At 68.6% G+C, this 53833-nt stretch carries 47 protein-coding genes, 1 tRNA gene and 2 pseudogenes; 20 read left to right on the top strand and 30 right to left on the bottom strand.

The window, feature by feature from the left end:
• Positions 1 to 35 precede the first annotated feature (35 nt).
• Positions 36 to 1499: an aspartate ammonia-lyase gene (aspA, locus tag GZ997_RS11080; RefSeq protein WP_162679924.1), complete on the bottom strand. Its 1464-nt coding sequence runs from the start codon at positions 1497 to 1499 to the stop codon at positions 36 to 38.
• Between the two features lie 189 nt (positions 1500 to 1688).
• On the opposite strand from aspA, the gene GZ997_RS11075 reads away from it, so the two are divergent.
• The 3 genes from GZ997_RS11075 (at position 1689) to GZ997_RS11065 (ending at position 4578) form a co-directional block, all read left to right on the top strand.
• The gene (locus tag GZ997_RS11075) at positions 1689 to 2894 is read left to right on the top strand and encodes a helix-turn-helix domain-containing protein (protein ID WP_161924136.1); all 1206 of its coding nucleotides are present in this window, start codon (positions 1689 to 1691) and stop codon (positions 2892 to 2894) included.
• A gap of 116 nt (positions 2895 to 3010) precedes the next feature.
• On the top strand, positions 3011 to 3259 hold the full coding sequence (locus GZ997_RS11070) for an acyl carrier protein (protein ID WP_162679923.1): 249 nt from the start codon (positions 3011 to 3013) through the stop codon (positions 3257 to 3259).
• A 5-nt stretch (positions 3260 to 3264) separates the two neighbouring features.
• Positions 3265 to 4578, top strand: coding sequence for a beta-ketoacyl-[acyl-carrier-protein] synthase family protein (locus GZ997_RS11065; protein ID WP_162679922.1), 1314 nt, complete (start codon positions 3265 to 3267; stop codon positions 4576 to 4578).
• Between the two features lie 45 nt (positions 4579 to 4623).
• Here the strand turns inward: GZ997_RS11065 and GZ997_RS11060 are convergent, their stop codons facing one another.
• Together GZ997_RS11060 and GZ997_RS11055 are read right to left on the bottom strand one after the other, a co-directional pair.
• Positions 4624 to 5124, bottom strand: coding sequence for a DUF3145 domain-containing protein (locus tag GZ997_RS11060; RefSeq protein WP_162679921.1), 501 nt, complete (start codon positions 5122 to 5124; stop codon positions 4624 to 4626).
• Between the two features lie 165 nt (positions 5125 to 5289).
• A complete protein-coding gene (locus GZ997_RS11055; protein WP_161924139.1) occupies positions 5290 to 5607 on the bottom strand; it encodes a hypothetical protein in 318 nt (105 codons plus the stop codon).
• A 116-nt stretch (positions 5608 to 5723) separates the two neighbouring features.
• On the opposite strand from GZ997_RS11055, the pseudogene GZ997_RS12855 reads away from it, so the two are divergent.
• Together GZ997_RS12855 and GZ997_RS12850 are read left to right on the top strand one after the other, a co-directional pair.
• Positions 5724 to 5828, top strand: a pseudogene (locus tag GZ997_RS12855) (two pore domain potassium channel family protein); the annotation flags it as partial.
• A gap of 530 nt (positions 5829 to 6358) precedes the next feature.
• A pseudogene (locus GZ997_RS12850) lies at positions 6359 to 6652 on the top strand (two pore domain potassium channel family protein); the annotation flags it as partial.
• Here the strand turns inward: GZ997_RS12850 and GZ997_RS11045 are convergent.
• A tRNA-Asn gene (locus GZ997_RS11045) sits at positions 6614 to 6685 on the bottom strand. The pseudogene GZ997_RS12850 and the gene GZ997_RS11045 sit on opposite strands and share 39 nt — an antisense overlap.
• Positions 6686 to 6776: 91 nt before the next feature.
• Complete coding sequence (locus GZ997_RS11040; RefSeq protein ID WP_343212330.1) at positions 6777 to 7382, bottom strand: hypothetical protein; 606 nt, start codon at positions 7380 to 7382, stop codon at positions 6777 to 6779.
• A gap of 201 nt (positions 7383 to 7583) precedes the next feature.
• Here GZ997_RS11040 and def point away from each other — a divergent pair, with 201 nt between their 5' ends.
• On the top strand, positions 7584 to 8075 hold the full coding sequence (gene def, locus GZ997_RS11035; protein ID WP_161924193.1) for a peptide deformylase: 492 nt from the start codon (positions 7584 to 7586) through the stop codon (positions 8073 to 8075).
• A gap of 98 nt (positions 8076 to 8173) precedes the next feature.
• Here the strand turns inward: def and dnaG are convergent, their stop codons facing one another.
• On the bottom strand, positions 8174 to 10192 hold the full coding sequence (dnaG, locus tag GZ997_RS11030; RefSeq protein WP_162679920.1) for a DNA primase: 2019 nt from the start codon (positions 10190 to 10192) through the stop codon (positions 8174 to 8176).
• Positions 10193 to 10364: 172 nt separating this feature from the next.
• Positions 10365 to 11645, bottom strand: coding sequence for a deoxyguanosinetriphosphate triphosphohydrolase (locus GZ997_RS11025; RefSeq protein ID WP_238994425.1), 1281 nt, complete (start codon positions 11643 to 11645; stop codon positions 10365 to 10367).
• 234 nt (positions 11646 to 11879) lie between these two features.
• Here GZ997_RS11025 and GZ997_RS11020 point away from each other — a divergent pair, with 234 nt between their 5' ends.
• The 6 genes from GZ997_RS11020 to GZ997_RS10995 all read left to right on the top strand — a co-directional run bounded on the left by GZ997_RS11020 (position 11880) and on the right by GZ997_RS10995 (position 20422).
• On the top strand, positions 11880 to 13109 hold the full coding sequence (locus tag GZ997_RS11020) for a glycosidase (protein WP_162679918.1): 1230 nt from the start codon (positions 11880 to 11882) through the stop codon (positions 13107 to 13109).
• A gap of 118 nt (positions 13110 to 13227) precedes the next feature.
• Complete coding sequence (locus GZ997_RS11015; protein ID WP_162679917.1) at positions 13228 to 14523, top strand: extracellular solute-binding protein; 1296 nt, start codon at positions 13228 to 13230, stop codon at positions 14521 to 14523.
• Between the two features lie 197 nt (positions 14524 to 14720).
• Positions 14721 to 16355 (top strand): ABC transporter permease subunit, encoded by a 1635-nt coding sequence (locus GZ997_RS11010; RefSeq protein WP_161924197.1) that lies wholly within the window; start codon positions 14721 to 14723, stop codon positions 16353 to 16355.
• 25 nt (positions 16356 to 16380) lie between these two features.
• The gene (locus tag GZ997_RS11005; RefSeq protein WP_162679916.1) at positions 16381 to 17316 is read left to right on the top strand and encodes a sugar ABC transporter permease; all 936 of its coding nucleotides are present in this window, start codon (positions 16381 to 16383) and stop codon (positions 17314 to 17316) included.
• Between the two features lie 38 nt (positions 17317 to 17354).
• Positions 17355 to 19313: an alpha-amylase family glycosyl hydrolase gene (locus GZ997_RS11000; protein WP_162679915.1), complete on the top strand. Its 1959-nt coding sequence runs from the start codon at positions 17355 to 17357 to the stop codon at positions 19311 to 19313.
• Positions 19314 to 19399: 86 nt separating this feature from the next.
• Complete coding sequence (locus GZ997_RS10995) at positions 19400 to 20422, top strand: LacI family DNA-binding transcriptional regulator (RefSeq protein WP_161924200.1); 1023 nt, start codon at positions 19400 to 19402, stop codon at positions 20420 to 20422.
• Between the two features lie 124 nt (positions 20423 to 20546).
• Here the strand turns inward: GZ997_RS10995 and GZ997_RS10990 are convergent, their stop codons facing one another.
• Both GZ997_RS10990 and GZ997_RS10985 read right to left on the bottom strand, forming a co-directional pair.
• Positions 20547 to 21731, bottom strand: coding sequence for a glycerate kinase (locus GZ997_RS10990; protein ID WP_161924201.1), 1185 nt, complete (start codon positions 21729 to 21731; stop codon positions 20547 to 20549).
• Positions 21732 to 21798: 67 nt separating this feature from the next.
• On the bottom strand, positions 21799 to 23196 hold the full coding sequence (locus GZ997_RS10985; protein ID WP_162679914.1) for a M20/M25/M40 family metallo-hydrolase: 1398 nt from the start codon (positions 23194 to 23196) through the stop codon (positions 21799 to 21801).
• A 41-nt stretch (positions 23197 to 23237) separates the two neighbouring features.
• Between GZ997_RS10985 and GZ997_RS10980 the strand changes: the two genes are divergently transcribed.
• Positions 23238 to 23855, top strand: a complete 618-nt coding sequence (locus tag GZ997_RS10980) for a DUF3043 domain-containing protein (RefSeq protein WP_343212329.1) — start codon at positions 23238 to 23240, stop codon at positions 23853 to 23855.
• Positions 23856 to 24006: 151 nt separating this feature from the next.
• The gene (locus tag GZ997_RS10975) at positions 24007 to 25014 is read left to right on the top strand and encodes an aldo/keto reductase family protein (protein ID WP_162679913.1); all 1008 of its coding nucleotides are present in this window, start codon (positions 24007 to 24009) and stop codon (positions 25012 to 25014) included.
• Positions 25015 to 25120: 106 nt separating this feature from the next.
• Here the strand turns inward: GZ997_RS10975 and GZ997_RS10970 are convergent, their stop codons facing one another.
• The gene (locus GZ997_RS10970; RefSeq protein ID WP_161924204.1) at positions 25121 to 26170 is read right to left on the bottom strand and encodes a quinone-dependent dihydroorotate dehydrogenase; all 1050 of its coding nucleotides are present in this window, start codon (positions 26168 to 26170) and stop codon (positions 25121 to 25123) included.
• Between the two features lie 195 nt (positions 26171 to 26365).
• On the opposite strand from GZ997_RS10970, the gene GZ997_RS10965 reads away from it, so the two are divergent.
• Complete coding sequence (locus GZ997_RS10965) at positions 26366 to 27268, top strand: neutral zinc metallopeptidase (protein WP_161924205.1); 903 nt, start codon at positions 26366 to 26368, stop codon at positions 27266 to 27268.
• Positions 27269 to 27358: 90 nt separating this feature from the next.
• Here the strand turns inward: GZ997_RS10965 and gap are convergent, their stop codons facing one another.
• Complete coding sequence (gene gap / locus GZ997_RS10960; protein ID WP_162679912.1) at positions 27359 to 28369, bottom strand: type I glyceraldehyde-3-phosphate dehydrogenase; 1011 nt, start codon at positions 28367 to 28369, stop codon at positions 27359 to 27361.
• 338 nt (positions 28370 to 28707) lie between these two features.
• Between gap and GZ997_RS10955 the strand changes: the two genes are divergently transcribed.
• The 4 genes from GZ997_RS10955 (at position 28708) to GZ997_RS10940 (ending at position 32949) form a co-directional block, all read left to right on the top strand.
• Positions 28708 to 29226 (top strand): flavodoxin domain-containing protein, encoded by a 519-nt coding sequence (locus tag GZ997_RS10955; protein ID WP_161924207.1) that lies wholly within the window; start codon positions 28708 to 28710, stop codon positions 29224 to 29226.
• 236 nt (positions 29227 to 29462) lie between these two features.
• The gene (locus tag GZ997_RS10950; protein ID WP_161924208.1) at positions 29463 to 30260 is read left to right on the top strand and encodes a MerR family transcriptional regulator; all 798 of its coding nucleotides are present in this window, start codon (positions 29463 to 29465) and stop codon (positions 30258 to 30260) included.
• Between the two features lie 167 nt (positions 30261 to 30427).
• Entirely contained in the window at positions 30428 to 31333 is a 906-nt protein-coding gene (locus GZ997_RS10945; RefSeq protein WP_162679934.1) for an ABC transporter ATP-binding protein, read from the top strand.
• Positions 31330 to 32949, top strand: a complete 1620-nt coding sequence (locus GZ997_RS10940; protein WP_162679911.1) for a hypothetical protein — start codon at positions 31330 to 31332, stop codon at positions 32947 to 32949. Before GZ997_RS10945 ends, GZ997_RS10940 begins: the two co-directional genes overlap by 4 nt.
• Here the strand turns inward: GZ997_RS10940 and GZ997_RS10935 are convergent.
• The 16 genes from GZ997_RS10935 to GZ997_RS10860 form a co-directional block, all read right to left on the bottom strand.
• Positions 32939 to 33280, bottom strand: a complete 342-nt coding sequence (locus GZ997_RS10935; protein WP_237564385.1) for a metal-sulfur cluster assembly factor — start codon at positions 33278 to 33280, stop codon at positions 32939 to 32941. The two genes, GZ997_RS10940 and GZ997_RS10935, sit on opposite strands and share 11 nt — an antisense overlap.
• 107 nt (positions 33281 to 33387) lie before the next feature.
• The gene (gene sufU / locus GZ997_RS10930) at positions 33388 to 33855 is read right to left on the bottom strand and encodes a Fe-S cluster assembly sulfur transfer protein SufU (protein WP_161924211.1); all 468 of its coding nucleotides are present in this window, start codon (positions 33853 to 33855) and stop codon (positions 33388 to 33390) included.
• 2 nt (positions 33856 to 33857) lie between these two features.
• Positions 33858 to 35207: a SufS family cysteine desulfurase gene (locus tag GZ997_RS10925; protein ID WP_162679910.1), complete on the bottom strand. Its 1350-nt coding sequence runs from the start codon at positions 35205 to 35207 to the stop codon at positions 33858 to 33860.
• Between the two features lie 57 nt (positions 35208 to 35264).
• A complete protein-coding gene (gene sufC, locus GZ997_RS10920) occupies positions 35265 to 36014 on the bottom strand; it encodes a Fe-S cluster assembly ATPase SufC (protein WP_161924213.1) in 750 nt (249 codons plus the stop codon).
• Between the two features lie 39 nt (positions 36015 to 36053).
• Positions 36054 to 37286, bottom strand: a complete 1233-nt coding sequence (gene sufD / locus GZ997_RS10915; protein WP_162679909.1) for a Fe-S cluster assembly protein SufD — start codon at positions 37284 to 37286, stop codon at positions 36054 to 36056.
• Between the two features lie 76 nt (positions 37287 to 37362).
• A complete protein-coding gene (gene sufB / locus GZ997_RS10910) occupies positions 37363 to 38802 on the bottom strand; it encodes a Fe-S cluster assembly protein SufB (protein ID WP_161924215.1) in 1440 nt (479 codons plus the stop codon).
• Entirely contained in the window at positions 38802 to 39530 is a 729-nt protein-coding gene (locus GZ997_RS10905) for a helix-turn-helix domain-containing protein (RefSeq protein WP_161924216.1), read from the bottom strand. The genes sufB and GZ997_RS10905 overlap by 1 nt, the downstream gene beginning before the upstream one ends.
• 229 nt (positions 39531 to 39759) lie before the next feature.
• On the bottom strand, positions 39760 to 40674 hold the full coding sequence (locus GZ997_RS10900) for a glycosyl hydrolase family 32 (RefSeq protein WP_161924217.1): 915 nt from the start codon (positions 40672 to 40674) through the stop codon (positions 39760 to 39762).
• Positions 40675 to 40677: 3 nt separating this feature from the next.
• Entirely contained in the window at positions 40678 to 41625 is a 948-nt protein-coding gene (locus GZ997_RS10895; protein WP_161924218.1) for a carbohydrate ABC transporter permease, read from the bottom strand.
• 1 nt (position 41626) lies between these two features.
• Positions 41627 to 42553, bottom strand: coding sequence for a sugar ABC transporter permease (locus tag GZ997_RS10890; protein WP_161924219.1), 927 nt, complete (start codon positions 42551 to 42553; stop codon positions 41627 to 41629).
• Positions 42554 to 42618: 65 nt separating this feature from the next.
• Positions 42619 to 43914: a sugar ABC transporter substrate-binding protein gene (locus tag GZ997_RS10885; protein ID WP_161924220.1), complete on the bottom strand. Its 1296-nt coding sequence runs from the start codon at positions 43912 to 43914 to the stop codon at positions 42619 to 42621.
• Between the two features lie 82 nt (positions 43915 to 43996).
• Entirely contained in the window at positions 43997 to 44893 is an 897-nt protein-coding gene (locus GZ997_RS10880) for a LacI family DNA-binding transcriptional regulator (RefSeq protein WP_343212328.1), read from the bottom strand.
• Positions 44894 to 45134: 241 nt separating this feature from the next.
• Complete coding sequence (locus GZ997_RS10875; protein ID WP_162679908.1) at positions 45135 to 46373, bottom strand: PatB family C-S lyase; 1239 nt, start codon at positions 46371 to 46373, stop codon at positions 45135 to 45137.
• Entirely contained in the window at positions 46370 to 47281 is a 912-nt protein-coding gene (locus tag GZ997_RS10870; RefSeq protein WP_203234214.1) for a DUF3737 family protein, read from the bottom strand. The genes GZ997_RS10875 and GZ997_RS10870 overlap by 4 nt, the downstream gene beginning before the upstream one ends.
• A gap of 220 nt (positions 47282 to 47501) precedes the next feature.
• Positions 47502 to 48554 (bottom strand): GNAT family N-acetyltransferase, encoded by a 1053-nt coding sequence (locus tag GZ997_RS10865; RefSeq protein ID WP_161924222.1) that lies wholly within the window; start codon positions 48552 to 48554, stop codon positions 47502 to 47504.
• 149 nt (positions 48555 to 48703) lie between these two features.
• Positions 48704 to 50923, bottom strand: a complete 2220-nt coding sequence (locus GZ997_RS10860; RefSeq protein ID WP_161924223.1) for a DNA topoisomerase IV subunit B — start codon at positions 50921 to 50923, stop codon at positions 48704 to 48706.
• 202 nt (positions 50924 to 51125) lie between these two features.
• Between GZ997_RS10860 and GZ997_RS10855 the strand changes: the two genes are divergently transcribed.
• Positions 51126 to 51404: a hypothetical protein gene (locus GZ997_RS10855; RefSeq protein WP_161924224.1), complete on the top strand. Its 279-nt coding sequence runs from the start codon at positions 51126 to 51128 to the stop codon at positions 51402 to 51404.
• 4 nt (positions 51405 to 51408) lie between these two features.
• Here GZ997_RS10855 and thiD read toward each other — a convergent pair whose 3' ends face one another.
• Genes thiD through thiM form a run of 3 tightly spaced genes read right to left on the bottom strand, consistent with a single transcriptional unit; the run spans position 51409 to position 53785 of the window.
• Complete coding sequence (gene thiD, locus GZ997_RS10850) at positions 51409 to 52263, bottom strand: bifunctional hydroxymethylpyrimidine kinase/phosphomethylpyrimidine kinase (RefSeq protein ID WP_161924225.1); 855 nt, start codon at positions 52261 to 52263, stop codon at positions 51409 to 51411.
• Entirely contained in the window at positions 52260 to 52916 is a 657-nt protein-coding gene (thiE, locus tag GZ997_RS10845) for a thiamine phosphate synthase (RefSeq protein WP_162679907.1), read from the bottom strand. The genes thiD and thiE overlap by 4 nt, the downstream gene beginning before the upstream one ends.
• Complete coding sequence (gene thiM, locus GZ997_RS10840; protein WP_161924226.1) at positions 52913 to 53785, bottom strand: hydroxyethylthiazole kinase; 873 nt, start codon at positions 53783 to 53785, stop codon at positions 52913 to 52915. The genes thiE and thiM overlap by 4 nt, the downstream gene beginning before the upstream one ends.
• Positions 53786 to 53833 lie beyond the last annotated feature (48 nt).

Here is a 53833-nt window from a genome sequence, read left to right as displayed (position 1 = left end):
CGTCGGCGGGCCAACCCGCCGACGCCGCCCCTGCCTCAACCCTCAACCACGGCACGCGCATCCTCGCCCGAGCCTGAGTGGTGGCCGGCGTCCCGGTAGCGCGGGCGCATCAGGTTCTCCGGGCTGAGCAGCTCATCCAGCGTAGCCTCGTCCAGCAGCCCCATCTCCAGCACCACCTCGCGGACGTTGCGCCCGCTCCGGGCGCACTCACGTCCCACCAGGTCACCGTTGCGGTGACCAATCACCTCGTTCAAGTAGGTGACTATGCCGATGGAGTTCATGACGTTACGGCGGCACACCTCCGCATTGGCCTCAATACCTACCACGCACAGCTCCCTGAGCGTCACCAGGGCGTGACGCAGCAGCCGGATCGACTCGAAGCACGCCTGGGCGATCACGGGCTCCATGACGTTAAGCTGCAGCTGCCCGGCCTCGGCCGCCATCGTCACCGTCAGGTCGTTGCCGATCACCTTGAAGCAAACCTGGTTAACCACCTCGGGGATAACCGGGTTGACCTTCGCGGGCATGATCGAGGAGCCGGCCTGCCGCTCCGGGAGCCGGATCTCGGCCAGGCCCGCACGCGGCCCGGAGGACAGCAGCCGCAGGTCATTGCAGATCTTGGACAGCTTCACGGCCAGGCGCTTGATGGCGGCGTGCATGGAGACGTAGGCGCCGGTGTCACCGGTGGCCTCCAGCAGGTTGTGGGCACCGGTAACCCTCAGCCCGGTCACCTCACGCAGGTGGCGTACCACCGCCTGGCGGTATCCGGGTGGAGTGTTCAGGCCGGTGCCGATCGCCGTCGCCCCCAGGTTGACCTCCAGCAGCAGCGCCGAGTTGTTCATCAGCCGGGGGATCTCCTCGTCCAGTAGCTCCGCGAAGGCGCGGAACTCCGATCCCAGGCTCATGGGTACCGCGTCCTGCAACTGGGTGCGGCCCATCTTGAGCACGTCGGCGAACTCCTTGCCCTTGGCCAGCAGGGCGTCGATCAGGTCGCACAGGTCCATCTCCAGTCCGTTGACGGCACGGTAGACCCCCAGGCGGAACCCTGTGGGGTAGGCGTCATTGGTGGACTGGGACTTGTTGACGTGGTCATTGGGGTTGACGATGTCGTAGCGGCCCTTGGCGTAGCCCAGGTGCTCCAGGGCCAGGTTGGCGATCACCTCGTTGGTATTCATGTTGACGCTGGTACCCGCACCGCCCTGGAATACATCAATGGGGAACTGGTCCAGGCAGCGCCCCTCCACCAGCACCTGGTCACACGCCCAGGTGATCGCATCGGCGATCTGCGGACTTATGGTGCCCAGCTCCTTGTTGGTCAGGGCGGAGGCCTTCTTTACCTCCACCATGCCCCGCACGAACTCCTCCTGGTCGCCAACGGACTCCTTGGAGATGCGGAAGTTCTCGGTGGCGCGCAGGGTGTGAATCCCCCAGTACACGTCCAGGGGAACCTGGCGGGTACCGAGCAGGTCCTCCTCGGTGCGGGTTGCTGGTGAAGCCATGGCGTTTCCCTAACTCCGTGCCGCGATGCGCGGGCCGTCGTCAAGCCGGGCCGGTAGTGGAGTCGACGGCACCTCCCCCGGCCCGACCCTACCGAGGGTCATGGAATAACCACGCGATTGACACCCGTTAGAGGCTGCCGTCGAGGTACGGCGGTTCGCTTCCCGGCGTCGGCTCGCTAGCATCAGCACATGGACCAGCTCAGCGCCCCGTCGGTCACCGCTCTGCGGCAGGCGCAGAATACCCTCATCGAGCACTCCCTGGACCGCATCAGTGCGGCGCACCCGTGGTACAACACGCTGCCGGCCACATCCCGGGCGCAGATCCAGACGGTCGCCCGGCTGGGGGTGAGCATGTTCGTCGACTCGGTGGGCGAGCAGTCGGACGCAGCCGCCCCCTCGGAGATCTTCAACGTCGCCCCCGTGGCCCTGACCGGCACGGTCACGCTGGAGCAGACCCTGGAGCTGGTGCGCACCGTCGTCGACGTCGTGGAGGAGCAGGCCCCGGACGCGGTGCCGGCTGCCGATCATGATGCGGTCCGCTTCCATGTCCTGACCTTCGGCCGTGACGTCGGCTTCGCCGCGGCAAAGGTGTATGCCCGCGTGGCGGAGGCACGCGGCGCCTGGGACGCCCGCCTGGAGTCGGTCGCGGTGGACGCCATGCTGCACGACTCCTCCGAGGACGCGGCCACGCGCGCGAGCGCGGCCGGCTGGAGGGGCACCGGCCCCGTGATTGTGATCGTCGCCCGCACGACGCTCGATGCCCTGGCCGCATCGCGCCTGCGCCATGAATGCCGACAACACGTCAGCGACTGCCTGGTGTCCGTGCACGGCGACTCGGTGGTCGTGGTGCTCGGCGGCCAGGCGGAAAAGGAGACTGGGGACAGGGCCGCGCCCTCCCCGGAGGGTCTGGCCACCGCGGCCGACCGCATCGCCTCCAGCCTCGGCGGGGCCGTGGTCATCGGACCGGTGGTTTCAGGCGTGGCTCAGGCCGGCCGCTCGCTGCGCTCCGCGCTGGCGGGCCTGCGTGCCCTGCCCGGCTGGGCGGAGGCGCCCAACCCGGTACGCGCAGACGACCTGCTGCCCGAGCGGATGCTTGCGGGGGACCCCCTGGCCGCCGAGCAGATTCAGGTTCTGGTGACCGAGCCGCTGCGAGCCATGGGCGACCTATACGAGGAGACCGTCGCCACGTACCTGGCCCTTGGCCGGAGCCTGGAGATGACCGCACGTACCCTGTTCGTCCATGCCAACACCGTGCGCTACAGGCTGGGGCGAGTCAGCAAGCAGATCGGCTGGGACGCCACCGACGCCCGCGACGGCCTGGTCCTGCACCTGGCAGTCATTGTGGGCCGCCTGGCCACCGGAGAGGACGAACAGCCACCCTATGTGGGACAATAGTCCCACAACATAACGGGACTTCCCGCGCATGCAGGGCACCGCTACGCGCCCGTAGCGCCATCCTCCCGCTCTACTCAACCGCAGTTCAAACCCACATCACTGGTTTAGGAGTTCTCATGGCTGACGCGCCCACCGACGTCCTCGCCGTCGTTACCGAGATTGTCGCCGAGGAGGCCGGCGTCGATACCTCTCTGGTCACCCCGGCATCCCGCTTCGCCGACGACCTGGACATCGATTCCCTGGGCTTGCTTACGATCGCCACCCAGGTGGAGGAGCGCTTCGGGATCGCCCTGGATGACTCCCTCATCCCCACCCTCCCGACCGTAGAGGCCCTGGTGGAACTGGTCAGCAAGCGGCGGGCCTGAGCGGGATGCCACTGCCACCACCCGCATCCGGGCCCGGGGCACTGACCTCCCGCAGCATCGTCGTCACGGGCCTGGGAAGCACTAACCCGCTGGCCGGCGATGTACCCGGCACCTGGCGGGCGCTGCGTGCCGGCCACCCGGCAGTACGCGCACTGGCTACCGATTGGGCGGGCGAGCTGCCGGTGCAGATCGGTGCGCCGCTCGCCGTTGAGCCCGGCGAGACGCTCACCGCCAGGCAGCGGCGACGCCTGGACCGCTCCAGCCAGTGCGCGCTGGTGGCAGCCCAGGAGGCGTGGGCGCAGGCGGGCTCGCCGCAGGTGGACACCCAGCGGCTGGCAGTCTCCCTCTCCCCCGGGATAGGGCCGGTGCTTTCGGTAATGCAGGCCTGGGATGCCTTGCGCGAGCACGGCCCCAGGCGGGTGGCGCCGACGGCGATTCCCGCACTTATGCCCAATGCGCCAGCCGCAGCGGTGGGCCTGGAGCTGGGTGCGCGGGCCGGTGTGCACGCACCCGTGTCGGCATGCGCCTCCGGGGCGGAGGCGATTGCCTACGGTGCCGACCTGATCGCCCTGGGCAGGGCCGATGTGGTCCTAGCAGGTGGCACGGACGCAGCCCTGCACCCGATGGTGGTGGCGGCCTTCGCCGCCATGCGGGCACTGTCCGTCCGCAACCACGATCCCGCCACCGCATCCAGGCCCTTCGCGCCGGACCGCGACGGATTCGTGCTCGGGGAGGGCGCCGGCGTGCTGGTTCTGGAGGCCGCCGAGCATGCTGCGGCCCGCGGCGCCCAGCCCCTGGCCCGCCTTGCGGGCGCCGCCGTGACTGCCGACGGTTACGATCCGGTGCGCCCACAGCCCTCCGGCGAGCAGCAGGAGCGGGCGCTGCGAGAGGCACTGCGCCGCGGCGGCCTGCGGGCCGAGCAGGTCGGGCACGTCAACGCCCACGCCACTTCCACCCCCGCCGGTGACGCGGTGGAGGCTGCGGTGCTCGCGCGCAGCGTGCCGGCCGCAGGCGTGTCTGCCACGAAGTCTCTGACTGGGCATCTGCTCGGGGGAGCCGGCGGCCTGGAGGCCGTGCTGACGATTATGGCGCTACAGGAGCGGTGGCTGCCGCCGACGCTGCTGCCCGGCGGCGTCGACCCGGCCATTGCCGAACTCGGCCTGGACGTGGTGGGGCCGACCGGGCGAGACGCCCCCGGGCTGGAAGCGGCTGTGAGCACGTCGTTCGGCTTCGGCGGACACAACGTGGCGCTTGCCTTCACCCGCATCCCCGCCGCCCCTTCACCGAGTTCGGCTGAACTTACGTGCCGAGGCCGGTAGATACGGCTGTGGGCACCTGCGGCGAGGCGCCGGGCGGGCGATGAGTCAGCCGACTCGGTGCAGCCAGCGCACGGGCGCCCCGGCGCCGGCGTAGCGGAAGGGTTCGAGCTCGTCGTCCCAGGCCTGTCCGAGGGCCAGATCCAGCTGGCGACGCATGACCGCGGGCTGGTCGGAATGGGCCAGCGCTGCCCGCACCCGGTCCTCGGGGATTACCACGTTGCCGTGCACATCGATCTGGGCGTGGAAGATACCCAGGTCGGGGGTGTGCGACCAGCGCCCGCCGTCGTAACCGGGCGACGCCTCCTCAGTGACCTCGTAGCGGAGATTCGCCCACCCCCGCAGGGCGCTGGTGAGCTGGGCGCCGGTACCGACACGTCCCACCCAGCTGGTCTCGGCGCGCATCATCCCGGGTGCGGCAGGCTGGTCGGTCCACTCGAAGTGGACACGACTACCTAGCACCTCGGCCACCGCCCATTCAATGTGCGGGCACAGGGCGCGGGGCGCGGAGTGCACGAAAAGTACACCGCGGGTGTATGCACCGTTCACGGGGATCGCCTCCTGGTTGTTCCGAGATTCGTCTTCCCCAACGTTCTCGAATCATCCGGGCGCTCGACGTGACGCACGCGGCGTGCAGTCTCATGCTGCCAGAGCCGACGGCGCAATGCCAGCCGCCGGGCCGACCTCACCGGTTACTGAGACGTCTTGTCCGTCTCAGGTCGTGCCGACGGCGCGGCGGGCGCGGATCACGGCGATGTGGCCGACGATCTGCGCGTAGTAGTGGCGGGCGGTCTCCCAGGGGTCGTCCGCGAACAGGATGGTGTCCTCCTCGACGGGCACCAGCGCTTCCTCGGTGACGTCGATGCCGCGCTCGACGCACATCCTCAGCACGTCCGCGGCGCCGATGAACTGCTCACCGCCACGGAACTCGTCCAGCCTATTGCTACTGAGAGGAAGCCCGAGCTTGGGCAGCGCTTCCTCGAGGAGGAGCACGTACTCCTCCTCAATGCCGTCCTCACGGGTGATCTTCATGCCCACACAGGGATGCTAGCTTCGAGGCAAACCGCCCGCAGGCTTTCCAGCTTGCCTGCCCTCCCATCCTCACGCAGCAGGCGGCCATTTCACGGATCCCAGCCCGCGAACGACTTAGTGCGCTGCGTGGGCAGATCATGGCATACACGGCAGGAAGCGTGGCGCTACTGTCCTTCGTAGGCTCCCTGGCGGTGCTGGACGCCGAACGCGGAGCGCCGGGCCCCCATAACCGGCTCTTCGTGTTTGTGGGTGTGGGGGTTTGGGCTGGGGCTGTTGGTGTTGGTTGTGTTCTGGGGCCGGTCTGCCGAAGACGACCTCGTCAGCCCCAAAACGACCCGCTGCGCCCGGCCGAATACGACCTCGCCAGCCCCCAAACGACCCCCTGCGCCCGGCCGAGCACGACCTCATCAGCCCGAGAACGTCCCCCACGCGGCGAAAACGTCCTCGTGAGCCCCAGACCCTCCACGATGTGGAGGGTGTGGGGCGTATTAGGTCGTATTCGGCCAGCGTCGGGTACTCGGATACGACCTCGCACGCCCGACAACGACCTCGCCAGCCCCAAAACGCCCCCCCCTGCGCCCGGCCGAGCACGACCCCATCAACCCGAAAACGTCCCCCACGCGGCGAATACGACCTCATCCGCCCGAGAACGACCCTCGAGCACGATCGCCACACCACACTCCCCGCCCGCCGCGCCGCCGGGACAGGCGCCATCAACCACTCACCGAACCGCTGCCGAGCCACCGCGGTACTCCTCATGATTGGCGGCGTAGCGCTGATCGGTGTGGTGACCGCCACCCTCGCCTCCTGGATCATCTCCCTAGTCACAGAGGAGAACGCCGAGCAGGAGGCGGCTACACGTGCTCAGGTCGCAGACCTACGCGACCAGATCACTGCGCTATCCGAACGGGTCCAGCGCCTCACAGAGCCAACCGCCGCAATCGCGGGCGCCGCTGTAACCGAAGACGAAAAGAGCCCCACCCGCGAGGGCGAGGCCTATGCTCGGCTCCCGCGGTTGGACTCGAACCAACAACCCTCCGATTAACAGTCGGATGCTCTGCCATTGAGCTACGCGGGATCGCGTTTGACGCGGGTGGAACTTTAGCAAGCCGCGGGCACCGACGTCGAATCGGGCTCGCCTCGCGAATTGGCTTAATCGCGCCAGAAAATCAGTCTGTGGGAAGGCCCACACCGTCACGTGCCCGGCGTAGGAGTTCCTCCAAGGCGGCACGGTCGCCATCGTCGAGGCGCTCAGCCCTGCTCGGCGGCAGGTTCGAGGCCGTATACAGGCGTCCCCTGCTGTCCCGGCGAACGCTCACGGTGGCCTGCAGGCCACTGGGCAACTTCCCGGTGACCGAGTACACCAGAGCGGACTCGACTCTCTGCCGCAGCGCACGAGCGAAGGGCGCTATGTCAACCGACGCCGTCCCCTCCCCCTGCTTGATCTGCGCGGGCACCACCAGCACAAGGGGCGGCGAGTCATCACACCAGCTCAGTGTGAAGGTCGAGGAGTCCGCGTCCCACCGACCGTGCTCCACCTGGTGCCAGCCCCGGTGCACCTGCACGCCCTCCGGGCCCAGCAGCGTCAGAAAACGGGGCGTGGCCACCGCCCAGCGGGAACCGTCGTCGGCCAGTGGCACCGACCCGAGCACTCGCCCGTCTGCAGGTACCAGGCTTGCCAAGGACGGCGGCAGGCAGGCACGCCGACGCCGCAGGCGCCCGACAATGCCGTGCCCTGCCGCGGGGCGACCGGCAGCCTTGTTGAAGCGTGTCACGTTCCTCAGGCTAGACGATCAGGCCGAGTAAATCGCGAGTCCCCGGCGGCTTCACCCCGACAGACCTCCACAAACGACCGCGGCAGACCGTGTAGCCGCGGGGCGGGCGGCCTCAGGCACCGGGCCGACGCCGCGGCAGTGGCAGGCGGAACCCGCCCCGCTGCGCGCGGGGCAAGGCACAGGACGTGCGAAGATGGGCGCATGGCTTATCGCGACATCCGCATTATCGGCGACCCGGTGCTGCGCACCGTATGCGACCCGATCACCGACATTGACGATTCCATCAAGTCACTGGTGGAGGACCTGCTGGAGACCGTCGACGAGGACGGCCGGGCGGGCCTGGCCGCCAACCAGATCGGCGTTAGCCTGCGCGCCTTCTCCTGGAATATCGACGGCGAAATCGGCTACATCCTCAATCCGCAGATCGTGGAGCTCTCGGAGGACGAGTTCCAAGACGGCGAGGAGGGCTGCCTGTCTGTTCCCGGCCTGTGGTACCCGACCGAGCGTGCCTGGTACGCCCGTGCCGAGGGCATCGACCTGGACGGCAAGAAAGTGGTGGTCGAGGGCGAGGAGCTCATGGGACGCTGCATCCAGCACGAGTGCGACCACCTCGACGGCCACCTCTACCTGGACCGCCTGTCTCGCAAGAACCGGGCGAAGGCGATGCGGGAGCTGCGCGAACGCGGTCTGTGAGCCGGATCGTCCCGGATCACTCGCGGCGTCGGCAGCCGCGGGCGGCGCTGGAGCCCGTCACCCGGCTGCTGCGCGCAGCACCTTGCGGGCTCCAGCGCTCAGCCCTGTCGGGCCATCTGCATACGCCGGTTCTCCAGGCCCACGATCTCCTCAAACAGCTCCCGGTACCCGGCATCATTCGGATCCATGCGCCGCTGCCGCGAGCGCAGCTGCGTCAGCCGCCGATTGATTCCCGTGCGCGCCAGGGAGGACAGTATGCCCGCGGCGTAGCGCTCGAGTGCCTCCGAATCCGGCTCGGACTCCCGGTTGCCGCGTGGAGCCGGCAGCGGTAGCGGTGCGACGGCGAGCTCAGTCACCGCTGCGGCAACCGGCCCGATGGCGCCGGCACGAACCTGCTCAAGCCAGCGGGTGGTGGCTCGCTTGACCGCCTCCGCCGCCGCGAGCCCTGCCGCTTGCGCCTGCTGCACCAGACCATCGACCTCGGTGGCGCCACCGGCGGCCTCGATCGCCTCGAATACGGCACGGTGCACCGGTACGGAGAAGGCCACCGCGTTGATGTCGTCCGCCCCTACGCGCGCCGCGATCTGCGGCATCTGGACGATGACCTCCAAGGCGCGCCGCTCCAGTTTCTCCACCGGGTCGGTCACCGGGGGCAGTCCGGGCCGCTCGGCGGTAGGCGCGGTGAGGGAGTCGTCTCCCGGACCGTACTCTCCCGCGGCGCCGTCGGCCCGACCACCCGGCCGCATCCCCCGGCGTTCACTGGCGCGCACCGCGCCCACGGCCTCGGACTCCGGCAGGCCCAGCCAGCCCGCTAATCGGCGCGTGTACTCGCGCTTCAATGCCCGGTCCCGGATTCCGGCCACCACGGGCGCGGCAGAGCGCAGGCCCTGCACGCGCCCCTCGGCGGTGTCGAGGTTCAGGTTTGCCAGGGAGGCGCGGATCACGAACTCGAACAGCGGCACGCGCCGCCCGAGCAGTCGCGGGATGGCGTCCGGCCCCTCCTCCATGCGCAGGTCGCAGGGGTCCAGACCCCGCGGCTCTACGGCCACGAAGGTCTGGGCGGCAAAGTGCTGGTCCTCCCCGTAGGCGCGCAGGGCCGCCTTCTGGCCGGCGACGTCGCCGTCAAAGGTGAAGATGATCTCGCCGCCGCGGGCCCGGTTGCCGGCAATAACCCCGGCGGAGGGATCGGCAGCATCCCCCAGCAGGCGGCGCACGATGCGCACGTGGTCCGGCCCGAAGGCAGTGCCGCAGGTGGCCACCGCCGTGGGCACCCCGGACAGGTGCGCGGCCATCACGTCCGTGTATCCCTCGACCACCACGATCTGGTGGGCGCGGGCGATTTCGCTCTTGGCCAGGTCCAGCCCGTACAGGACCTGCCCCTTGTGGTAGATCGCGGTCTCCGGGGTGTTGAGGTATTTGGGGACGGTTTTGTCCGCATCTGACAGCCGCCGCCCGCCGAAGCCGACCGGCGCGCCGGTAACGTCGTGAATCGGCCATATCAGCCGGTCCCGGAACCGATCGTAGATGCGCCCGGAATTGCCGCGCCCACACAGCCCGGACTCGACCAGCTCACGCTCGGTGAAACCGTGCGAGCGGAGCATATTGGCAAGGTTGTCCCAACCGTCCGGGGCGTAGCCCACCCCGAAGTGGGCGGCGGCATTGCGGTCGAATCCCCGTCCGGTCAGGAAGTCGCGGCCCACCTGGGCGGCGGGGGTGGCCAGTTGCTCCTGGAACCAGGCCTCGGCCAAGCGGTTGGCCTCCAGCAGCCGCTGACGGGTGCCGGGCTCGACGCCGCGCTTGACGGTCCCGCCCTCCTCGTAGCGAAGCTGCACCCCCACGCGGCCGGCCAGGTACTCCACCGCCTCCGTGAAGGACAGGTGGTTGATCTTCTGCACGAAGTCGATCACGTCCCCGCCCTCACCGCAGCCGAAACAGTGCCACAGGCCAAGCTGCGGGCGCACGTTGAAAGATGGAGTGCGCTCGTCATGGAAGGGACACAGCCCCTTGAGAGAGCCCACTCCCCCGCTCTTGAGCGTGACGTGCTCGCCGACGACGTCCTCGATCCTGGCGCGCTCGCGCACCGCATCGATGTCCTCGCGCTTGATCAGACCCGCCATGACCCCATCCTAGGGGAGGGGACTGACGGCTATCGACGCGCTGTACCGGGCGGCGCGGGCCGCCCCGAGCCGACCCGCCGCCGGGCCCGTCCCCCAGTGGCGGCCGCGGACTCCGGTGCGGCCGACCCGGTGTGCGGCGTGCCGCATCCGGGACGCTGTCCGGGTACCGCTTTCATACGGCGGACAGCAGCCCGCAAAGACGGGCGTGCCAGGCCTGTGCCGAGGTGTCGGTCAGGGAGGCGATCTGGTCCACAACGGCCCGGAGCCGTCCGGCGTCGTCGTCGGCCTCCTTCCAGGCCGCGGCGAATACGGGCTCCAGGTGGGCGCCCTTGCTTTCAAGCAGGGCGTCGGCGAGATCGAACAGCTCGGTGCGCTGGCGCAGGTAGACGGGTTCGTGCTCGCGGGGCGCCATTACGTAACGCACCGCAGCACCCTTGAGAACCAGGATCTCGGCTGCGGTCTCTTCGGGGATCACCAGGTCGGCGTCGTAGCGGGTCAGGGGCCCCTCTCCGAATACCTCCCGGGTAGCGCCGGCCACGGCCGATACGAAGCGCCCGATCAGCTCGCTGGTGAGATTCTTCAGCTGCGCCGCATCCGCCAGCGCCCCGGTGTAGGCGCGGATCCAGAACGCCTGCGCGGCCAGCCGCTCCCAGGCGGCGCCCAGGGCGTCGGCGCTTACGCCCCCGCCGTACCAGGAGCGGGTGGCCTCTATCACAGTGGCTACCTCGTCGTCGTCGACGAGCCGGGCAGGATCCATTTTGAACAGGGCGATGGCGTCCTCCACGTCGTGGACCGAGTAGCCGACGTCGTCGGAGAAGTCCATGATCTGCGCCTCCAGGCAGCGCCGGTGAGCCGGCGCACCGGCGCGCATCCACGCGAAGATCTCCCGATCCTCCGCGTAGCAGCAGTACTTGACCGCGGACCGGCCGTCTGGGCCACCCGGGCCCTCGCCCTTCGCCCAGGGATACTTCGCGACGGCGTCCAGGCTGGCGCGGGTGAGGTTCATGCCCACGCCCCGCCCGCCCGCACCCAGGGTCTTGGGCTCCAGCCGGGTGAGGATGCGGAATGTCTGGGCGTTGCCCTCGAAGCCGCCGATGGACTGCGCCACCGCGTTCAGGGCCTGCTCACCGTTGTGCCCGTAGGGTGGGTGCCCCAGGTCGTGTGACAGGCAGGCCGCATCCACGACGTCGGGATCGCAGCCCAGCGCCTGGCCGAGTGCCCGTCCCACCTGCGCCACCTCCAGGGAGTGAGTCAGGCGGGTACGCACGAAGTCGTCCGCTGACGGACCCAGCACCTGGGTCTTTGCTCCCAGCCGCCGCAGCGCAGAGGAGTGCAGCACTCTGGCGCGGTCACGCTCGAAGGGAGTGCGCTGGGGGTTCTTGGCCGGCTCGGGCACGAACCGCGCCACATCAGCGGCCCCGTAGCCGACCAGGTCGCCGGTTCCCTCACCCATAGCGCCGCCCGCCCCGGGTGCGGGAACGGCAGGAGAATGCTGATGTGAGATGGACATGAGTCCAACGTATCGCAGCGCGTGGCAGCAGCGACCCTGACCGCGGGTTACTATGAGTCACGCTGTAGCCCAACGGGTTAGCAGGATTGTCTCGTCACCGGGTCGGGCCCCAGGCCAAGCGCAGGTTCGGTGAGGTCCGAGGACCGGGTAGATCCCGGCGGAAGGGAGCCGGTTGCCGTGACCACCACGACGACGCTCGTCCACCGCGCATACACCGGCCCGGGCCAGTGGTGGCGCGACAGGCTCGTCTACGAGATCCCGTCTCCCGAGCTGGGGGCGGAAGCCCTGGACGGAGTGTGCGGCATCTTCGAGCACGTCGTCGGCCTGGGCTTCGGCGTCATCCTGCTACGCCCCTCACAGCTGGACGTGAGCACTGACCTGGCGGCATTCCAAAGCCTCGCCCAGCGCGCGCACGAGCTGGGCCTGCGCGTCATCGTGCGAATCTCGGGCGCCCTGCGCCCGGTCACTTGCGGTATCGCAGGCCAGGACAATCCGATCGTCATGGGCCAGGAGCGGGACCACGAGGGCCTGGTCGAGCGCGCGGAGAGCTTCCTCGCTGCGGGCGCGGACGGCGTCGACTTGGGCATTATCATCCCGCCCGATCTGTGGGATCAGTCGGACCTGAAGAGCCTGAGCCAGTACTTCTCGCAGATGCAGTCCCTGCTGGCCGAGTACGTCCCGGAGGGCACGCTGGGCGCGGACGTGTCGGCCAGCTACCCCGATGCGCTGCGCCATCACCTGCAGGACGACTGGCTGCACCACCTGCGCGACGACCGCCTCACGCTCGCAAGCTGGGATCCGGAGTCCCTCACCCGGGCCCTGACCCAGTCGCTTGCCGAGCACGACCGCTTCGGCGCTCCCCCAGCCTGGCGGTACCTACCCGGCTACTGGCTGGAGCACGGCGCCACCCCGGGAGGAGGCCGCGCCTGGTTCGAGACTGCCTCCGCGCAGGAGGTGTACCGGCGTGCACTGGCCCTGCAGGCTCTGGTGCTGGCGCTGCCCGGCACCGTGTACCTCCGCCAGGGCGACGAGGTCGGGCTGCTGGATGCCGATAAGCCCGCGGATCCTCTGGAGCTGGCTAGAATCGTGGGCGAGCGCGCCGCGGCGCAGGGGTCTCAGTTCGGCTCGCCACTGGCAACCGTGCGTCACGCCACGTATGTGCGTCACGAGCACCATCTGGCCGGCGCCCCCTTCGCATTCGTAAAGGGCCTGGACTGGTGCCCCCGTGATGTGCTGGCCGTGCTGGCCCGGGACGTGCTCGTTCTGGTCAACACCTCGCAGCGGCCGATCATCCTGCCGGAGCACGCCGAGGTCCTGCTGTCCTCCGGGCCGCTCGAGCAGGACAGCGGCGCTCTGGTGGTTCCACCCACAATCACGGTCTGGACTGCCGCCGAGACTGTTGCTTAGGGCACTTTTTTGCAACAACCTTTCAGGACTCCCCCTCCGTCTTGCAAGACTTGCAGTGGTGCGTTACATTTTTGCGCGTCATCCCATCAACTCCATTCAGGTTCGAAGGAGAATCACGGTGTCCCTCAATCGCCGGTCGTTCCTCTCTATGACCGCCATCGCCACCACCCTGGCCGCCGCTGCCGCTTGTGGCTCCAACGACGCCTCCACGGCCACGGCCACGGCCTCGGACGCCCCGGACGGGGCGACCGCGGAGTCCACCGACGAGCAGGTCGTGCGCGATGCCAACGCCGACCTGGTCATCTGGACCGACGAGGTCAAGGCGGGCGCGCTCAAGGACATCGCCCAGAAGTGGGGCGACGAACAGGACATCACCGTGGCGGTGCAAACAGTCGCCAACGACGAATTGCAATCCAACTTCATCGCCGCCAACTCGGCCGGCAACGGCCCGGACATGATCGTGGCAGCACACGACTGGATCGGCAACCTGGTCCAGAATGGCGCCATCTCCCCCATTACCCTCGACTCCGCCGCCGAGTCCAACTACAGCCAGGTCGCGCTGGACGCCGTGACCTACGACGGGCAGTACTACGGCGTGCCGTACTGTGTGGAGACGCTGGGCCTGTTCGTCAATAAGGACCTCACCGACGTCACCGAGCCCGCCACCATCGAGGAGCTCGTCGAGGCCGGACAGGCCTCCGGCGCCGACGTGGTGCTCTCCCTGCCCGTGGGCGAGGCCGGCGATGCTTATCACATGGAGCCGCTGTACACCTCCGGCGGCGGCTACCTGTTCGGCACCAAGAGCGACGGCTCCCTGGACGCCACCGACGTCGGCGTCGGCGGCGAGGGCTCCATCGCCGCCGCTGAGAAGATCGGCGGGCTGGGCGAGCAGGGCGTGCTCACCACCTCCGTCACCAGTGACAACGCCATCTCCCTGTTCACCGAGGGCAAGGCCGCCTACCTGATTTCCGGCCCCTGGGCACTGGGCGACATCAACACCGCCGGCATCAACTTCGAGCTGTCCAAGATCCCCGGCTTCGAGGGCATGGACGACGCCCGTCCCTTCGCCGGTGTCAATGCCTTCTACGTGGCCGCCGCCGGCGCCAACAAGGCCTTCGCACAGACCTTCGTGGCCGACGTCGCCAGGGACTCCACCATCGCCGAGGCCATGTACGCTATCAACCCGCTGCCGCCGGTCCAGGAGGACCTGGCCAGCAAGCTGGAGTCGAGCGACGCCAACATGGTCAAGTTCATGGACTTCGCGGAGAACGCCGATCCGATGCCGGCCATCCCCGAGATGTCCGCCGTCTGGGGCCCGCTGGGCATGGCCGAGGCCAACATCGTCGATGGTTCGGAGCCCGAGTCCACCATGACCAGCGCCGGAGACGAGATCCGTTCCACGCTCGGACTGTAAACCGCGGTCGAGGGCCGGCGGCCCTCACCATGACCGAGTATCCCGGCCGTCGCCCGTAAGCGACCGACAGCCCCTGGCCTGCACCGACCGCCCCAGGCGGTTGTCCCCTCGCCCTGCCCGTTTCGCCCATCTTCATTACTGCTTACGCCTGTCTTTTCTTTTCAGCCTCTTTCAGCATTGTGAAAGGTCCTTCGACGATGACGTCCACAACCGCCCACAAACGCGGCGCCCACAGCGCCGCTGCAGGCGCGGATGACCCCGAATCCTCCCGTCGCACGACGCGAGAGCGGACCACGACAATCCGCTCCGTGCTCGGACGGGTGCTCGTCCTCGGCGCCGCCCTGGCCCTAGCCGCCTACCTGGTACCGCTGCTCATCGCCTCCCAGATGTGGCTATGGCTGTTCATCGTGGTGGCAGCCACCATCGCCATCTTCATGCTGTACTCCACCCACCGGTTCATCCCGGGCAAGTATTTCTTCCCCGGCACCTTCTTCCTGGCGGTCTTCCTGATCGTCCCGATCGTGATGACGATCCAGACCGCCTTCACAAACTTCGGTGACGGATTCCGCGGCACGAAGGAGGACGCCATCACCACCATCACCAACAACTCCGTCATCCAGGCCGCCGACTCCCCGCTGTACAACCTGTCGGTGGCCACCACCGGTAGTGCCGAGGAGGGCCCCTTCACCCTGTTCCTGGTGGACACCGAAACCGACGAGGTGCTTTACGGGGCCGACGGCGAGACGGTCCAGCCCGCCAGCGGCGTGGACCTGACGGTCACGGATGGCTTCGTCACCGCCGCCGACGGCTACACCATCCTGACCGGCAAGCAGATCAACACCGCCTACGACACCATCTCCAACCTGACCCTGTCGGTATCCGACACCAGCGCCATCAAAGTTCAGGGCGTGCGTTCCGCCTTCGAAGGCACCAAGACGATGGTGTACGACGAAGAGGCCGACTCGATCACGAATGTCCAAACGGGCGACGTCTACACGGTGCAGAAGATCGGCAACTCCGACTATTTCGTCAACGCCAACGGCGACAAGCTCGCCCAGTCCTGGAAGCAGAACATCGGCCTGGCCAACTTCCAGCGGCTCTTCGGCAATCAGAGCCTGCTCAAGCAGCTGGGCGGCGCCTTCGCCTGGACCCTGATCTTCGCCGGCGGCTCCATGCTGCTGACCTTCCTGCTCGGCTACTTCCTGGCACTCACCCTCAATGACGACCGCATCCGCGGCAAGAAGCTGTACCGCTCCTTCCTGCTGCTTCCGTACGCAGTGCCCGGCTTCATCTCACTGCTGATCTGGTCCAACTTCTACAACCGCGACTTCGGCCTCATCAACGAGATGCTGAACCTGCACATCAACTGGCTGGGAGACCCGAACTGGGCGAAGGTCGCGGTGCTGCTGACCAACTTGTGGATGGGCTTCCCCTACATGTTCATCGTCTGCACCGGCGCGCTGCAGTCAATCCCCGATGACCTGAAGGAGGCGGCCCGCATTGACGGGGCCTCCGGCTGGCAGACGACCACCCGGGTGATTACCCCACTGCTGCTGGTCTCGGTGGCGCCCCTGCTGGTGAGCACCTTCGCCTTCAACTTCAACAACTTCAACGCCATCCAGCTGCTCACCGAGGGCGGTCCCTTCGCCGCCGGCGAGTACACACGCGGCGGTACGGACATCCTCATCTCGATGGTCTACCGCATAGCCTTCGGCGGGTCGGGGGCCGACTACGGCTTCGCCTCGGCCGTCTCCGTCATCCTGTTCGTCATCACCGGCGTCCTGGCCGCGGCGCAGTTCACTGCAACCCGCCGCCTCGAGGACATCAACTGAGCGCGCCGGAAGGGACTGATTGAAAATGACTGAAGCGAAAACCGCTGCTACTCGCGCGGCCTCCCGTTCCGCCGCTTCCCCGGAAGCGGAGCCGAAACAGAACCGGATGCCTTTCGGCCGGTGGTTCCGGGAGATCGGCTGGCGTCACGTCGTCGGCGTGCTGGCGCTCGTATTCGCCGCCTTCCCGATCCTGTACGTCATCTCCGCATCCCTGAACCCCCTAGGGACCGTGGCCTCCACCTCGCTGATTCCCACCCGGGTCAGCCTGGTCAACTACCAGACGCTGCTCAGCGGCGACAAGGGCCCGTTCACGCGCTGGTACCTGAACACCATGATCGTGTGCGCGGTCGTGGCCGCAGCGCAGATCTTCTTCTCCGTGCTGGCCGCTTACGCCTTCAGCCGCTTCCGCTTCAAGGGGCGCCGCGGCGGCCTGCTGGCCCTGCTGCTGATCATGATGTTCCCCACCACGCTGTCGATGATCGCCATCTACAACATGATCTCCGGCATCGGGGACGTGCTGCCCGCCATCGGCTTGAACACACTGCTGGGCTACTGCTTGGCGCTCATGGGCGGCGCCCTGGGCCAGGTATGGCTGATCAAGGGCACCTTCGACACGATTCCCAAGGAGCTCGACGAGGCCGCCATCCTCGACGGCTGCACCCACTGGCAGGTCTTCTACCGGATTCTGCTGCCCTCCTTGAAGCCGATCCTGGCAACCACCTTCCTGCTGGCCTTCATCGGCATCATCTCCGAGTTCCTGCTGGGCTCGATCTTCCTGACCGACAACTCCAAGAAGACCCTCGCCGTCGGCCTGTACGGCATGCTCTCCGGCGACCGCTCTAACAACCTCGGCATCTTCGCCGCCGGCTCGGTCATGACCATGGTGCCGGTGATCGCCCTGTTCCAGTACCTGCAGAAGTACATCGTCGGCGGCGCGACCGCCGGAGCTGTCAAGGGCTGACCCGCTACGCCCGTGAGGAACAATCCAAGAACTGATCGATGACCTGTCCGAACACCACGCACTATTTGAGTCAGCCGCACCACGACACCGGGCCGGCCTATCTGCTGGGTACGCGCCGCCCCGGAGCCCAGCTCACCGCCAGGTTGTGGGTGCCCGCGCCCTGGGACCCCGAGCGCATCGTCCTGCGCCAGGTAGTCGACGGTGAGCCCGCCCTGTCCAACGCCCAGCTAGTGGCCCGCACCGACGCCGGGTCCTGGTGGGAGGCACCCGTCCGGCTCGTCAACCCCACCAACCGCTACCGGTTCCTGCTGCTGACGCCGGACTCCGACCACCCCTACGTCTGGTTCCACGCCGCTGGCCTATCCGACCACGACGTTCCCGACGCCACGGACTTCCGGGTCCTGGCCGACGACGACGCGCCCGACTGGGTGCTCGATGCCGTGTGCTATCAGATCTTCCCGGACCGCTTCTGCGCCCACACCGCGCCGCATGAGCGCACCGCTCCCGCCTGGGCGCAGCCCCACGCGTGGCTCGCCGAGCCCCCGCTGGCGGGAGATCCCAGCGCGGCAGCCTGGTACGGAGGAGATCTGGACGGCATCGCCGACCACCTGGACTACTTACAAGACCTGGGCGTCAACACTGTCTACCTGACCCCGGTCTTCCCGGCGGGATCCGTGCACCGATACGACTCCACCAGTTTCGACCGCGTGGATGACCTCCTGGGCGGCGACGCGGCACTGGCCCGGCTGACTCGGGCGCTGCACGAACGCGGCATGCGCCTGGTGCTCGACCTGACCACCAACCACACGGGTGTCACCCATGACTGGTTCCGGCGGGCCGTCACCGATGCCGAATCCCTCGAGGCCGGCTTCTACTCCTTCGACCACTATCCCGACCAGTACTCGACCTGGATGAATGTGGAGTCGATGCCCAAGCTCGACCACCGCAGCCAGGCCATGCGCGACCGGCTGGTGCGGGGTCCTGAATCGGTGACGGCACGCTGGCTGCGCCCGCCGTACAACGCCGACGGTTGGCGCACGGACGTCGCAAATATGACCGGCCGGGCCGGCCTGGTGGACCTGGCCCACCAGGCAGCAACGGACATGCGCGCCACCATGCGGCAGGTGCAGGCGGACACCGGGCGCGAGCTGTGGCTGGTGGCCGAGCACGGGTACGACGCCTCCGGTGATCTAACCGGATCCGGCTGGCAAGGCACGATGAACTACCACGGCTTCACCCGGCCACTGTGGTCCTGGCTGGCCGCCCCCGATCCTGCCGACGGCCTGAATTGGCTGGGTATCCCCACCGGCATCCCGCGCCTGAAGGGCGGACCGGTCGCCCGCGGGGTGCGTGAGTACACCGCGCATATGCCGGCCACATCCATAACCCATTCGATGAACTTGCTCGGCTCGCACGACACGCCGCGTATCCGCACCGTCGTCGGCTCCCGGGAGGCACAGCTGGTGGCGGCAACCGCCCTGTTCACCGTACCGGGGGTGCCAACCGTGTTCTCGGGAGACGAGCTCGGAGCCACGGGCCGCACCGGAGAGCACTCCCGCACCACCATGCCGTGGGCCGCTCCGCCTGGTGCCGAGGCCACCGACGAGCTCGGCCCGGCCGGGGCGTGGGGTCCGGTGGACCGCATCGTCCTGGAACGCTACCGGCACCTGGGACGGCTGCACCAGAAGCTGCCCGCGCTACGACGCGGGGGTATGCGTTGGGTGCACGCCGACGACGACCTGCTGGTATGGCTGCGTACTCATCCGGACGGCGACGTGCTGGTGGCAGTTGCGCGGGCGGGCACCGCCGCGGTGGACCTGCCGCTGTCCTGCCTACCGGCCGGAGCGGTGGATGAGGTGTATTCGATGGATGGCGTAGGCGTATCCGTGCTCGGCGATGCGGGCGGCCACCTGACCGTGAGCCCCACCGGGCCCGGATCGGCCGTGGTCGTGCTGAGGCCGGCGCTTCCGGGCACTGAAAAGGTCTGCACCCACTAGGCGCGATATGCATGGCTCGTCTCAACCCGTACCGAGTACCGCCGGGTGGCGGCAATATCAGTTGGTTTCCCCTTAGGATGGGTATCGTGCAACAGCGCATCACCCTCGCCGACATCGCCGAGCAGGCGGGCGTGTCCACGGCGACCGTGTCCCGTGTCCTGAACGGCAAGTCGAACGTGGCCGAAGCGACCCGACGTCAGGTGCTGGTCGCCCTCGACCTGCTGGGCTACGAGCGCCCGGAGTCTCTCCGCCAGACCTCAAAGGGGCTGGTGGGGCTGATCGTCCCCGAGCTAACCAACCCGATCTTCCCGCTGTACGCCCAGGAGATCGAGCAGCTGCTCGCCCCCAGCGGGCACACCCCGCTGCTGTGCACCCAGACGCCGGGCGGCACCAGCGAGGACGAGTACATTGAGATGCTCGTGGATCGGGGGGTGGCCGGCATCATCTTTGTGTCCGGCCGCCACTCCGACACCGGCGGCGACGTCACCCGCTACCAGCGGCTGCGGGACCGCGGTGTGCCCCTGGTAACCGTCAATGGCAACGCCTCCACCATTAAGGTGCCCGGATTCGCCACCGACGATCGGGCCGCGGCCCGCATGGCGGTAGACCACCTGGCCAGCCTGGGCCACACCCGCATCGGCCTGGCGACCGGACCCGGGCGGATGGTGCCCGCACAGCGCAAGACCGCCGGCTACGAGGACGGTATACGCGCCAACCTGCCCGACCAGCCGCTGCGCATTGTGGAGACGCTGTACACCTACGAGGGAGGTGCCAGCGCCGCCGGCAGACTGCTGGAGCAGGACTGTACCGGGATCATATGCGGCTCGGACATCATGGCGCTCGGCGTCATCTCCGGGGTACGCGCCGCAGGCAAGAGCGTCCCGCAGGACGTGTCCGTCATCGGCTACGACGACTCCCCCCTGATCCCCATGATGAACCCCCCGCTGACTACCGTGCGCCAGCCCGTCGCCGCGATCTGCCGGGCGGCGGTAACCACGCTGCTGTCCGCGATCGCCGGCGAGCATCAGGCCGACACGGAGCTGCTGTTCAAGCCCGACCTGATCGTGCGCGGCTCCACGGCCCCGGCCCCGCACACCATGGTCTCCTGACCTGGTCTCCTGACCTGGTCTCCTGACCCGGCCTCACCCAGCTCCCACAACCCAGCCCCACCTCGCCGAGGTCGGTAGATCTTACGTACCGAGGTCGGTCGATATGGCAGGCGATGTGAGTGCGTCAACGCGACCAGGTGCGGGCCAACCGCTCGCCGACGGCGGCCAGGCGCTCGCGCAGGGAGGACGGGGCGCCGCCATTCCAGGCCTCCCGCTGAGCTACGCCGGGTGCCTGAAGGGGGTATGCGGATACCACGCCCGCCTCCGCGAGCTCTCCGCGCGGCACGGCCAGGCGGCCCGCGACCAGCACCGTAGGCAGTGCCAGGTCTCCGGCCGCCCCACCGACCACCGCAACCACAGAGTCGGCAAGCACGTCGAATAGCTCTCCGGCTGCTGTCACAACCAGATCCTGGCCGGCCACCGCCTCCTCCAGCCCCAGTAGCCGTGACATGACCCGCGCGCCCGGCAGTGCACGCGCGCCAAGGGCACGCAGGACCAGTGCCGCTCCCCCGCCAGCGCCAGTGCCCCGAGCCGTGACCGACAGGTCTGTCCCACCGCCGCCCGCAACCGGCAGCAGGCCGCCACGCAGCGAGCCGGCCTGCTCAGCGATTCGCGCCGCGGCCGCGCAGGCGCTCAGGTTCAGCTCCTGTGCGCTTTGCCCGCTCATCGCGCTTACCTCACTCAGTGCCTGGCCGGCACCCCCGACGCCTCCCAGCGGTGTGTCATCGGCCAGGGCGAGTACCAGCTCCCGGCCCGCCATCAGAGCGCGGGCCCGCATCACCCCGCCCAGGCCCTCAAGGGCTCCCGCCCCGCCGTCGTGCACTGCGGTTGCGGCTAGTGTCACCACGAGCGTGTCACCGCGCTCCGTAAGCCGCAAGGCCGCGGCCAGGACCTGCCCGAGCCCCGTCGTCGTCCCGGACTGCGCCTCGCGCGCGGCCAGCTCGCGGTCGGCAGGCAGGGCCAGCAGCCGGGCAGCGTCAAGCAGCCAGGTGGCACCGTTTCGGCGATGGCCATCCACCGGTTCTGGAGTGGCCAGCCTCACCAGGTCGGTCTCCCGGACCTGCCCGAGTGGCCCCGGTGCGTGCAGGACACGCCTGGAGGCTATCCGCTCCCCAGTGACGCACTGAGCGGTACCCGGGCCGCCGTCGGGCAGCGGCAGGAGGGTCAGGGCGTCGGCGGGCCGCGCCTGCGCCCAACCCGCCGCTATCGCCTGCGCGACGGCGTCGGCGCCCAGGCCCAGCTCGGGCGCGACCAGGGGAACGCCACCGGGCTCTGGAAACATGGGGCCCGGCGCCAGGAGCACTCGCATGGGGCTAGTCCTCACCGTGTCTCTGGGTGTCTGTGGGTGTATCCGGGGGTCGCTCCCGAGGCTTGCCTCAGGAGTCCGTCTCGGGCGAGATCACGCCGCCAAGCCGGGCCAGCAGCAGCGTCTCCGCCACCACGATGCGCTCCAGGTCACCCAGGTGCATCGACTCATCTTCGCTGTGGGCGCGGGTGTCCGGGTCCTCGATCCCGGTCACCAGGACCTGCGCGTGGGGGAAGGTCTCCTTCAGGGTGGCAATGAACGGGATGGAGCCGCCCTGGCCGATGCTGACCGCCTCCGTACCGAAGGCCTCGGTGAGCGCCCAGTGGGCGGCCCTCCCCGCAGGCGTGTCAGCGGTGCTGTCAAAGGCGGGGCCCATTTCCCCGGCACTGACGGTGACCCGCGCGCCAAAGGGGGCATGCGCCTGGAGGTGGGTCGTCAGGGCCGCGAGTGCGGCGGCCGGGTCCTGACCGGGAGCAATACGCAGGGACAGGCGCGCGGTGCAGGTGGGGGCCAGCACATTGCCCGCCACCGGCAGGGAAGTCACGTCCATGCCGATGACGGCCAGCGCGGGCTTGGTCCACAGCCGGGCGGTCAGGTCCCCGGTGCCGACCAGGGCCACACCGTCCAGGACGCCGGCGTCGGCACGGAAGTCGGACTCGGAGTACTCCGGGGAGCCGGGCGCAGCCAGGGGGCGAGAAACCAGCCCATCGACCGCGACGTCTCCGTGCTCGTCGTGCAGGGTGGCGATCAGTCGGCACATGGCGGTGACGGCGTCGATCACCGGCCCCCCATACTGGCCGGAGTGCAGTGCATGATCAAGCACGGCCAGGTGCACATCCACTTGCACCACTCCGCGCAGAGAGGTGGTCAGTGCCGGCACCCCCACCCGCCAGTTGGAGGAGTCGGCCACCACGATGACGTCCGCGTCCAGCTGCTCCCGATAGGTGCTCAGGAAGTTCTCGAAGGAGGGAGAGCCGATCTCCTCCTCCCCCTCAATGAACGCGGTCACCGAGCAGGGCAGTTCGCCGTTGTTCAACTCAGCCAGCAGCCTCAGCGCGTGCACATGTGCGATCACGCCGGCGCCGTCATCGGCGGCGCCCCGTCCGAACAGCCGCTCACCGCGCCGCTGTGCGGCAAAGGGATCTGCTTGCCGCCACTTATCGGGATTGCCCACGGGCTGGACGTCGTGGTGGGCGTACAGCAGCACCCGGGGGGAGCCGCTCGGCCCCTCCCGGTGGGCAAGCACGGCGGGGCGGCCGGGGCCCTGCGGACCCTGGACCGAAAGGACGTTCGCCTCCATTCCGGCGTCGCTCAGCAGCGCAGCCACGTGGTCGGCGGAGCGTCTGACCTGCGCCGGGTCGTGCCCAGCGGCAGAGACTGAGGGGATGGCCACCAGATCCGTCAGGTCGGCGACGACCCGCTCGAAGGAGTCATGGACGGCGGTGTGCACGGCGCGGGCGGTAATCATGAGTTGCAGGGTAGCGCGCTCCAGCCGCTACCCTGTTGCCCGTGAGTCTGTTAGAGAAGCTGCCCTTCGGCAGACGCGACCGGGCCGACGCCCGTGCGTCCGACGCACCGGCCGCACCCGCTAAGAAGTCCGGCAAGGGCCGCCCCACCCCCAAGCGCAAGGACGCGCAGGCACGAAATCTGCACCCGATCGTGCCCGCTGACCGCAAGGCCGCCAAGCGGGAGGCGCGCGCGAAGCAGGATGAGGCCTGGGAGCGGCAGCGCCAGGCCATGCAGACCGGGGACGAGCGCTACCTGCCGCCGCGTGACAAGGGTCCGATCAAGCGGTACATCCGCGACTACGTTGACGCCCGCTACTGCCTGGGCGAGTGGTTCATGCCGCTGACCCTGTTGCTGCTGATCGTGTTCATAGGCTTCTCCTCCCAGCAGACCCTGATCAGCTACTACTTCATGCTGGCGATCTACCTGTACCTGTTCATCGCGATCGGGGATGCGGTGGTCTGCTGGCGGCAGCTGCGACGGCGCCTGTACGCGAAGTTCGGCCGGGACAAGGTCCAGGAGCAGGGCACGATCTTCTGGTACGTCTTCTCCCGGTGCTTCAACCTGCGCCGCTGGCGCCAGCCCGCTCCCCAGGTCGCCCGCAGGCAGTACCCCGACTGAGCCGACGGGCCCGCCCTCCCAGCCGGGACTGGTAGAGGCCGGGCACCGGTCGCGGCACAACACATGTGCTGCGGCCGTCGGCACCGGGAAAGTGCGTGTTCGCCGTACCAATAGTTGTGCCACACTACTTCTCGCGCGATAGGCTGTGACCATGGTCGCATACCGTCATCTCGGCAATTCCGGACTCAAGATCACCGAAATCACCTACGGCAACTGGCTCACCCACGGCTCCCAGGTGGAGGCGGACACCGCAATTGAATGCGTGCGCACCGCACTCGACCTGGGCATCACCAGCTTCGACACCGCGGATGTGTACGCCAATACTGTGGCAGAGGAGGTGCTGGGCCAGGCGTTGAAGGGGCAGCGCCGCGAGTCCCTGGAGATCTTCACCAAGGTTTACTGGCCCGTCGGCCCCAAGGGCCCCAATGACGTAGGCCTGTCCCGCAAGCACATCATGGAGGGCATCGACGGCTCGCTGCGGCGCCTGGGCATGGATTACGTCGACCTCTACCAGGCGCACCGCTACGACTACGCCACCCCGCTGGAGGAGACCATGCAGGCCTTCGCGGATGTGGTGCGCGCCGGCAAAGCCCTGTACATCGGCGTCTCGGAGTGGACCGCCGAGCAGATCCGGGCCGGCCAGGAGCTCGCCACCCAAATGGGCTTCCGCCTGGTGTCCAACCAGCCGCAGTACTCCGCCCTGTGGCGCGTCATCGAGGAAAAGGTAGTGCCGACCTCAACCGAGCTCGGCATGGGCCAGATCGTCTGGTCGCCGATGGCCGAGGGAGTCCTGTCCGGTAAGTACCTGCCCGGGCAGCAGCCGCCGGCCGGCTCGCGCGCCACCGACGAGAAGGGCGGCAAGCAGATGATCAGCCGCTGGATGCGCGACGACGTGCTCACCGCCGTCCAGAAGCTGAAGCCTATTGCCGACGACGCCGGACTGTCCATGCCGCAGCTGGCCATCGCCTGGGTACTGCAGCACGACTTCATCTCCGCGGCGCTGGTGGGAGCCTCGCGCCCGGAGCAGCTCGTAGAGAACGTCAAGGCCTCCGGTGTGAAGCTGGGTGAGGACGTGATGGCCGCAATCGATGCGGCTGTGGGCGACGTCGTCGAGCGCGACCCGGCCCTGACCCGCTCCCCCGAGCAGCGTCCAGCCTGACGCGCACCGCTAACCAGCGTGCCGGGACCGGTCGAGGCGGATAGCGCCGCTTCGACCGGTCTCGGTCTGAAAGTACTTGTGCCTACCGGCCCGGGGCGCGGCCGAGTCAGCGCAGGTGACGCGGAACCATTGCCAGGGCACGGTTGATACGACCGGGCCAGGCCGGACCGTTGTAGATGAATGCCGTGTAGGCCTGTAGCAGGTCAGCGCCGGCATCGAGCATGAGCTCGGCGTCCATGACCGATGAGATACCGCCCACGCCGATGATTATGGGCCCCTCCCCCATACGCGCGCGCAGACGGCGCACAACCTGCAGCGAGCGCGGCAGCAGGGGGGCACCGGACAGGCCGCCCTCCCCCAGATCGTGGTCAATGGTCGTATTGGTGGCCACCACCCCATCCAGCTTCATGTCCAGCACCAGGTCAGCCACGGCGTCGATGTCCTCATTGGCGAGGTCCGGCGCAATCTTGACCAGCAGCGGCACGTGGCGGTGCGCGGCATCATCCGCGGCAGCACGCACAGCGGCGAGGATCGGCCGCAGTGCCTGGACCTCCTGCAGGGAGCGCAGGCCGGGCGTATTGGGGCTGGAGACGTTGACCACCAGGTAGTCGACCCAGCGGGCGACCTTTGATGCGGAGTAGGCGTAGTCCTGCGCAGCCTGATCCAGGGGCGTGGTCTTGGTCTTGCCAATATTGGCGCCTACGACGATAGAGCGGCCGCGCGGCGTTGAGCGCAGGCGGCGCAGGCGCGCGGCGGCCTCATCCGCGCCAGAGTTGTTGAAGCCCATACGATTGCGGACCGCCCGGATGGTCGGGTAACGCCACATGCGGGGCTTGTCATTGCCCGGCTGCGGACGGGCGGTGAAGGTGCCGACCTCCACGAAGCCGAAGCCGAGCATGTCCATGCCCTCTACCGCCTGTCCCTCCTTGTCCATGCCTGCGGCCAGGCCCAGGATGCCGGGGACGGGGCGCACGAATGGTCCGCCCTGGTTGGCCGACGGCACGGGGAAGGCAGGGCGGCGCCCAAAGGCCTGCCGGACGACGTCGCGCACGAGCGGCACCTTGCTGGTCGCCTCGATTGCCTCCATACAGGCGTCGTGTATGGCCTCGGGGTCGATGCGGGTGAGAACGGTCTTGTACAGCAGGTCGTACAGCACGCGACCAGACTACTCGCACCGCTCCTTGGGCCCCATAGCTGTGCCTAACGGCTGTGATTGCAGTTCCCATTACGGTTCCCACAGCAGTTCCCACCGCAGTAGCCCGCGTTCACGTTGACGCCGCCGGGCTCCGCTAGCCTGGTTCCTGCAGATCCCATCGACGTACCCCAGTGACGACCGGCAACGAGGTGCCCCGTGTCCTTCAACCGCAACATCAAACTCGACCCCAACCGGGTACAGACGCGTTCCGGAGGTCGCCGTGGCGCCGCCATCGGCGGCGGCTCGGTGCTGGCAGTGCTGGCGGTACTCCTGCTCTCCCAGGTCACCGGCGTCGACCTGAGCGGACTGCTGGCCGCGCAGGACACCGCCCCCGACTCCTCCACCTCCGTGATCGACACGTCCATGTGCACCAGCGGCGAGTCCGCCAACCAGCACACCCAGTGCCGGATGATCGCAACCGCCGAGTCACTGGATGCGGTGTGGAGTGAGCAGCTGCCTGCCCAGGCCCGCACCGCCTACGCCGAGCCGGGCTTCATCCTGTGGGACGGGCAGTCCGTGTCGACGGCGTGCGGTTCGGCCACCAGCGCCGTCGGCCCCTTCTACTGCCCAGGGGACTCCAACGTCTACCTGGACATGAGCTTCTTCTCCGACATGGAGTCCACACTCGGCGCAAAGGACACCCCACTGGCGGAGGAGTACATCGTCGCCCACGAGTTCGGCCACCATATCCAGAACCTGCTCGGCGTGATGGGGTCAACCGACCGCTCCCGCAGCGGCGCAGACTCCGACTCAGTACGCACCGAGCTCCAGGCCGACTGCTACGCGGGCGTGTGGGTGCACTATGCCGCCACGACCGTTGACCCCGAGACCGGCACACCCTTCCTGGTGGAACCCACGGAAGCGGAGATCGCTACGGCGATTCAGGCGGCCGAGTCAGTGGGCGACGACCACATTCAGCAGCGCTCCCGCGGCACCGTCGATTCGGACACCTGGACGCACGGATCCTCCGAGCAGCGGGTGCGCTGGTTCACCACCGGCATGCGCTCCGGCTCCCTGGAGCAGTGCAACACCTTCGCCGTTTCCGGCTCCCAGCTCTGAGGGGACCCGCCGCCCGGTGGACGACGGGTCCCGGCAGGGCGCGGCGACGTCAGGCTCCATCGGGCGCTGCCGACAGTGCTCCCGGAGCCGTCAGGCGGCCAGCTGTGAGCCGATCCGGTAGGAGAACTCGACGAGCCGGTTGGAGAAGCCCCACTCGTTGTCATACCAGCCGAACACCTTCACCTCGTTGCCGACGATGGCGGTCAGCGGAGCATCGAATATCAACGAGTGCGGGTTGCCGACGATGTCGCGGGAGACGATGGGCGCCTCGGAGTACTGCATGTACCCGGCCAGCGGGCCGTTCTCCGCGGCCTCCCGGAAGGCGGCGTTGACCTCTTCCACGGACGTGGTCCGGCCCGCGACAATCGTCAGGTCGGTGATTGAGCCGACGGGAACCGGTACGCGCAGGGCGGCCCCGGTCAGGCGCCCCTCCAGTTCGGGAATGACCACTCCGATGGCGCTGGCTGCTCCCGACGACGTCGGGATGATCGACTCCGCGGCGGCACGGGCGCGGCGCAGGTCGCGGTGCGGTGCGTCGTGCAGGCGCTGATCTCCCGTGTAGGCGTGAACCGTGGTCATGAGTCCGGTTTCAATGCCCACCAGGTCGTTGAGAACCTGCGCGAGCGGTGCCAGCGAGTTGGTGGTGCACGAGCCGTTGGAGAAGACGTCAGCGGCGTGGACATCGAGCTCGCCGTCATTGATGCCCAGGACGAAGGTGGGAACGTCACCCTTCGCGGGGGCGGAGACGATCACCTTCTTGGCCCCGCCCTCCAGGTGGGCGGCGGCCTTGGCTCCGTCCGTGAAGAATCCGGTGGACTCGATGACCACATCGGCTCCTACGCTGTCCCACGGGATATGGGCGGGGTCGGGCTCGGAGAAGACCGCGATGCGTCGGCCGCCCACCACGAGCGCCTCACCGTCGGCGTGCACGTCCTCCAGACGGCCGCTGACGGAGTCCCACTCAAGCAGGACACCCAGCGTGGCGGCGTCGGTGAGGTCGTTGACGGCGACGACCTCGACGTCCGCGTGGTTGGCCAGCGCCGCCCTGAGATAGGTGCGGCCGATCCGGCCGAAGCCGTTGATTCCGATTCGCACAGTCATATCTGTTCTCCCTCGTTAGTTGGTTGTGGTGCGGTACCGCTCGTGGACGTGGCCGCGAGCGGCTGGTTGGCAGATCCCTATGGCCCGCCGATCTCCATCCCACGATGTGCAGCTGCGAATCCTCTGCGGCTCCACTGGCAAGGTGGCGGGCAGTGCCTAACTCCCGACACACAGTTCCGTGAGCCTTGGCCCTACTCGGAGTTTCTTCACCGCCGGGCCGGCCAGCGGCTCCCAACCGGGCCATCGCAACCGGTACCCGCTTGCGTGCGACGTGACGTCACACCCGACGCTGGGTGTGTCCGCCCCACCCGGGGCACCGCCGGCAACCGGGAGGAACCATGCCCACCGCACCCACCGCGCTCATCGTCGTTGAGTCCTGCTTCGGCAACACCCGGGCGATCGCCGAGGCCGTCGCCGCCGGGCTCACGGATGCCGGGACGCAGGCCCGGGTCCTTGATGCGGTCCAAGCACCCACCTCGCTGTCCGCGAAGCTCGATCTGCTGATTCTGGGAGCTCCCACCCACAACCGGGGACTACCGACCGCAGCCACGCGCACCCAGGCTCTTAAGCAAGCCGGTGCGACCGTGCCGAACAGCGGCATGCGCGAATGGCTGGCGCGCACCACCATTCCGGCCGTCCTTACCACGGCCGTCTTTGACACGGTGACCTCCAAGAGCTGGCTGAGCGGCTCGGCGGCCAAGGCGATTATCAAGGCCCTGCGGCGCGGGCGGGGCCGGGATGCACCGTCGATCAGGAGCTTCCTGGTTCAAGGGCAGTCGGGGCCCCTGGCCGACGGCGAGGAGGCGGCCGCCCGCACCTGGGGGCGTGCTCTGGCGGCGTTGGGCCTGATCGCCTAACTGTTCGTCATCGGCATGGAGACGATCGTGGCGCTGATCGGCTGCGTCCCGGTCCTGGGGTTCGCGGTTTGGCTCAGCACCAGGCTGTGGCGCTGAACGGCCGTTGTTGGTCCGGTGACAGCGGAGTCGTAGGCGCCTACGGTGGTCCCATGAGCCTCGCCTGTGATCCCTCCGAACCGTCCGCCGCCCTGCCCTGAGGACACCTCGGCTCAACCGAAGGAGACACGACCCCTCCCATGCGCGTCGCCGAAATAGCCCGGCTCACCGGCACCTCCGTTCGCACTGTGCGCTATTACCACTCGCTGGGTCTGCTGCCCGTGCCCGAGGAGCGGGGCGGCTGGCGCGACTACGACCTCGGCCATGTGGCCCGCCTGTCACGCATCCGCTGGCTGGTCCAGGCCGGCGTCCCGCTGAAGGCCATCGGACACATACTGGGCCGGTCCGCCGAGCAGGAGGAGGGCCCGGATGCCGCGGCAACCGTCATCACCGACCTGTCGGGAGCACTGTACGCCGTACAGGAGCACCTGGACGGGGTGCTGCGGCAGCGGGACATGCTGATCGGCCTGCTGAAGCGGGCGCAGGAGGGCTTGACCGTCTCCCCGATGCCGCCGCGCATGGTGGCCTTCTTCGACCGTCTGGAGGCGGCCGCGCCCGATGAGCGGACACGGGCGGCCGTGCGCCGCGAGCGCGACCTGGTCGACGTGGCCTGCTACAGCGGGCGCATGCCTCCCGCTGCCGAACTGATCTTCCCCGAGCCCGACGACGGTGAGGACGCCGACGCCCTGGCGGCCTACGGCAGGGACACCGCGGGCCTGAGCGACGCGCAGATCGAGGAGCGCGCGGCGGACAATATCGCCAGATTCGAACGGGTTCTGGGGCCGCAGCGCTGCCGGGAGCTCGCCGAAGACTTCGACACCGCCAGTGTCCGCCCCCTGTTCCAACTGATTGCCGCGGTGGAACCGGGGTATGCACGGATGGCGGAGGCGATGGAGAGGCTGTTGATCGAGGCGATCGCCCGCTGGCGGGCGCGGTGAACACGCAGTACCGGCCGACACCGCCCGTCGCCCGACAGCGGGCCGCGACACGCCGGGCGAGCGCCGCACGGCACGCTTGAGTGCGACGCGACGTCACACCCGAGCCTGGGCGCATGCCGCCTATCGACTCCGTCACTATCGACTCCTCCACCAGGCCCGCCGCCGCAATGGACTCCCGCCGCCCCGAGGGCGCCATTGAGATCAGCGGCCTAGTCAAGGCCTTTGGACGCCTGCGCGCCGTCGACGGCCTGGACCTGAACGTGCGCCGCGGTCAGATCCACGGCTTCCTCGGTCCCAACGGCGCCGGCAAGTCCACCACGATTCGCGTACTGCTGGGCATGTACCGCCGGAGCGCCGGCGAGGTGCGGGTGCTGGGACTCGATCCGGCGCACGCGGCGAACGCCATCACCCGGCGCACCGCCTACGTACCCGGCGACGCGGCGCTGTGGCCGGCCCTGACCGGGGCGCAGACTCTGGACGCCTTCGCCGCACTGCGCGGCCGCCGCGATCGACGCCGCGAGGCGGAGCTGATCGACGCATTCAGTCTGGATCCGTCCAAGCCGGTGCGCAGCTACTCCAAGGGCAATCGACAGAAGGTGGCCCTGATCGCGGCCCTGGCGGCGCCGTGCGAACTAATCGTCCTGGATGAGCCCACCGCCGGACTCGACCCGCTTCAGGAGGAGGTATTCCAGACCTGTGTGCGCCAGGCGGCCGCCGGGGGCCGCACGGTGCTGCTGTCCAGCCATCTGCTGGACGAGGTGGACCGCGTGTGCGACGCGGTCACCATTATCAAGGATGGGCGCACCGTGGAGACCGGCACACTGGACGCGCTGCGGCACCTGCGCGACTCGACGATCACCTGCCGTCTGCCCGACGGCGCTGCACCGGAACTACCACGCGGCATCAATGCCCCGCCGGCGGGGGCCGACGGCGTGACGCGAATATCGGCGCCCGCTGAGGACGTTCCGAATGTGCTGAGCGCCCTCATCGCCGCGGGCGCCCAGGGACTGACCTGCGCCCCGGCGTCCCTGGAGGACCTCTTCCTGCGTCACTACGAGGGCCAGGCCCGATGATCACGCGACCGGCACTCATGCGACACGTCCTGCACACCGCCCGCATCCTCACCCGTGAGGAACGCGCCTGGTTGCTGGCCCTGCCGACGGCGGTCGCACTGTTGACCGCTCTACTCGCCCCTAGCTATGCGACCACTTACGCCACGGCCGCGGATCTGGCTCGTGCCGTGGCAGCGTTAAGACTGTCGAAGACCACCGCCGCTCTGTACGGTGAGCTGCCCGCGAGTGCTGCCGTAGTGCAGCTCGCGGTCTGGGAGCTCGGGGCGCTGACCTGCCTGCTGCTGGGAATCGTGGTGGTGCTGCGCGCGGTCGCGGTCACGCGCGCCCAGGAGGACGGCGGGCGCTCGGAGATGCTGCATGGTATCGGCGTCGGTCCGGTCGGCGAATTGGCCGCGTCTTGCCTGGTGCTCGCCACTCATTGCCTTCTGCTCGGCGTGGGCGCCGGAGCGGGCCTGGCGGCGTTAGACGGGGCGAACAGCGCGGATGCCCTCGCCTACGGCGCCGCAGTGTGCGGTACCTGCGCCCTGATTGGCGCCTTTACCCTGCTGTTTGCGCAGCTGACCACCGACGCCACCGGTGCACGCGGCGTCGGGCTCGCCGCCCTGGGATTGCTGTACGCCGGGCACGGCGCGTGGGCCGCCGAGGGCTGGACGTGGGCCGGTGCCTGGTCCCCTTTCGCGCTGCGCGGCATCATCGACCCCGGCGGCGAGAACGACTGGCGTCCACTGCTGGTTGTGTGTGCGGCACTGCTGGTACTGCTTGCGGCAGCCGCGGCCGCCGCGCATCGTCGGGACCTGGGTGCCGGGTTGGTTCGGATCGGGTCCGGACGTCGGCACCCGCTGCGGGCTCGTGGCCCGGTGACACTGGCACTGCGGCTGTCTGGCATACAACTGCTGGTGTGGGCGGTGGCGACCGCAACCATCGCTGGAGTGCTCACGGCCATGGGCGAGAACATGGTCGATTTCGCCCGAAAGGGCGCAGTGGACGGGGGCGTGCTCGGCTCACAACTGGGCGGTGGCGATCCAGGCGCGGGATTCCTCGGCTACGTCGGCGTGCTGACGGCTGCCATGGCCTGCGCGCAGGCAGTGGTGCTGACCGGGCGTTTCGCCGCCGAGGAGTGCTCCGGGCTGGTTGAGACGGCGCGCGGCACCGGCACCGGGTCGGCGCGGCAGCTGGCCGCCTGGTGCCTGGGCGCTCTGCTGGCGACGGCGCTCACGCTCGGTGCGGCCGCGCTGGCGGCGGGTCTGGTGGGACACGCGCTGCTGGATACCACCGCCGCTGACGCGCTGCGGCTGATGGCCGGGCAGTGGCCCGCCGCAGCGGCCTGCATTGGTGTCACCGCGCTACTGGGTGGTGCCTGGCCGCGGCTACGGTGGCTGGCGTGGGCGCCGCTGCTAGTTGGACTAGGAATCGCCCAGCTCGGGCCCAGCCTGGACCTGCCCCGGTCGGTCATGGATGCGGGCCTATTCGCCCAGGCGGCCGAGCCAACGGCGGCCTGGCTGCTGCTGGGCGGCGTGGCCGGGATTGCATCGGGCGTACTGGCGGTGCGCAGCCGCGACCTGCGCACCACCTCCGGACGGCGGTCCGGCTCGGCTGGCCCGCGGGTCAGACGTTGAATCCGAGGGCACGCAGCTGCTCGCGACCCTCCGGGGTGATCTTGTCCGGGCCCCACGGCGGCAGCCACACCCACTGCACGCGCACCTTGTCGGCGATCAGTCCGAGTGCCTGCTGAGCCTGCTCCTCAATGATGTCAGTGAGCGGGCATGCGGCCGTCGTCAGGGTCATGTCTAGCACGATGGTGCCGTCAGGCTCGATCGATATCCCGTACAGCAGGCCGAGGTCCACGACATTGATGCCCAGCTCCGGGTCGATGACGTCGCGCAGCGCCTCCTCAATGGCCGCCACATCGACGTCGGCGACGGTGGTCGGCGCCTGCTGCGCGGCCATCGGATTGGTTTCCTGAGCGGTTTGGCTCATTTGCTCCTCCTAAAGGGTGATTCAGGGTCTGTAACAGTGAAAAGGACGGATGCGGGTCCCGGGACGAGCGGAACCGGTCAGTCCGCCTGGGTTCCTTCCAATGGCTCACCTGCCTTGAGCAACGCATCCTTGAGCGCGATCCATCCCAATAAGGCGCATTTGACCCGGTTGGGATACTTCGACACGCCTTCGAAGGCCGCGGCATCCTCCAGTTCGTCCAGCACGGCGGGATCGACGCCGCGCCCGCGCGAGTGCATCAGCGCGTCGAATTCCGCCTCGAGCCTCGCCACGGTCGCTAAGTCCGCGCCATCTACCAGATCATGCATAACCGAGATGGACGCCTGTGAGATGGAGCAGCCGTCCCCCTCCCAGCCGACGGACTCGATGCGCCCGTCAACCACCCGCACCCCCAAGGTAACCTCGTCTCCGCAGGTCGGGTTGACCTGATGGGAGACGGCGTCCGGTGCATCCAGGGCACCCGCGCCGTGGCGCTCGCGCGAGTGGTCGAGGATGACCTGCTGGTACAGCTGATCAAGTTCGTTCATGTTCACCTCTGGAAGTAGCCGCGGACTGTGGCGACGGCCTCAAGGAACCGGTCTATCTCCGCGGGCGTGGTCACCGGGCCGAAGGATATCCGTGAGGATGAGGGCACCCCGAAGTGCGCGTGAATCGGCTGGGCGCAGTGGTGCCCGGTACGCACCGCCACGCCGGCGGCGTCGAGCACCTGGCCGACGTCGTGGGGGTGAACCCCATCCAGGGCGAAGGCAACCACCCCCAGGCGGTCCTGAGTGCCGCTCGGCCCGAGAATCCGCAGACCGGGCACCTCCCTCATGCCCCGCAGGGCGCGTTCCAGTAAGAGCTGCTCGGAGGCGTGCAGCCTGTCCATGCCGATTCGTGCGAGATAGTCGACGGCTGCATGCCAGCCGGCCGCTTGGGCGAGCGGTTGACTGCCGGCCTCGAAGCGTGCGGGTCCGGGCATATAGGTTGATGAGGCCATGGTGACCGTCTCGATCATGGAGCCACCGGTGAGCACCGGCGGCATCGCGTCCAGCAGCTCCTCGGTGGCCACGAGAGCACCAATCCCGGTTGGGCCCAGCATTTTGTGGCTGGAGAGCACCATGGCATCTACCCCGGCCGCGGAAAGGGCACCGAAGTCCAGGGGCAGGTGCGGGGAGGACTGGCAAGTATCCAGCACCACCAGGGCGCCGGCGCTGCGGGCGGCGGGCAGGAGCTGCGCCAGCGGCGTGATCGCTCCGGTCACATTCGAGGCGTGGGTCATGGCGAGAACCCGGGTGCGGTCGGTGATAACCGAGACCGTGCTCGGATCGATGCGTCCGTCCTCGGTCAGGTCCAGCCAGCGCAGGGTGGCGCCGGTGCGGGCCGCCAGCTCCTGCCAGGGCACCAGGTTGGCGTGGTGCTCGGCCACCGTCACCACAATCTCGTCTCCCGCCCCGACGCGCAGGCGGGCCGCGGCGTCGGTCGCGGCTGCCGCCGCCCCGCCGCGCTCGGCGGGCCGCCCCAAGCTGGCGTGGCCGATGGCCAGCGCCACCAGGTTGACGGCCTCGGTGGCGTTCTTGGTGAACACCAGCTGACTGCCGCGGGCGCCTACGAACTCCGCGACGGCGTCCCGGGCGTCCTCCCACACAGCCGTGGCCTCATCGGCCAGCTGGTAGGTGGAACGTCCGGCAGCCCCGTTGGAGCGGCGATAGAAGTCCGCCTCCGCGTCAATGACCGCAGCCGGCTTCTGACTGGTGGCGGCCCAGTCCAGGTAGGCCAGTGCCTCACCATTGCGGGCGGGCCGCCCCAGGTACGGGAAGTCCGCGCGCAAGGAGGCGATCTCGGCCGCGGTCAGTGGGTTACCCACCGCCTGCGGCTGAGGCCGGTTCGGTTCGGTCATGTGCTTTGCCCCCTGAGTATCGGTTTGCGGGTATGCGGCGGGGCGTCGGCCGACGCCTCAGGCGAGGAAGCGGTCGTAGCCCTCCTCCTCCAGGCGGTCGGCGAGGTCCGCACCGCCCTCCTCGGCAACCCGGCCGTCCACGAACACGTGAATGTGGCTGGGCTTGATGTAGCGCAGGATGCGCGTGTAGTGCGTGATTAGCAGGAAGCCGGCGTCCGAGGCGTCGTGCAGCCGGTTGACCCCCTCGGAGACGATGCGCAGCGCGTCAATGTCCAGGCCGGAGTCCGTCTCGTCCAGGATGGCGAAGCGGGGGCGCAGCAGCTCCATCTGCAGGATCTCGAAGCGCTTCTTCTCGCCGCCGGAGAAGCCCGCGTTCACATCTCGCTGGGCGAAGGCCGGGTCCATGCGCAGGTTCTCCATGGCCTGGTTGACCTGGCCGATCCACTGGCGGACCTTGGGGGCCTCGCCGTCGACGGCCGTCTTGGCGGTGCGCAGGAAATTGGCCACCGTTACGCCGGGGACCTCAACGGGGTACTGCATGGCCAGGAACAGGCCCGCCCGGGCGCGCTCGTCGACGGTCATGTCGAGGATATTGACGCCGTCCAGCAGCACCTCGCCCTCGGTGACCTCATAGTCTGGGTGGCCGGCGATGGAGTATGCCAGGGTCGACTTGCCGGAGCCGTTGGGGCCCATGATGGCGTGCACCTCACCGGAGGCGACGGTCAGGTCCACGCCCTTGAGGATGGGCTTGGGACCGTCGTTGGTGGCGACCTGGACGTGGAGGTTCTTGATCTCGAGGGTGCTCATAACTCTTGGTTCTTCTTTCGTGGGCAAAGTGGTTGGGGCTCAGACGGCGGCGGCCTGCTCGCGGGCGGATACGAGCCCGGTCAGCTCGAGCTCCTTCTCTATCGCGGCCATCAGCCGCTCCTCGACCTCGGGCACGCGGATCTCAGCGACGATCTCGTTGAAGAAGCCGAGCACCACCAGGCGGCGGGCCTCCATCTCCGGGATGCCGCGGGCGCGCAGGTAGAACAGCTGCTCGTCGTCAAAACGGCCGGTTGCCGAGGCGTGCCCGGCGCCCTCAATGTTGCCGTTCTCGATCTCCAGGTTGGGGATGGAGTCCGCCTTGGCGCCCTCGGTGAGCACCAGGTTGCGGTTGAGCTCGTAGGTGTCGGTGCCGCGCGCGCCGGCACCGATGAAGCAGTCGCCTACCCACACGGAGTGAGCGCTCTCCCCCTGCAGGGCGCCCTTGTAGGCGACCCGGGAGTAGCAGTGCGGCTCGGTGTGGGCGACGTAGGGGCGGTGCTCCTGGTGCTGGCCGCCGTCGGTGAAGTACACGCCGTAGGCGTCAATGTGTCCACCCTCGCCCTGGAAGCCGAGGTCGGAGCAGATGCGCACGTCCCCGCCCAGGGAGACGACGACGTGCTTGAGGACGCCGCGCCCCTCCACGCGCACGCGGTGGTTGGAGGCGTGAACGGCACGGTCCTCCCACCCCTGAATCGTCACCAGGGTCAGCTCGGCCCCGTCTGCCACAGTCACCTCCACGGTCTGGGTCAGCGCGGCGGTGCCGCGGTGGTCGAGCAGCACCGTACCCACCGCATCCCTCTCGGCGATGACGCGAATGTGCTGGGCGGCGGGGTGCGCCAGCGCCTCATCCGCGCCGGTGGTGGTCACGCGCACCGCCCGCTCCAGCACCGCCCCGGGCAGCACGGTTAGCACGGTTGCGGCCTGGAAGGCGGCCCAGGCGACAACCCCGGTACGGTCGACTGGGGCCCCGACGACGCCCAGGCGCGGGTCCTGGCGGTCGACGGTCTCGGCCTCGGTGCCCGCCGGGGCATCGATGTCAACGACCAGCGGTCCGGAGCCGGATCCCGCCTTGACGGCGTCGAGGTCGAACAGGGGGGCGAAGCGCTTGACGGGGGTGAACCGCCACTCCTCCTCGCGGCCGTGGGGAACCGGGATGTCGGCCGGGTCGAAGGAAGTGGGCCTCTCTGCGCGGGAGGAGACGTAGCGTCGCCCGCCGTGCGAGTGGGCGCCCTCCAACGACGCGCGCGAGTGGTCGGTCTTCAATTCGGGCATGAGTGCTCCTTGCCGGATCGCCTCCGGCGGCTCGTAATCGGGCAGTAAAAAGTACGGGCTGCGTGTGCCGGCCGGCTCAGCCGACGGAGTTCTCCATCTGCAGCTCGATGAGCCGGTTGAGCTCCAGGGCGTACTCCATGGGCAGCTCCCGGGCGATGGGCTCGACGAAGCCGCGCACGATCGTGGCCATGGCCTCGGTCTCGGTCAGCCCGCGCTGCATCAGGTAGAACAGCTGGTCGGCACTCACCTTGGACACGGTGGCCTCGTGCCCCATCTCGACGTCGTCGGTGCGCACGTCCACGTACGGGTAGGTGTCCGAGCGCGAGATCTCATCCACCAGCAGGGCGTCGCACAGCACATTGGACTTGGAGTGCCGGGCGTTCTTCTGTACCTGCACCAGGCCGCGGTAGCCGGAGCGGCCGCCGCCCCTGGAGATCGACTTGGAGACGATGTGGCTGGAGGTGTGCGGCGCCATGTGGACCATCTTGGCGCCGGTGTCCTGGTGCTGCCCGGCGCCGGCGAAGGCGATGGACAGGGCCTCACCGCGGGCGTGGGGCCCCATGAGGAAGACGGCCGGGTACTTCATGTTCCGCTTGGAACCGATGTTGCCGTCCACCCACTCCATGGTGGCGCCCTCGGCGCAGGTGGCGCGCTGGGTGACCAGGTTGTAGACGTTGTTGGACCAGTTCTGGATGGTCGTGTAGCGCACGCGCGCGTTCTTCTTGACGATGATCTCCACGATCGCCGAGTGCAGGGAGTCGGTGGAGTAGATGGGGGCGGTGCAGCCCTCCACGTAGTGCACGTAGGAGCCCTCGTCAGCGATGATCAGGGTGCGCTCGAACTGGCCCATGTTCTCGGTGTTGATGCGGAAGTAGGCCTGCAGGGGGATCTCCACCTGCACGCCCGGCGGCACGTAGATGAAGGAGCCGCCGGACCACACGGCCGTGTTCAGGGCGGCGAACTTGTTGTCGCCTGCGGGCACGACGGAGCCGAAGTACTCCCGCATCAGCTCGGGGTACTGCTTCAGGGCGGAGTCGGTGTCCAGGAAGATAACGCCCTGCTCCTGAAGGTCCTCGCGGATCTGCTCGTAGACGACCTCGGACTCGTACTGTGCGGCTACCCCGGCCACGAGCCGGTCGCGCTCCGCCTGGGGAATCCCGAGCCGGTCGTAGGTGTTGCGGATGTCCTCGGGCAGGTCCTCCCAGGAGGAGGCCGGCTTGTCTGTGGAGCGCACGAAGTACTTGACCTGGTCCATGTCCAAGTCGGACAGGTCCACGCCCCAGGTCGGCATGGGCTTGCGCTTGAAGATCTCGTACGCCTTCAGGCGCTTTTGCAGCATCCACTCGGGCTCGCCCTTCAGCGCGGAGATCTCACGGACCACTTGCTCGTCCAGGCCGCGCCTGGCGGAGAGGCCGGCGGCGTCGGAGTCACGCCAGCCGTACTCGTAGGTCTCTGAAATCGACTCGATGATCTCGTCGTCGCTGCTGCGGACGGTCTCAGTCACGGGAGCTGTCATCAGTTTCCTTCCATTCTTCGGGGGCTGCGGCCCCGCTGGTCTACCGCCCGTGCAGCGCGCTTGCGCAGCGTGGGCATGGCGATGGGTACGTGTGTGGTGCAAACGTGCTCGCCGCCGGCCAGGGTGGCCAGGCGCTGCACGGGTACACCGAGCAGGCGCGCGAAGGTGCGGGTCTCGGCGTCGCAGAGTGCCTGGAAGTGCCCGGCGACCTCGCGCACCGGGCAGTGGCCCTGGCACAGCTGAACGGCGAAGGTACCGTCACCTACGTCACGGACCGTGGCCGCGTAGCCATCCAGGGTCAGGGCGTCCGCCAGGGCGCGCGCCCGCTCGGCCGGGTCCTTTCCGACGGCCTCGACAATGGGCATGTAGCGGCGCTCCAGATCGCGGCCGCGGGAGGCGGCGAAGGAGTCAATGGCCTTGTCCCCGCCTACCTGCGACAGGTAGGACAGGGCCCGGTTGGCCAGCTCCGAGTACCCCTCGCCGAAGCTCGTGTGCGCGTGCGCGGTAGCGACGTAGAAGCGTGCCGGGCGGCCGCGGCGGCGCTTGCCGCTGGCGGCCGGGTTGTGGACCGCGATCTCACCGGACTGCTCCAGCGCGGTGAGGTGACGGCGCACGGCTGCGGGGGTGAGACTGAGCACCTTGGCCAGCTGGGCGGCTGATATCGGGCCCTTCTCTGCGATTAGGTCGAGGACTCGTGAGCGGGTGGAGTCGTCATCGACTTGGCTCATGGCTTACTCCTCTCCAAGGCGGCGCGGTGCGGGCGGCGGAGCCGGGGGGACGACTCCTTGCACACGTCAAACTTTAACGAACATCTTTGTTCCGAAATTCCACGATGGCAAGTTCCCGACGCCGAGCGGCGCGTGCGATATAGCACGTCGCGACTGTGGCACGCAGGCGGCCCGGGTGCCTCTCGACATCCCGGGCCGCCTGTTCGTGCCGGTGAAGGTGCAGATACCGCTACGGTGCCGCCGCTAGCCCGACCTCGTCCCAGCGCAGTGGATCGGGCATGGTGCCGATGAACTCGCCGTCGACGACGTCGTTGAAGCCGGTGTAGATCCACTGGCCGTCCCGCAGCTGAACCAGCTGGCCGGCGTACAGGTGCTCCGGAACCACGTACCGGGCGGAGTCGACGTCCCAGGGCCCCAGGGGGCTGTCCCCCTCGGCGATCCACACTCCGCCCGGCCCGGGTTCGGCCTGCATGTCCGCACCGCATGAGAAGACCAGCAGGTGCCGACCCTCCACGTGCCGCGACTGGCTGACCTCGAGCTGACCGAACCTGCTCGGCTCGGTCAGGGGTGGCAGCACCTCCCAGTGGTCGAGGTCCGCGGACACCGCGTGCCCGATCACGCCGGCGTGCTTGCGGTCAACGCCCCGGGCGCGGGCGGTGACCAGCATGTGCCACAGCCCGTCATGGCGGAACACGAAGGGATCGCGCCACGGCTCGTCGAAGGCGTAGCCGGGGCTCCACTTCTCATACCACCGTCCGTCCGCCTCGAGCGGCTGCGCGCAGCAGCGCTCAAAGGTGACGCCGTCGGCGGAGTCGGCCCAGCCGATCCGCTGGACCATGCCGCGCTCCGCCCGGGAGATGCCCGTGTAGAACACCCGCATACCGCCGCCGGGCTTGTTTATGGTGCAACCCGTCCAGATGGCCTGGTCATCGAATGCCGGGCCGTCGGAGTGCACCAGGGCGTCCGGAAGCAGCTGCCAGTTGCGCGCGTCGGCGGAAACGGCGTGCCCCATGGAGGCCCGCCAGTGCCGCCGGTCCGGGTCATGCAGTGCCCGGGAGGCGCGCAGGAAGAACAGGTGGTAGTGCTCGCCGTCGTCGGCGATCCAGTGGTCCCACAGCCAGTGGTCTGCAAGCTCCAGTCCCATCGCTCACCCCTTGACCGCGGTGCCGGCCAGCGACTGCACGAAGGAGCGTTGGAAGATGACGAAGATGATCAGCACCGGCAGGGTGATCAGCGTGCCATAGGCCATGATCTGGCCCCATACGGGATTGAGCTGGAAGAAGTACTGCATCCCCACGCTCACCGGTCGCATCGACTCCTGCTGCACCACCATCAGGGGCCACAGGTAGGAGTTCCAGGCCGGCAGCATGGTGATGATCGCAACCGTGGCAAAGGTGGGCCCGGACAGCGGCACGATGATCTTGCGGTAGATGGTCCACCAGCTTGCACCGTCGACGCGGGCGGCCTCGTCGATCTCCTTGGGGATGTCGCCAAAGTGCTGAGCGAATAGGAAGATCGCCAGCGCATTGGCCACGTAGGGCAGGATCTGCACCTGGTAGGTGTTGAGCATGCCCTGCTTGAGCAGGAAGCCGTCCACGGCCCACTGGATGGAGGGCAGCTTCGCCACCCAGAAGACCAGCGGCACCGCGATGGTCTCAAAAGGCACCATCAGGGTGGCCAGCACCAGGGACAGGATCAGGTTCTTGCCCCTCCAGCGCATGCGTGAGATGGCGAAGCCGATCATGGAGTTCACGATCAGTCCCAGGCCCACGATCGCCACGGTGACGATGACGGAGTTGGCGATGAAGCGTCCTGCCGGCACCCGGTTGAATACACCCTCGTAGTTGTCCAGGCTCAAGTCCCCCACCGGCAGGAACGCCTTGAACGAGCCGAGATCGGAGAAGATCTGGGCGTCGCTCTTGAAGGACGAGAAGATCATGAACAGCAGGGGGAAGACGGCGACGACGGCCGCCACTGTCAGCCCCAGGTAGGTCAGGATCCGGGAGCGGCGCTTGGTGGCGGCACGCCCGCGCCTGCGCGAGGTCCCCGGCGTGGCCTCCGGGGCCGGGCCTGCGGTGTTCGCTGCGGTGGTCATGTCAGTCACCCTCTCTGGTCAGGCGCCGCTGGATGAGGCTGATCACCAGCACGGCGACGAAGAAAATCAGCGAGATCGCGCTGCCGTAGCCCATGTCCTGCTCGCGGTAGCCCTTGCGTACGGCGTGGTAGACGAGTGTGGAGGTGGCGTCCTGGGGTCCGCCCGAGGTCATTACGTCCACCTGCACGAACAGGCCCAGTGCGGCAATGGTGATAGTGACCAGGATGAACACCATCGTGGAGTGGAGTCCCGGCCAGGTGACGTACCGGAAGCGCTGCCAGCCATTGACGCCGTCGAGTGCGGCGGCCTCGTACAGCGCCGGGTCGATTCCCTGCAGCCCGGACAGCCAGATAATCATGTGCAGGCCGACCGCCTGCCAGATGGACAGCAAGATGATGGCGGGCATCGCCGTGCCGGGATTATTCAGCCACGCCACGGCTGTCCAGCCGCCACCGGTGAGGGTGTTGAGGATCGAGTTGAACAGGCCGTCCTTCTCGTAGAAGAAGCTCCACAGGATGGATACCACCACCATGGAAGTGACCACCGGCATGAAGATCATGGTGCGGAAGGCGGTCACGCCCTTGACCTTCTGGTTGACCAGGATCGCCAGCGCCAGGGCGAGCCCGGACTGGCAGGGCACCACGATGAGCGCGAAGAAGGCCGTGTTGGTCAGCGACCTGATGAAGGTCGGGTCGCTGCTGAAGGCGCGGATGAAGTTGCTCAGCCCGATGAACTCGGGCGGGTTGGGGGATATCAGGCGCGCGTTGGTAAAGCTGAGCGCGAAGGTGAGCACGATGGGGATGCCCAGGAACAGCGTTAGCAGCAGCAGCGCGGGCGCTGACATGAGCCAGGCGGTGCGGGCCTCCTTGCGCAGCGCGGCGGAGCGCCCGACGCGTTTAGACGACGTGGTTGCGGTTGACGTGGACATGAGTGTCTCCTCCCCGGTGGGGACGCCGACTGCGTCCCCACCGGTACTCGGGACGGAAGCTGCCGTCACTTGGCCTGGTAGCCGTTGTTGGAGGTGATGTCGGCGTCGATGTCCTTGACCGCTTGGTCCAGGGTGGACTTCACGTCGGCACCGGAGACGATGTCACGGGCGGCCTTGTCGAAGATCGAGGAGATCACCTTGTAGCCGGGCGTGGCGGGGCGCAGGAGGGCGTACTTGGTGCCGATCTCGTACACGGGCTCCAGGGCCCCGCCCTCCTTGTAGTACTCGGTCTGCGGCGTGGCCGAGGGCACAGAGGGGAAGTTGCCGATGGCGTTGGAGTACTCCACCAGGTACTCGTCCTGCATGAGGAACTCGATGAATGCGTTGGCCGCGGCGGGGTTGGAGCTGGTGGCCGACACGCCCCACTGCCAGGAGCCGCCGCCGACGCGCGCGCCCTGTCCGAAGTCCACCGGCGGGAGGATGAGCACCTCGTCCTCGCCGAAGGTCTCCTGCGACTGGAGCACCTTCCAGCCGCCGGCGTAGTAGAGCGGCACCTTGCCCTGGAGGAAGTCCTGCCCGTCCGTTGCGGGCGTCTCGGAGGCGTATCCCTTGGTGAAGCAGGAGCGGAACCACTCGCCCCACTGCACCGCGGCGTCGCCGTTGAGGAAGCCATCGGCAGTCTCGAAGGTCTCCCGATCGATCAGGTCGCCACCGAAGGACTGCAGCATCGGGGCGTAGGCGTAGGGCCACCACTCGGCCGTATCCGCTACCGAGAAGTCGATCGCGTAGTCGTAGTCGGGCAGCTCGGAGAGCTTGGCCAGGGCGTCATCGAACTCCTCTCGGGTCCACGGCTGGTCGATCGTGGGGATGGGCACGCCGGCGGCCTCGAAGGCGGACTTGCGGCCCAGGAAGCACAGGGAGGTGTCGTAGGGGCCCACCGAGTACAGGGTGTCATTCCAGTAGCCCTTGGCCGAGTCGATGATGCTGTCCTCCAGCTCGGAGGAGATCTGCAGGGGCGCAAGGTAACCGGAGTAGGCCCAGTTGGGCATGATGGGGCCGTCCAGGTCGAGGATGTCGGGCAGGTCCCCGGCCACGGCGGCCGCCGCGATGGAGTCGTTGTAGGAGGCCTGCGGGAAGTCCTTGACCTCGACGGGGGTGTCGGGGTTGGCCGCGTTGAAGGCCTCCACCGCATTCTTGACGACGGCGAGCTCCTCGCTGTTGCCCCCGTTGTGGGTCCACAGCGTGATGGCACCGGAGGAGCCGGAGGCGGAGCCGCCCTGCTGGGAGGAGCAGGCGGCGAGCGTGGCGGCCACTGCGGCGGTTACGCCCAGGCCGAGGAACGTGCGGCGAGTAGTGGACATGGACACTCCTTCGTGTGTCACTGGGATGGTTTACCGGAATCGGGGCGAATCCGGGGCTTGTGGGGGCCGCCCGGCCCGGGGCTCAGGCGCCCGGGGGTGCGGGGGCGGTTGAGTTGCGGACGATGAGGTCACACGGGAAGCGGTGGATGCCTGCGGGCTCGGGCAGGTCGTCGTGGATCAGCCGCCGCACGAGCCAGTCCGCCATCTCGTAGTGGGGCAGGCGCATGGTGGTCAGCTGGGGCGCCAGATTGGTGGAGATCAGCCGCAGGTCGTCGAAGCCGACAACCGACAGCTGCTCGGGGATGGAGATTCCCAGGGCTGCGGCCGTGCGGTACACGCCGGCCGCCATGCCGTCGTTGTAGCAGAAGACCGCAGTGGGACGGTTCTGGCGGTCCAGCAGCCTGCGGGCACCGGCATCCGCCTGCTCTGGGTGCTGTCCGGCTGCTATCACCAGGTCTGGGTCCGGGGTAATGCCCGCCTCGCGCAGGGTTGTCTCGTATGCCGCGCGGCGCATCCCAATGGCGACAGCACAGACGTCTTGAGTCAGGTGGCCGATCCGGCGGTGACCCAGCTCCAGCAGGTGCGTTACCGCGGCGCGCGCAGCCGCCTCCTCATCGGGCACAACTCCGACGACGTCGTCCCGATCGGCGAAGCCGTTCAGGACCGCCACGTTGTCCAGCTCCGCCGGCACGCGCACCTGCTGGTGGTACATGGCGGCGTGCACGATGACGTCTACGCGCCGGGAGCGCAGCTCGCGCACCGCGCGGCGGGTCGGTTCCGGTTCCCCGCCGGAGTCGGTCAGCAGCACGGACCAGCCGAGTTCTGCGCAGGCGCTGAGGATGGCGTCGATCATCGCAACCGCGTAGGGAGTGGACAGGACCCGGACGCCGAGCACCCCCACGGTGCGCGTGCGGCGGTTGCGCATGCCGCCTGCAAGCGCATCGCGCACGTAGCCGAGGTCCTCCGCCGCGGCGCGCACACGGTCCGCCGTAGCCTGGGAAACCCTCCCCCTGCGCCTTGCCCGACAGCACCAAGGAGGCGGAGGCCGTGGATACGCCGACTGCATCAGCGACATCACTGAGAGTCGCCATCGCCCCTCCTGCTAGCTCATTAGTGGACCGGGCAACCGCGCCCGCTAACAAGAGTGTGAGTCGTCACACGAGGTTAAGTCAAACGATTAACGTCACAGCTGAATATACGAGCGTGACCGACGTGTCGTTTCAGTGCCCGGCAGCCGCCCAGTTGCGCACCCCGCGCACCAGGCGCTCGAGGCCATCGTCAACGCGAGCGAGCTGAGTGCCCAGATTCATGCGGAGGAAGCCGGCGCCGGCACGGCCGTAAGTACTGCCGGCGGTGAGCACCAGGCCGGAATGCTCACGAATCTGAACGGCCAGGGCGGTGGTTGCGTCCGCAAGCGCGTCTCCTCTCCCGGCGGCGGGTCCGGCGCCGGAGCGCAGCAGTGGGCGCACGTCGATCCAGGACAGGTAGGTGGCCTGCGAAACCGGCGCAGCACAGCCGGCCAGTTCGCGCGCCACCACGTCGGCCACCCGCGCTTTGTTAGCGGCGATGTAGCTGCGCACTGCTGTCAGCCAGGCCTCCCCCTCTGCGCTGTAGGCGGCGACTACCGCCGGCACGGCGAACGCTCCCGGCTCGGCGACCTCGTCGGTATTCAGGCTGCGCTCCACGCGGGAGCGCAGGTGCGGCTCGGGGATGACGACCGTCGCCGAGTGGACGCCGGCGGTGTTGAAGGCCTTTGACGGCGACAGGCAGGTGATGCCCACTTCGGCGCACACCGGCGCTGCAGCGGCGAAGGGCGTGTAACCAACCCCGGGCAGGGTGAGGTCGCAGTGAACCTCATCGGACACGACGAGTACGTGGTGCTCGGCGGCAAGTGCGCCAAGGCGGGCAAGTTCTTCCCGGGTCCACACCCGCCCCACGGGGTTGTGTGGGTTGCACAGGATCATCAGGGTGGCGAGCGGGTCGGCAAGCTTGGCCTCCAGATCGGCCCAGTTGATCCTCCACTCCCCGTTCTCTCCCTGCCGCAGGTCGCTGGTGACCAAGCGCCGACCGTTGTTCAGGACGCTGTTGGTGAAGATGTTGTAGACGGGCTGCTGAATCACAACCTTCTCGAACACATTGGTCACGCTGCGAACGATCGAGGAGATCGCGGCGACGACCCCCGTGGTAGGGATCAACCAGTCACGCTGTAGCGGCCAGCCGTGGCGGCGTGTCCACCAGTCGGTTACGGCCTGCTCGTAGGCGTCGGTGACGACGGTGTAGCCCAGCAGGCCCTCGCGGGCAACACGGGCGAGTGCCCGGCGCACGACGGGCGCGGTGCGCAGGTCCATGTCCGCAACCCACATGGGCAGCTCACCGGGCCCGGCCTTATCCCATTTTAGTGAACCGGTGCCACGCCGGTCGGTGCACTCGTCCAGGTTGAAGTTGGAGGAGGAGCTCATGCGTCTACCAGGGGCGTCCAGCCGGTTTCGATGCGGGTCGCGGCGGGTTTCACTCGGTCTGGGTCGAAGATCTTCTCGCCGATGGAGCCGACCCTGATTACGCCGTCGTAGGGGTTGGTCAGTGAGTCGAGGTGACCGATTATCTCGGCGTCAATGCCCCGGCAATACTCAAAGGCGAGAGTGGTGTCCAACAGACGGCAGCCCCGCAGGGTGAGTCCATCGATGTAGCACAGGCCCTGCAGACTCTGAACGGTGCAGTCGACGAGGGTGACGTTGCGAGAGTTCCAGCCCAGGTACTCCCCCACGATCACCGAGTTCTCCACCACCACATTCTCACAGTTCCAGAAGGCGTCCTTACTCAGCAGCACACTGTCCCGTACGGTCACGTCCCGGGCCCCGTCGAAGGCGTAGTTCCCGGTGAGCCGCAGCCGTTCGGCAGTCACCCCGACGGCGTCCTTGGCGAAGTAGTCGCCGGTGGCATTCACCTCCGCTAGCGTCACTTCCCGGCAGCTCCACAGGGTTTCTTCGGCATGTGGCAGGTCCACCCGCTGCAGGCTGATACCGCGGCCGCGGCGGAAGGTCTTTGGTGCGGCCACCAGCGTGCCTTCAATGCGGATGTCGTCCGTGTACCAGATGCCGGAGCGGGCGGTCTCCAGCAGAGCGCCGCCGGTGACCGACACGTCCTGGCAGTACCAGAGCGGATACTTCCACTCGAACACGCTGTCGCTGATACGCAGACCGCGGCTCTCCTTAAGCGGGGATTCACCGTCGCTGAATGTGGAGTGGACGATGGTCAGATCGCGAGAGGCGTACAGCGCGCGTTCGCCGGTCAAGTGCTGATGGTCGACCATCGAGTCGCTGTTGCCGAGACAGTCGGTCGGTGCTGCTGGGGTTGCGGCTAATGTCATGGCACACGACTCTAGGAAGCCGACGTCCTCGCAACGAGGCATTATCAGTACCTGTCAGCGATCTCCTCTTCATCGTGCCGGCTCCGAGTCCGAACAGGTGCAGGCCGTCTCCACGACGTCGCCTCCGGCAGGGGAGCATCGGACCCGGCGGGAGCCCGATGCGATCCAGCCGATGTCAACCCCGGTGCTGCGGGCGGAGCCAACGCGCGGGAATCGGCGCCTACACGTCCAAGCCGTAGAGGATGGTCCCCCGGGTGGCGGTGTAACCCAGGTCGCGGAACAGGTCGACGGCGCCGCTGGGATCGTCTGACTCGAAGCCCGCGGCAGCGTACTCCATGCCGTCGGCCGCGTAGGCGCGCATGGCCGCGCACAGCAGCGCCGGGCCCACGTCCCTGGAACGGTAGTCGGCGAGCACGCCGATAACGTCCGTGTAACCCTCCCGCCAGCCGAGTGCCTCCCAGTCCTGCTCATAGCGGCTGGACAGCACGTAGCCGGCCACGCGCGCACGGTCCCCGGACCGGTCCAGCGCCACGAAGCTCCACTGGGGGGCGAAATAGGCACGCCCGGCCCGCCACTCCTCCGGGCTCATGCTGCCGCCGCCGGAGTCGGCGAAGGCCTGGTTGTGGGCTCGGCGCACGGCATCATCCAGGTCCTCCGACCACGGCTCGATACCGAGGAACCCATCCAGCTCAACCGTGGGTATCGCGGTGGCCAATGAGCGCCTGACCTCCCGGTACCAGCGGCGCGGCTCGAAGCGCAGCTCCAAGAGGTGATCCTTCATGCGTTCATCGTCCTCTAGGACCGTGGTGACGATGTGCGCTGGCGCGGAGGCGGCCGATCCGGACGGCTCACCTGCCCGTTCGGCACCGATGAGGTGCCGGGCCCGCTCGGTCTGCCAGTGCAGCAGCGCCACTCCGATGCCGCGCCTACGCCAGGCAGGGTCTACGGTCCCGGTCATGGAGGCGTAGATCTCCCCCGCCGGACGCAGCCGCACCAGCCCGAATGCGCGCATCACACCATCGGCGTCGCGCCCGGCCACACCGGAATAGGTGGGGTCTACGAAGTACTCGGCGGTCTCCTGCGCGGTGGTGCGGTAGGGCGGGTTGTCGGCAGCCTCAGAGCGGGCGACCAGATCGGCGAGCTCGGCATTATCGCGAGGTCCAAGCGGCGACCAGGTGAGCATGCGGGGCAAGGCGGACCGGGGACCGGGACGGAACATGGCCCAGGGGCCACCCGGACCGGTGCGGGGCGTCGAACCGTAAACCGGCGTCATATGCGTCTCCTTCGACGGGACGGTGCCCGACCTCGGGCCTGGACGGATCAGATGTTGGATGAAGCGGGTCGCTCCAGGTTACCCGAGCAGCCCACCCGCACCGCGTGCCGTCGGCGCGGAGGCGTCACCGGCGGCGGGCCTCCGGAGCCTCAGGCGTCGATGCGCTCGCGGTCGATGTCGGCGGCGCCCTCGATGATGAAGTCGCGGCGCGGCTCCACGCTGGAGCCCATGAGCAGCTCAAACACGTTCTCCGCCTCGGCGAGCTCGGCCTCGTCGCTCAGGGTGATGCGCCGCAGGGTGCGGTGCTCCGGCTCCATCGTCGTCTCGGCCAGCTGGTGGGCATCCATCTCCCCCAGGCCCTTGTAACGCTGGGGCTCCTTGAAGCTGCGCCCCTGCTTCTCCAGCTTGCGCAGGGTGGTGACCAGCTCCTCGTCGGAGTAGGTGTAGATGACTTCCTTCTTGCGTCGTCCCTGGGCGGATACCTCGATCCGGTGCAGCGGGGGCACGGCGGCGAAGACGCGGCCAGCCTCGATCATGGGGCGCATGTAGCGGAAGAACAGGGTCAGCAGCAAGGTGCGGATGTGGGCGCCGTCGACGTCGGCGTCGGTCATCAGGATGACCTTGCCGTAGCGGGCGGCCTCCAGGTCGAAAGTGCGTCCGGAGCCGGCCCCGACCACCTGGATGATGGCGGAGCACTCGGCGTTGCGCAGCATGTCCGCCTGGGACGCCTTCTGCACGTTGAGGATCTTGCCGCGGATCGGCAGCAGCGCCTGGAACTCGCTGTTGCGAGCGTTCTTGGCGGTGCCCAGGGCGGAGTCGCCCTCGACGATGAACAGCTCGGAGGAGGCGACGTCGTCGGAGCGGCAGTCGGCCAGCTTGGCGGGCAGCGTGGAGGTCTCCAGGGCGGTCTTGCGGCGGGTGATCTCCTTGTGCATGCGGGCGGACACGCGTGCGCGCATCTCCCCGACGATCTTCTCCTGCAGGGCGCGCGACTGGGTCTTCAGGTCGCGCTTGGAGGAGGTCAGCAGGGCGGTGAGCTCCTTCTCCACCACCTTGGCGACGATCTGGCGCACCGGGGCGGTGCCGAGCACCTCCTTGGTCTGTCCCTCGAACTGGGGCTCGGGCACGCGCACGGTGATGACGGCGGTCAGCCCCGCCAGGATGTCGTCCTTCTCGATGCGCCCGTCGCGGCTGGTGACCTTCAGGGCGCGGGAGTTGGCGTCGATCTGCTTGCGCAGCACCTTGGTGACGGCCTGCTCAAAGCCGGTCAGGTGGGTGCCGCCCATGGGGGTGGCAATAATGTTGACGAAGGAGCGCTCGGTGGTGTCGTAGCCGATGCCCCAGCGCAGGGCCACGTCCACGGTGCAGGTGCGCTCAACCTCGGTGGGGCGCAGGTGTCCGGTGCGCTGGTCGAGCTGCTGCACGGTCTCGGTGTAGGTCCCCTCGCCGGTAAGGCGGAAGGTATCGGTAACGGAGCCGTCGGTAGCCAGGAAGTCGACGAAGTCCGCAGTTCCGCCCTCGGCGTGGAAGACCTCGGCGCCCTCCTGGTCCGCGGCGCCGGAGGTGAACAGGTCGCCCGCACCCGCTGAGGCGTGGGCGGCCTTGGCGCTCAGCGCCGGGTCGCCGGCCGCAGGACCGCTGGCCGCGGCGGCGACGGCCTCCGGGTCGCGCTCATCGGTGAGGGTCAGCGTGAGCCCGGGCACCAGGAAGCTGGTCTGCCGCAGCCGGGCGCGCAGGGCGGTGATGTCGTACTGGGCGGGTGCGGGGAAGATCTCGGGGTCGGCCCAGTAGCGCACCCGGGTGCCGGTTACGCCCCGGCGCACCTTGCCGACCACGCGCAGCTGCGTGGCCTCGGTGTACTCCTCGAAGGGCGCATCTGGGTTGGGGCCCGTGGTGGGATCTGTGAAGACGCCGGGAACGCCGCGCCTGAAGCTCATGGCGTAAGTCTTACCGCCGCGGTCCACCTCCACGTCCATGCGGGCTGACAGGGCGTTGACCACGCTGGCGCCCACCCCGTGCAGGCCGCCGGCGGAGCCGTAGGAGCCGCCGCCGAACTTCCCGCCGGCGTGCAGCTTGGTGTAGACCAGCTCGACGCCGGTCAGCCCGGAGGAGGGCTCCACGTCCACGGGCACACCCCGACCGGTGTCGCGCACCTCAATGGACCCGTCGGCGTGGACCAACACGTCAATGCGGTCCCCGTAGCCCTCCAGGGCCTCGTCCACGCCGTTGTCGATGATCTCCCACACGCAGTGCATCAGGCCCCGCTGGTCGGTGGAGCCGATGTACATGCCAGGGCGCTTGCGCACCGCCTCAAGCCCCTCCAGCACGGAGAGGTGGCGGGCGGAGTAGGACTGGGAAGAATCTGGCACGGCCCGAATCTAGCCGATTGCCGGGGCGGCTTCGGCGCCCCGCGCCGCCGCCGGGATGTGGTCTTCGCCCGGCGCCGACGCGTCGACGCCACCCCTGATTCCCGTGATTCCCTGCGTTCGCCGTGGGCGCAGGGGGTGCGCCCGGGGCGGAAAACGGCCCTTCAGCGTTGGCGCGGGCGCCCAGCGGTGGTGAAATCGAGCCATGAGCACCGCAACTCCTATCTCCACCACGGTCGCCGATCCGACGGCCGTGCCCGAACAGGCCACCGGCCAGGCCGCGGCGACCGAGACGCGTCCGCTCACCACCGCCGACCGCTGTGACGTCTGCGGCGCGCAGGCCTATCTGCGCGTGGTCCTCGCCTCCGGCGAGCTGCTGTTCTGCGCCCACCACGGCCACGCCCACCGTGACGCCCTGGAGCGCCAGGCCCTGTTCATCCAGGACGAGTCCGACCGCCTCACCCGCTCAAACGAGTCCGACTGACCGACTAGGCGGGCGGCTCGCCCGTCGGATCCTTCAACTTTCTGCCTACGCCCTCTGGCTGAGTCGGCCAGAGGGCGTAGTAGTGGTGCACCGGGCCGTGCCCGTGGCCGACACCGAGCAGGTCGGCGTGCGCTAGGGCGCCGGTCAGGTAGGCCTTGGCGTCTCGTACCGCCGCGATCCAGCTGTCACGCTGCGGACGCAGGGCGGCGACGGCGGACGACAGCGTGCAGCCCGTCCCGTGGGTGTTGCGGGTGCGCACGCGGCGACCCGGCAGCAGCACCGTGCTGTCGGTGTCGGCATACACGTCGGCTGCCCCTCCCGCCAGGTGGCCGCCCTTGAGCAGCACCCGGCGAGCCCCGCGGGCGAGCAGCGCCTCGGCCTGGCGGCGCATCTCGTCGGGGCTCGTGGCGGGCTCGCATCCCAGCAGCGCGGCCGCCTCCGGCAGGTTCGGCGTGATCAGATCCGCCCGCATGCACAGGCGGCGCAGCGCCGCCAGGGCGTCGGCGTCGAGCAGGCGGTCCCCGGAGGTTGCCACCATCACCGGGTCCAGGACGGTTCCGGGCAGACCGGGGAGGTACTCCCCCACCGCGTCGGCCAGCTCGGCGGTGGCGAGCATGCCGATCTTGGTGGCGTCGGGGGCGATGTCCGCCAGCAGGGTGTCCAGTTGCAGGCGCACGAAGTCCACGGGTACGGCATGCACCCCGGTTACCCCGCGCGTGGACTGAGCGGTCAGTGCGGTGACCACGCTCATCCCGTAGGCGCCGAGCGCCCCCATGGTCTTCAGGTCCGCCTGGACGCCGGCGCCGCCGGAGGGATCGGAGCCGGCGACGGTCAGCACCCTGGGGATTGTGCTGGTCATTGTCCGCTCTCCCAGGCCCCGCGCAGTTGCTGCGCGGCCTCCCGCGGATCATCCGCCAGGCAGATGGCGGAGACGACGGCGGCCCCGGCCAGTCCCCCTGCGCGCAGAACGGGAAGGTCCGCGCTGGTGACTCCGCCGATGGCGACGCACGGCAGGCCAGCGGACGCGGCCAGGCGGATGACGCCACCCGTGCCGATGCCTGCGGGCGCGTCCGTCTTGGTGGCGGTGGCCCGTACCGCCCCTATGCCAACGTGGTCGCAGGCGCCCTCCGATTCCGCCGCGGAGAGTTCCTCCGGGGTGGCTGCGGACAGGCCCAGGTAGGCGGCTTCACCGATGAGCTCACGCACCACGGTCGCAGGCAGGTCCCGCTGCCCCACGTGCACGCCTGCCACCGGCGCCCCCAGACCGCGGGCCGCCAGGAACACGTCTACGCGGTCGTTGACGATCACCGGCACCTGCCTACCGACGGCGTGAGCGACGCCGAGGACCTGGGCGAGGAAGCCGGCGCCGTCGGCGTGCTTGGCGCGCACCTGCACGCAGGTGACACCGCCCGCCACGGCGGCACGGACGGTGTCGGTGACCGTGCGGCCGCGGGAGCGGCACTGGTCGGCGTCGGTGACCAGGTAGACCCGCAGGTCCGGTGCGGGCCTCATGAGACGGGGATCCTGGCGAGGTCGTCGGCATCCAAGCAGTACAGAGAGTCGAGCAGGGCGACCTGGAAGGAGCCCGGACCCGCAGCAGTCTCGGCAGCGATCTCGGCGGCCGCGCTGTATACGGCGTGGCAGGCAACGGTTGCGGCGAAGGCGTCGGTGCCGATGGCGCGCCCGGCCGCAAGGAAGCCGGCCGCCAGCGCCCCCAGGGCGCAGCCGCCGCCGGTCACGCGGGTGAGCAGGGCGGAGCCGCCACCCACCCGGGCCAGGCGTCCGTCATCAACGATGGCATCCACGGGGCCGGACACGGCGACCACCGCACCGGTGCGGGCCGAGAGCGCCCGCGCGGCTCCTAGGGCGGCGGCAACATCATCGGCGGTCTCCACGCCCCTGCCTCCCGCGCCGGAGCCGGCAAGGGCCATGATCTCCGAGGCATTGCCGCGGATGACGGTCGGCTCCTCCTCCAGCAGCCGGTGGGCGAGCTCGGTGCGGTGTACCAGCGTGCCTACCGCCACGGGGTCCAGCACCCACGGCACGCCTGCCGCACGCGCGGCAGCGGCGGCCTCCAGGGCCGCGGCGCGCTGCTCGGGCTGAGGCGTTCCCAAGTTGATCAGCAGCGCGGAGGCGACGGCGGCGAAGGGCCCGGCCTCCCCGGTGACGTCGACCATCGCGGGAGCGGCCCCGGTGGCCAGTAGGACATTGGCGGTGAAATTCGTGACCACGGAGTTGGTGATGCAGGCAACCAGTGGGCCGGCGGCGCGCAGGGACTCCAGCACTTCCGCGGTACCGGCGGGCGGCGCGGGCGCCCTCAGGACCGAGGGCTCGGCGGGGCAGTCACTCGAATAAGCACTTGCGGACGCGTGCTGCGGCATGCGACATCCCTTCGTCAGCATTATCTGGACAGGTTCAACGGGTTTCTC

Origin of the sequence: Actinomyces sp. 565, assembly GCF_010365615.1 — a bacterium.
Taxonomy (GTDB): Bacteria; Actinomycetota; Actinomycetes; order Actinomycetales; family Actinomycetaceae; genus Actinomyces.
This window is presented reverse-complemented; position numbering and strand designations above follow the sequence as displayed.

Excerpts from the sequence above, each read along its gene's own strand:
- aspA (WP_162679924.1), bottom strand. The coding sequence starts at position 1,499 with ATGGCTTCACCAGCAACCCGCACCGAGGAGGACCTGCTCGGTACCCGC.
- GZ997_RS11075 (WP_161924136.1), top strand. The coding sequence starts at position 1,689 with ATGGACCAGCTCAGCGCCCCGTCGGTCACCGCTCTGCGGCAGGCGCAG.
- GZ997_RS11070 (WP_162679923.1), top strand. The coding sequence starts at position 3,011 with ATGGCTGACGCGCCCACCGACGTCCTCGCCGTCGTTACCGAGATTGTC.
- GZ997_RS11065 (WP_162679922.1), top strand. The coding sequence starts at position 3,265 with ATGCCACTGCCACCACCCGCATCCGGGCCCGGGGCACTGACCTCCCGC.
- GZ997_RS11055 (WP_161924139.1), bottom strand. The coding sequence starts at position 5,607 with ATGAAGATCACCCGTGAGGACGGCATTGAGGAGGAGTACGTGCTCCTC.
- def (WP_161924193.1), top strand. The coding sequence starts at position 7,584 with ATGGCTTATCGCGACATCCGCATTATCGGCGACCCGGTGCTGCGCACC.
- dnaG (WP_162679920.1), bottom strand. The coding sequence starts at position 10,192 with ATGGCGGGTCTGATCAAGCGCGAGGACATCGATGCGGTGCGCGAGCGC.
- GZ997_RS11025 (WP_238994425.1), bottom strand. The coding sequence starts at position 11,645 with ATGGGTGAGGGAACCGGCGACCTGGTCGGCTACGGGGCCGCTGATGTG.
- GZ997_RS11010 (WP_161924197.1), top strand. The coding sequence starts at position 14,721 with ATGACGTCCACAACCGCCCACAAACGCGGCGCCCACAGCGCCGCTGCA.
- GZ997_RS11005 (WP_162679916.1), top strand. The coding sequence starts at position 16,381 with ATGACTGAAGCGAAAACCGCTGCTACTCGCGCGGCCTCCCGTTCCGCC.
- GZ997_RS11000 (WP_162679915.1), top strand. The coding sequence starts at position 17,355 with ATGACCTGTCCGAACACCACGCACTATTTGAGTCAGCCGCACCACGAC.
- GZ997_RS10990 (WP_161924201.1), bottom strand. The coding sequence starts at position 21,731 with ATGCGAGTGCTCCTGGCGCCGGGCCCCATGTTTCCAGAGCCCGGTGGC.
- GZ997_RS10985 (WP_162679914.1), bottom strand. The coding sequence starts at position 23,196 with ATGATTACCGCCCGCGCCGTGCACACCGCCGTCCATGACTCCTTCGAG.
- GZ997_RS10975 (WP_162679913.1), top strand. The coding sequence starts at position 24,007 with ATGGTCGCATACCGTCATCTCGGCAATTCCGGACTCAAGATCACCGAA.
- gap (WP_162679912.1), bottom strand. The coding sequence starts at position 28,369 with ATGACTGTGCGAATCGGAATCAACGGCTTCGGCCGGATCGGCCGCACC.
- GZ997_RS10955 (WP_161924207.1), top strand. The coding sequence starts at position 28,708 with ATGCCCACCGCACCCACCGCGCTCATCGTCGTTGAGTCCTGCTTCGGC.
- GZ997_RS10950 (WP_161924208.1), top strand. The coding sequence starts at position 29,463 with ATGCGCGTCGCCGAAATAGCCCGGCTCACCGGCACCTCCGTTCGCACT.
- GZ997_RS10945 (WP_162679934.1), top strand. The coding sequence starts at position 30,428 with ATGGACTCCCGCCGCCCCGAGGGCGCCATTGAGATCAGCGGCCTAGTC.
- GZ997_RS10940 (WP_162679911.1), top strand. The coding sequence starts at position 31,330 with ATGATCACGCGACCGGCACTCATGCGACACGTCCTGCACACCGCCCGC.
- GZ997_RS10935 (WP_237564385.1), bottom strand. The coding sequence starts at position 33,280 with ATGGCCGCGCAGCAGGCGCCGACCACCGTCGCCGACGTCGATGTGGCG.
- sufU (WP_161924211.1), bottom strand. The coding sequence starts at position 33,855 with ATGAACGAACTTGATCAGCTGTACCAGCAGGTCATCCTCGACCACTCG.
- GZ997_RS10925 (WP_162679910.1), bottom strand. The coding sequence starts at position 35,207 with ATGACCGAACCGAACCGGCCTCAGCCGCAGGCGGTGGGTAACCCACTG.
- sufC (WP_161924213.1), bottom strand. The coding sequence starts at position 36,014 with ATGAGCACCCTCGAGATCAAGAACCTCCACGTCCAGGTCGCCACCAAC.
- sufD (WP_162679909.1), bottom strand. The coding sequence starts at position 37,286 with ATGCCCGAATTGAAGACCGACCACTCGCGCGCGTCGTTGGAGGGCGCC.
- sufB (WP_161924215.1), bottom strand. The coding sequence starts at position 38,802 with ATGACAGCTCCCGTGACTGAGACCGTCCGCAGCAGCGACGACGAGATC.
- GZ997_RS10905 (WP_161924216.1), bottom strand. The coding sequence starts at position 39,530 with ATGAGCCAAGTCGATGACGACTCCACCCGCTCACGAGTCCTCGACCTA.
- GZ997_RS10900 (WP_161924217.1), bottom strand. The coding sequence starts at position 40,674 with ATGGGACTGGAGCTTGCAGACCACTGGCTGTGGGACCACTGGATCGCC.
- GZ997_RS10895 (WP_161924218.1), bottom strand. The coding sequence starts at position 41,625 with ATGACCACCGCAGCGAACACCGCAGGCCCGGCCCCGGAGGCCACGCCG.
- GZ997_RS10890 (WP_161924219.1), bottom strand. The coding sequence starts at position 42,553 with ATGTCCACGTCAACCGCAACCACGTCGTCTAAACGCGTCGGGCGCTCC.
- GZ997_RS10885 (WP_161924220.1), bottom strand. The coding sequence starts at position 43,914 with ATGTCCACTACTCGCCGCACGTTCCTCGGCCTGGGCGTAACCGCCGCA.
- GZ997_RS10875 (WP_162679908.1), bottom strand. The coding sequence starts at position 46,373 with ATGAGCTCCTCCTCCAACTTCAACCTGGACGAGTGCACCGACCGGCGT.
- GZ997_RS10870 (WP_203234214.1), bottom strand. The coding sequence starts at position 47,281 with ATGACATTAGCCGCAACCCCAGCAGCACCGACCGACTGTCTCGGCAAC.
- GZ997_RS10865 (WP_161924222.1), bottom strand. The coding sequence starts at position 48,554 with ATGACGCCGGTTTACGGTTCGACGCCCCGCACCGGTCCGGGTGGCCCC.
- GZ997_RS10855 (WP_161924224.1), top strand. The coding sequence starts at position 51,126 with ATGAGCACCGCAACTCCTATCTCCACCACGGTCGCCGATCCGACGGCC.
- thiD (WP_161924225.1), bottom strand. The coding sequence starts at position 52,263 with ATGACCAGCACAATCCCCAGGGTGCTGACCGTCGCCGGCTCCGATCCC.
- thiE (WP_162679907.1), bottom strand. The coding sequence starts at position 52,916 with ATGAGGCCCGCACCGGACCTGCGGGTCTACCTGGTCACCGACGCCGAC.
- thiM (WP_161924226.1), bottom strand. The coding sequence starts at position 53,785 with ATGCCGCAGCACGCGTCCGCAAGTGCTTATTCGAGTGACTGCCCCGCC.